The following is a 42364-nucleotide window of genomic DNA, read 5'->3' as shown; positions in this document are numbered from 1 at the left end:
CACCGAACCCCTGCTGCGCCTGAACGTCGAGGCGCGGGACGAGGTCACCCTGGCGAAGGTCCGCGACGAGGTCCTCACCCTCATCCGCGCCTGACACGCACCGGTCAGGCGCGGATGTGCGACGTCCCGTGCGTCAGGCGATGTTCGGGTTGGCCGGCTGTTCTGAGCCCGCCGCCACCCGGCGGCCCTTGCCCCGCTTGACGAGGACCACCGTCTTCATGGTGACCCCCGGGTAGTGCGGGGTGTAGTACCGGCCCGTCCAGTAGTCGTGGAAGGAGGCCACCGTGCCGATCGTGTACGTCATCGGGTTCGCGGACGTCTGGCCGCTTCCGGCGAAGGCCTCCATCGTCACCGTGTCCTGGCCGTCCATGCCCACCACCGCCGCGGCGTGGTACTGCGACATGATCTGCTCCCCGGGGTCCATGGCGAGCATCAGGTAGGACTGCCCCACCACCGGGCTGGCGTCGCGGTCCGTCGCCCCCTGGAAGTCGCCTGCGCGGTCGCGGTTCTGCTCGTCCGACATGCCGAAGGCCTTGAGCCCGGCGCTCGTACGGACGTTGCTGTTCGCGCCGTCGGCCAGCTCTCCGACGGCGTTGTGCATGATCTCCTCCGCCGTGTGGAGGCAGTCGTCCAGGATGTTCCGCGCCAGCTCGTGCTCCTGGTACAGATCCGGGCCGCCGAAGAGGGCCTGCTGCGCCGTGCTCGTCGGGCGCAGGGCCGGGGAGTAGGACCCCGCGGGCCCGCCGACGCGGATCCAGATCGAGGTGGCGTTGTTGCGCGGGACGGCGAAGACGCCGTTCGCCGAGACCGTCATGTTCTGCTGGTTCGGGCCGGCCTGTACCGCCCAGCGCTGGACCGACTCCCGGGCCGCCCCCTGGTCGGCCCGGGCCGCCTCCTGTGCGTGCTGCTCGGCCCTCGGCGCCGCCCCGCTCATGGCGCGGCGCGCGTTGCTCTCCGCCTCCCGCTCGAAGCGGTCGGAGGGGTCGGAGACCCGCAGGCCCGCTCCGTTGTCCGTACCCGCCACGGGGCCCCGGCGCTGCTGGATCACGTGGGTGAGTTCGTGGGCGAGCGTGAGCTTGTCGGCGCCGCCCTCCCCGATCACCACGTGGTTCCCACTGGTGTACGCCCGAGCGCCCACCTCGGCCGCCGACGCCTTCGCCGCGCTGTCGTCGTGGATGCGGACGTCGGAGAAGTCGGCGCCCAGCCGGCTCTCCATGTCCGCGCGCGTGCCGCCGTCCAGCGGCCTGCCGCCGGCCCGCACCACGTCGTGGACGGCCGAGCGCTGGACGGGCGCCTCCTCCGCCTCGTGGCCGCACCCCGCACCGTGCCGGTGCGGCTGCTGCTTCAGACGCTGGACGACCACCGCGTTCCCCACCGTCGCCTGTTGCCCGAGGAGCCCGGCGGCCTGTGCGGGTGGTGCGGTGACCGGCCTGCGGACCCTCGACCGTGCGTCGTCGGTGGCGTTCGACCTGACCTTCGCGTGGTCCTGCACTGGCGCTTCCTTCGTCGGGGGATCGGAGCCGTACGTGATGCCTGTGTCCTGCGTACGCCTCGCGTACGTCCTCGTCCTGGATACGCCGGGCGACCCCGCGGGCGCCAGGTATCCGAGGGCAGACCCGACCGGCCGTGAGGGCAGTCTCCGTGCCTGTTTCCGACCCCGGTACGGGCGGGTTCGGTACCTGACGGCCGGCGGGCCGAGGGCGAAGGTGGTGGCCACCCACGCGATGTCCGGCCGCCGGCCACGGCGCCGCACCGGCTCACGCGGACTGTCGTCCCCCGACCCGCGCGAACTCCCGCCGCTCGCGCAGCGCGGCCGGCACCGGCGCGGTCCTGTACGCGTACGCCGCGGACATCAACGTCATGTGGTGGTGCCACCCGGGAAACGACCGCCCTTCGAAGTCGAGCAGGCCGAACTCGTCCGCCAGCGCGCCGAGCGTCACGGTCGAGCGGGCCGACTGCCGTGCCAGGTGCAGCAGGTCGTCCATCCGGTGGCGGCTCATGTTGGTCAGCCAGACCGGCCCGCCCCGCTGCCCGGGCCCCGGACGCCGTTCGCCGAACAAGCGGTAGGTCTGGTGCGCCCCCGGGCCCCCCGTCTCCCCGCCCGGTACGCGGACCAGCGCCGAGTGGATGCGCAGCCGCTGCGGGCGCGCGTCGGGTCTGGTGAGCAGCGCGGTGTACGGGTGGCTGGTGTTCCCCAAGCGGGCCAGGTCGCCCGCCGTGGACTCGCGCCCGGGCGGCCGGGCCGGCTCGCCGCCGTGGACCGAACCGGCGGCGCGGACGCCGAGGGTCGGCGGGACGGACACGAGGAAGTCGTGGCCGCGGCGGCCGAGCATGCCGATCACCGCGGCCGCGCTGCCGAGGCGGCTGATGTCGGCGACCACGGGGGCGCGCGCCGAGGAGGTACGGGCGGCGATCCCGTCGGCGAGCTCGACCACGAGGGCTTCGGCGCTCTGGTGCACCACCTCGGGGGAGATGCGCGCCCGTCGGCGCAGGGCCGGGTCCGCCGTCCAGGCCTCGGGGAGCACCAGCCGCCAGTCGACCGGCACGCTCACGCCGTCCAGGGACAGAAACAGGCCGAAGCCGAACTGGCAGTTGACCATGCGTCCGGCGGCCGGATCGAAGCGGCGGTGCACGCCGACCGAGTGCTCGCCGCGTTTGGGGAAGCACACCTGCCCGATCGTCCAGGCGCGGACCGTGTGCCGTTCCTCCGCCCAGCGCAGCAGTTCGGCGCGGGCCGGCTGCCAGTCCCACGGGCTCGCGTTGATGAACTGCTGAAGGGACTGGGAGGCGGTGGGTGACGCGGTGACGGACGCGGCGAGCCGGCGTACGGATTTCTTCCCCGGTGTGGTGAGCAGTCCTTGCAGGTAGACCCGCGCCCAGCGGCGCTGGTCGGCGCGCGGTAAGTGGCCGAAGAGGCGTTCCGTGAACTCGTCGAGTGCCGTGTCACCGGCAACCAGGGCCCGGGTCCTCGTCTGTGCCGTCATCTGTCTCCCCCTTCACTGCGGACGCCGGCGTGCGTCGTCGATGAGTCAAGAATACAGAACGTTCGTTTTTTTTCTAGCGAACGTCTGGCGTCCTCCACACGACTTCGGCACGTTGGTGACCGGGGCCGTCGGCGCCGCCGGCGATGCGGTCGTGGAGGGGCCGGGCAGGGGCGCTTCTTCGTCAAGTCGGCGTTGTGCGCGGTCGGCACGGGGGTGACGCTGGAGGTCGCCCGTCTCCGCGGAGGATGCACGGGCGAACAAGGAACGACCTGGATGGCAGTGATAGTGCAGTGGTAAAGCAAGAGCGCGCCGTGCGCACCCGTAATCATCTGATCTCGGTGGCCGCCGCTGAATTCGACCGCAACGGATATGACGGGACGTCCCTTTCCCGGCTGAGCCGCTCCGCCGACCTGTCGATCGGGGCGGTCACCTTTCATTTCTCGGCGAAGGGGGAGCTGGCGACGGCGGTCGAGAATGCCGGCCGGAGCGCCACCCGAAGAGTGGTCGAGGGTGTGACCGCCCGCGGTGGCCCGGCGCTGGACACCCTCTCGGCGCTCGTCCTCGCCCTGGGTCGCCTCGTCGAGACGGACGTGGCCGTACGCGCCGCCGCGCGGCTGACCCAGGAGCGCGCGGGCGCCGGACCCGAGTGGTGCTGCTGCTGGCTCCCCGAGGTCAGGGAGCTGTTGGAGCAGGCCGCCGCCCAGGGTCAGCTGGACCCCGAGGTCGACCCGCGCCCGGTCGCGGTGCTGACGGCGCATCTGGTGGGGGGTGTCCTCGCCCGGGCCCGCCGCGGCCGGCCGGGGCGCGCCGGCGAGGCCACCGGCGAGCTCGGGGAGCTGTGGTGGCTCGTCCGGCGGAGCATCGCGGCGGCGCCTGGGGAAGGGCCTGCGCAGGGGCCTACGGCGGGGCCGGCCGGTACCGAAATGCCCAAGTAGGCGGAAAGGCATGGGAATTCGGGCTGATGCGCCGCGATGCGGTCTAGCGTCAGCGGTATGAATTCCACACCCCCTCAGATAACCAAGGCAGTGATCCCCGCCGCAGGACTCGGCACGCGATTCCTGCCGCTGACCAAGGCCACCCCGAAGGAAATGCTCCCGGTGGTCGACAAGCCCGCCATTCAGTACGTGGTGGAAGAGGCGGTCGCGGCGGGGATGTCCGACATCCTCATGGTCACCGGACGCAACAAGCGGCCCCTCGAGGACCACTTCGACCGCAACTACGAGCTGGAGGAGGCCCTCCAGCGCCGGGGTGATCAGGACAAACTCAACAGCGTCTGCGCCTCCACCGAGCTCGCCGACATCCACTACGTGCGCCAGCGCGACCCCAAGGGGCTCGGACACGCCGTTCTGTGCGCCGCCCCGCATGTCGGTCGGGAGCCGTTCGCCGTGCTCCTGGCCGACGACCTGATCGATCCGCGCGACCCGCTGCTGGCCCGGATGGCCGAGGTGCGCGCCCGGCTCGGCGGCAGCGTCGTGGCCCTCATGGAGGTGGCCCCGGACGCGATCCACCAGTACGGCTGCGCCGCGGTGGAGCCGTCGGCCGGCGAGGACGGCGTACGCATCACCGAGCTGGTGGAGAAGCCGGAGCCGGGCACCGCGCCCAGCAACCTCGCCATCATCGGCCGCTACCTCCTCGACCCCGAGATCTTCGAGGTCCTGCGGGGTACGAGCCCCGGACGCGGCGGTGAGATCCAGCTCACGGACGCCCTGCGGACCCTGGTGCGGGCCGGACGTCCCGTGCACGGGGTCGTCTTCTCCGGCCGGCGCTACGACACGGGGGACCGAGCCGAGTACCTGCGCGCGACGGTCCGGCTCGCCTGCGAGCGCGAGGACCTGGGACCCGAATTCCTGTCCTGGCTGCGGGAGTTCGTGACGTCGGAGCAGCTCGCGGCGGTGTGAGCGCCGCCCGGTGGGCGACCGGGGATTCTCCGCGGTCGCCCGCCCCGCCGGACCGACACCTTGCCAACTTGCCCAAATCTCAACGGGGTTCGGCTCCAGCATTGGTTACCGAACGGTAGTTACGTAATTTCTTCCCGGGGCCGACGCACAGCACGGCGCCCGAGGCATCGAGTGCACGAAAGGAGGTGAACTTCATGGGCAAGCCCCACGCGCGGCACGAGAGGCACGAGCGGCACGACAGGCACGCGAGGAACGCGACGGACCCCGCCGACGCCGCGTTCGAGGTGCCGGTCGGCGCACTGCTCGCGGCGGATTCCCCCCGCACCGTCCACGTGAACGAGAGCCACGCACAGGACCTCGCGCACTCCGGGCGGGCGCTGCCGCCGCTGCTCGTGCACCGCCCGACCATGCGGATCATCGACGGGACGCACCGGTTGCGGGCCGCCGTGCTCCGCGGGCAGCACACGGTGGGAGTGACGTACTTCGACGGCAGCGCCGAAGACGCCTTCGTCCTTTCGGTCGAGGCCAACATCAGTCACGGGCTCCCGCTGACGCACGCGGAGCGGACCGCCGCGGCGTTACGGATCCTGCGGACCCACCCCGACTGGTCCGATCGCGGCATCGCACAGCGGACCGGGCTGGCGGCCAAGACCGTCGGGTCACTGCGCCGCCGCGAAGCGCCCGCGCCCGCGCCGCCCGCCCGCATCGGCCAGGACGGCCGCGTGCGGCCGGCCGATCCGGTCCGCGGCCGGGAGGTCGCGGCCCGGCTGCTCGCCGGCCGTCCCACGGCCTCCCTGCGGCAGATCGCACGGGAGGCGGGCATCGCGCCCTCGACCGTACGGGACGTGAGGCGCCGGATCGGTGAGGGAGCGGATCCCGTGCCGGCCGTCCAACGGCGCTCGGGAACCACCCCGGATGCGACCCGGCCGCCGGACCGGGGCGGGGGGCAGTCACTGCCCTCGCTGGTCACCGGCCTCTGCAAGGACCCCCTGCTCAGGTTGAGCGAGGCGGGGAGGCTGCTGCTGCGCATGCTCGATCTCCAGGTGAGCGGCTTGCGCCAGTGGGAGCGGATCGTCGCCGCGGTACCCCCGTACCGCGCCGAGACCGCAGCCGCCGCGGCCGCCCAGTGCGCGCGCGGCTGGCAGGAGCTGTCCGAAGAACTACGGCGCCGGGCCTCGGCGCAAACCCCTGCCTGAGCCGGCTTCCCCGGCCAGTACCGGCCCTCCGAGCCGAGGGCCTCCGTTGTGATGGAAAGGATGTATGGCGATGTCGGTTGTCGAGGGTGCGCGTGTGGATGCGGGTGCGGGGGGTGGTGCTGAGGGGCCGGTCCGTTTGGACGGGCGTCTGAGGTTGGTGTTGGTGGTGCTGCTGGTGGCGCAGTTCATGCTGGCGGTGGACTTCTCGATTCTGAACGTGGCGTTGCCGGTGATCGGTGACGGGCTTGGTTTCTCGTTGTCGAACCTGCAGTGGATCGCGACGTCGTTCGCGTTGTGTGCTGCGGGGTTCACGCTGTTGTTCGGTCGGGTGGCGGACCTGTTCGGGCGTCGTCGCCTGTTCCTGGTGGGTTTGGCGGTGCTGGGTCTGTCGTCGCTGGCGGGTGGTCTGGCGACCAGTCCGGAGATGCTGCTGGTCGCCCGGGTGTTCCAGGGTCTGGCGACGGCCGCGGTGACGCCGGCGGGACTGTCGCTGCTGACGACGTCGTTCCCTGAGGGCCCGTTGCGGCAGAAGGCGCTGGGTTTGAACGGTGCGTTGATGTCGGCGGGGTTCACGACGGGCGCGATCCTGGGTGGTGTGCTCACGGATCTGCTGTCGTGGCGGTGGGCGTTCTTCATCAATGTGCCGGTGGCGTTGGCGGTGTTGTTCATCGCTCCTGCGGTGATCAAGGAGTCGCGTCCGTCGGTGCGTCCGAAGTTGGATCTGCCGGGGGCGACGGCGGTGACGTTGGGTCTGCTCGCTTTGATCTACGGGTTGACGCAGGCGGGTGAGCACGGTTGGGGTTCGGGTTCGGCTCTGGGCTGGCTGGCGGCGGGTGTGGTGCTGCTGGTGGTGTTCTATGCGATCGAGTCGAGGAGTGCGGCGCCGTTGGTGCCGGTGTCGGTGTTGAAGAAGAAGACGGTGGCCTGGGGCAATGTCGCGGGTCTGATCGCGTTCTTGACGGAGACGAGTCTGGTCTTCCTGATGACGCTCTACCTCCAGGAAGTGCTGGACTTCTCGCCGCTGACGGCGGGGCTGTCGTTCGGTGTGCTGGGTGTCGGGACGGTGATCGGTGGTTCGATCGCGCCCCGGGTGATCGGTGCGATCGGTACGCGGTCGACGTTGATCGTGGGTGGTGTGCTCCAGGCGGTCGCGACGGTGAGTCTGGTGGCGTTGGGTGAGTCGTCGTCGTCGATGTGGCTGCTGCTGGTGGCGACGTTCGCCGGTGGTGTCGGGAACATGCTGGTGATCGTCGGGTTCATGGTGACGGCGACGACGGGTCTGCCGGATCACGAGCAGGGCATGGCGACGGGTCTGGCGACGATGACGCAGCAGATCGGTATCACGATGGGTACGCCGATCATGTCGGCGATCGCCGCGGCCAACACCGACATCCATGCGGGCATCACCACGGCGGTGATCGTGAACACCGCGATCGTGGTCCTCGGGACCCTCGCCACCGCCCTCTTCCTCCGCACCAAGCAGCCCGACAACGGCAACGGCAACGGCAACTAAGGCAACTCCGCCTTGTGACAGCCCTGCCGCGGCGGCGAACGTTGGCCCCAGGCACGGAGGGAAGGAAACCCGATGGCAACACCCACCCACCCGGCCGCCGGAAACAGCCGTGTCGCGGTCCGCTGGGAGCAGGCCCGCATCCCCTCACCGTCCGGCCCGGTCCCCGCCAGGGTGTACCGGCCGGGGACATCAGCGCCGCAGGGCTGGCTGGTGTGGGCCCACGGCGGCAGCTGGCGTGCCGGATCCGCCCAGGACTGGCACGGCCCGACCGCCGAACTGGCCCGGTCCTCCGGATTCGCCGTCGTGAGCGTCGACTATCGGCTCGCCCCCGAGGTGCGCCACCCGGCCATGGTCGAGGACGTCCTGTCCGCCCTCGCCTGGGTCCGGGAGCGGGCCGGGGCGAGAGCACCCGTCGCCGTCGGCGGGGACAGCGCGGGCGCCACCCTGGCCGCCTGCGCCGCACTCGCCTGCCGCGACCGCGCCCTCCCCCTCGCCGCCCAGGTCCTCGCGTACCCGCCGCTGGACCCCGGCTGCACCTCGGCCTCGTACCACCGCTTCCCCGACATGTTCCCCACGGCCTCCTACCTGATGGCGGCCTGGCAGGACTACCGCCAGCCGGGCCGGCCCGTGGCAGCGGACGGCACGCGCCTCTACAGCACCCCCTTCGAGGCGTCCGACCTGCGCGGCGTCGCGAGCGCCGTCCTGGCCACCGGCGAGCTCGACCCCGTCGGTGACGACGTGCACCACTACGGACGCCTGCTGCGGGCGGCCGGAGTGGAGGTGGCCCTGCGGGAGTTCCCGGAGACGGGCCACGGCGCCTTCCTCCAGCCCGGCCGCCCCACCGGCGGGCACCCGACGGTGTCCCTGCGCGGCTGGCTGGGCCTGGCCCTGCACCTGCTCCCCGCACCGGACGCCACCCGCGCCTGAGGCACCCCTTCCTTCGTCCTCTTTCCTCCCCTCCCACAAGGAGCTGACATGACCCCCGACGTGCCCCACCTCGACGCGCTGCTGCGGCACTTCGCCGACCTGCGCGACGGCATCCACGGCGGCGCCGTGACCCGCCCGGACAAGGAGGAACACTTCCGCACCGCCGCCCGCCTCCTGGACCCGTACGCCCGCCAGGCACTCGGCGAGCTCAACGACCAACTGCTGCTCGGCCAAGGCGTGGTGGACGCGAGCGGGGTCCAACGCGCCGAAGACGGCAGCCTCTTCCACGCCTGGACCCTGTGGTGGGACGAGCAGTCCGCCGCCGACATCCCGCCGGTGACCCTGTACGCGCACTACGGCGCCTCCTTCCACCACCCGCACCTGCGCGGGGCGACGGTCTCCGAGTGGCCGCTGAACGTCTTCGACGACGCGCAGGCCGCCGCCGAACTGCCCACGCTGCGTGCCATCGCCGCCGCCGACCTCCACAACCTGGTCTTCGAACGGGACTTCAGGATCGTGCCCGCGACCATGGCGGGGGCCACCGGTGTCCCCGCCCCCCGGCACTGAAAGGCCAACCCTCATGACGAACCTGCGACTGTCCGTGCTGGACCAGACCCCGGTCGGCGAGGACCACACCCCGGACCAGGCACTGCGCGCCTCCGTGGACCTCGCCCGCGGCGCGGAGGACCTCGGCTACACCCGGTACTGGCTCGCCGAGCACCACGGCTCCCCGGGCTTCGCGAGCAGCGCACCCGAGATCCTCGCCGGGGCGGTCCTCGCCCACACCTCGCGGATGCGGATCGGGACGGGCGGCGTGCTGCTGCCCCGCTACGAACCGGCGAAGGTCGCCGAGGTCTTCGGCGTACTGGCCTCCCTCCACCCGGGGCGGGTCGACCTCGGCATCGGCCGGGCGGGCGGCCCCGCGCGGGACTTCCCGCAGCGGCTGGCGGAGCTCCGGATGCTGCTGGGCGAGGGGGGAGTCGTACCGCACGCACCGGTCCCGCCGCAGATGTGGCTGCTGGGCGCGGGACGGGAGTCGGCCCGGCTGGCCGGCCTGCTGGGGACCGAGTTCGCGTTCGGGCACTTCTTCTCCCCGACCGGGGGCCGGGAGGCGTTCGAGGACTACCGCGCCGAGTTCCGGGCGGCCACCGGCCGCCGGGCGGGCGGTGCGCTCGCGGTGCGCGTGGTGACCGCGGACAGTGCCGGCCGCGCCGAGGAACTGGCGCAGAGCCTGCTGCTGTGGCGCGCCCGCAAGGACCTCGGCCAGGACGCCCCGCTGCCGTCGTACGAGACCACGCGCCGCCACCGGTGGACGGGCGCCGAGCTGGAGCGCGCCAAGGTGCACCGCACCGCCCTCGTCTCAGGGGCGCCCGAGCAGGTGCACTCCGTACTGACGGCACTCGCCGGCACCCACGGGGTGGACGAGCTGGTCGTGAACACCCTGACGTCCGACCCGGCCGACCGGCAGCGGTCGTACGAACTGCTGGCCGAGGCCTTCGCCCTCCCGGCGGGCCACCCGGCGGACCTTGCGCCGACCCGCCCGGCGGCCCGCCCGGAAGCCGCCGTGGGAGCTGCCGTGGGAGCGGCCCTCCCCTAGGGACGGCCGGCCTTCTCACCGGGCGGGGGCGGGGTCCGTCAGAGGTAGAGGTCGATCGTGAAGCGCCTCATGCCCACACCGATCGTGTCGGCGTGGACCGAGCCGCGAGCGCGGTCGAATTCCCCGGTGCCGCCGGTGATCGCGTTGTCGAACGACGGGGGACGCCCCGGGTTGAGATTGCCGAAGACCATCCCCTGCACGGACAACTGGCCGCCCGGGAGGGTGTAGGTCACGACGCACACCTCCGCGCCGCCGTTGATGGTCCGGGTGGTGGTGCAGGTGCCGTTGGTCTCGCCGACGCTCCGGTGGTTCTGGTCGAAGAGCTCCGAGCGGAAGACGGTCCGATCGCCCTGGGCCGCGGGGCCGTTGGTGTTGACGGGGAAGGCCGTTTGTTGCCTGAGCTCGCCGGTGAGTGTGATGACCCGGTGTTTGCCCTTGTCGTGGGCGGGGTGCGGGGAGGTCGCGGCGGCGGCCGCGACCGGGGCGCAGGCGAGAAGGGCGACCAGCGCCGTGGCCGTGCCGAGAGAGGCTGCTCTGATGGGGCGCATCGTGCGGCTCCTGAGGTCGATGCTCATGGACGGTCGGATGACGAACACGTCATGCGATGACCTTCTTAGCGCCGGTCCGGCCGCCGCCCGGAACGGACCGGTGCGACCCACCGGCAGATCCGACCGATCGGACCAACCCGGTACGGGGAGACGGTCCGCCGCCCGGTCCTTTTCTGCCGGTTTGAATCTCCTCCGATTTCGAGGGTGAATTCCCTTTTGCGGTTCCGTTCCGGACGGGTGAACGGAGGGGAGTTCCCCACAAGTGCAAGCGTCTTCACAACCGGAATTCACCGGATGAATAACTGCGTCGAATATTCCTTGACGTGACGACATGCCGCACACGTAAAGTCCGTGCGGTCGGCGCCGGTTGACGCCGTCCGAGGTTCTGTCGCATTTGGTTCAGGAGATGCAGTGAAACGAAGTAGACGCATATCTGCGTTATTCATCGGCATGGTGGCGACCTCGCTGGGAGCGGGTCTGCTCCAGCTGCCCGCGGTCGCGGCCGAGCCGGCGCCGTCGTCCGCCGCGGGCTCGCCCGCTGCCGAGACCGACAAGTCGTCCGTTCCCCCGGCCGACCGCGAGAAGGTGCTGGGCAAGGGATGGCAGCACTCGGGTGACCTGGCGTGGACGACCACGTCGGACGCCCAGGGGTTCCACATCCTCACGGCGAACGAGAACGCCGGGTACGCGTGGAAGACCGTCGCCTCCCTCGCCGAGCCCGGTCTGGACGCCGACGCCTGGATCGGCAACGCGTGCGTCACCGGCTCCGGCCGGCGCGCCGTCGTCGTGTACGCCCCGCGTACGTTCACCAACAAGCCGCAGCTCATGGCGCGCGGCGCGTTCACGGCCGTGGTCGAGCTGGACACCGGCAAGGTGACCAAGCTGGACCTGCGCGCCTCGCTCTCGTACTACAACCCGGGCTGCGGCACGGGGGAGAGCGCCGTGTTCACCCAGTCCGGCGGCGACGACAAGAGCGGCACCCGGCTGGTGACCGTGGACGCGGTCACCGCCAAACTCGCCCCACCGGTCGAGGTCACCGGTCAGGTCACCTCGGGCGTGCCCGCGGACGGGGCGGTCGTCGCGGCGAACGGGGCGCAGATCGTCAGGATCGACGCCGACGGCCGCAGCCGGACCCTGGCCCGCACCGCCTCCGTGCCCTACCGGCTGAGCCCCGACGCCGACGGCGGCATCACCTTCCTCGACCAGCAGCCGCGCAAGTCGGCCGCCGACCGGGGCACCACCCAGGTGCGGCGCGTGGCGGGCGGCAGGACGAGCACCCTGGGCGAGGGGCCGCTGACCGCCACCGGCCTCGTCCGGGCCGGCGGCGACGTCTACATCACCGGCGAGGCCAAGACGGCCAAGTCGCTGCCCGCCCGGGTGAAGGCCCTGCCGGGCTCCCCGAAGGACGCCCTGGTCTCGACGGGCGGCAAGTCGGTGGTCCAGCGCACCGAATGGGCCGACGTCAAGGACTCCGCCCTGCAGCCCGAGTCGGCCCTCGACGCCAGGCCCGTGCAGATCGAGCTGTCGGTACTCGATACCAAGAAGAAGGTCGGCTTCACGGCCGATCCGCTCGCGGTGATCCCCGACAGCTGGAAGCAGGGCCGCGACCCCGCTCCCGCCGCCGGCCGCAAGTCCCCCGAGGGCGCCGGTTCCGCGGCCCCGTCGGCAGCCAAGGCGACAGCCAAGGGGACGGCCGAGGCCACCGCCTCGGCAGCGGCCGCGGCCGCCGCGAGCTCGCCCACCGAGATCGTGGAGTCGGACCGGACCTGTTCCGTCCCCCGCAACGACCCCCGCAACCAGGCCCTGCAGCCCAAGCCGCGCCAGGTCGAGTGGGCCGCGGACCAGGCCGTCACCGGATTCCTCAACACGCACATCGAGCGCCCGGCGAACTGGAAGAACCTGGGCATGCCGTCGTACATGCCGCAGTCGCTCTTCCTCAACCCGCCGCTCGCGGGGGGCGGCAGGGTGCCCGCCCAGGTGCTCCTGGGCATCACCACCCAAGAGTCGAACATGTGGCAGGCGGCGCGCAGCACCGTCCCCGGTGTCACCGGCAACCCGCTGATCGGCAACTACTACGGCATCGACTACTACGACGGCACCAGCGCCAACGACTGGGACGTCAACTTCGCCGAGGCCGACTGCGGTTACGGCATCACGCAGGTCACCGACCACATGCGGATGGCCGGCCGGGAGGACGGCCACGGCGGCGCCGCCTGGCCGTACCAGACGCAGCGCGCGGTGGCGCTCGACTACACCGCGAACATATCCGCCGGCCTGCAGATCCTGATCGAGAAGTGGAACGAGACGTACAACGCCGGGATGAAGCTCAACAACGCCAACCCGGCGAAGCTGGAGAACTGGTACTTCGCCCTGTGGGCGTACAACTCCGGTTTCCATCCCCAGGGCGCCGCAGGTGAACCCTGGGGCCTGGGCTGGTTCAACAACCCGGCCAACCCCGAGTGGGACGCGGCCCGCCCGCCGTTCCTGGAGAACTGGAACGGTGACGAGGACGCCAGCGCCGCGGCCCGCCCGCAGCTCTGGCCCTACCCGGAGAAGGTACTGGGCTTCGCCGCGCACCCGCCGTCCTTCCTGGAGTCCCCGGGCAAGATGGTGCCGGCCTTCATCGCCTCCTACTGGAACGGCACCGCCGCCCCGGTGGACGCCCCGGGAAGCGCCAAGTACAACCGCGCGCACGTGAAGCCGCCGGAGAACCTCTTCTGCACCGCGGCCAACAACTGCAACCCGGCGAAGATCGGCGACTCGGCCACGAACGACACCACCACCTCCGGCCCCTGTGGGCGGACGGACTTCAAGTGCTGGTGGTCCGGACCGGCCACCTGGAAGGACGACTGCTCCGCCTCCTGCGGGTTCGAGTTCATCCGCTTCAACTCCACCTACCCGGAGGAGGCCGACGGCACCCCGTACGCCCCGAACTGCTCGACCTCGGGGCTGCCCTCGAACGCGCTGATCATCGACGACGTGCCCGACGGCACCCCGTCCGTACGCCCCAACTGCGGCAGGCCCTGGACCAACCAGGGCAGCTTCGGCATGACCTTCTCCAAGTCCTCCGGTGAGACGGTGTACCCCTCCAAGGTGGACCTGCACCAGCTGGGCGCCGGCTTCGGCGGCCACTTCTACTTCGGCCACACGCGCGCGTCCGACGTGAAGGGCGAACGGCTCAAGATCACCGGCAGCTGGACCCTGAACAAGAGCCTGAACCAATGGGCCCGCGTCATGGTGCACATACCGGACCACGGAGCCCACACCCGGCAGGCCAGATACCAGGTCTACACCGGGAGCGGCGCCTCGTTCCGGGCCGTCCCGCAGCGCATCAGATCCAACAAGTGGGTCTCGATAGGCGTCTTCCAGTTCAACGGTGTTCCGCAGGTCAAGCTGGACTCCATCGCCCAGGACGGAACCGGGGACGAGGACATCGCCTGGGACGCCGTGGCCATCCAGCCGCTGGCGGCCAAGCCCGAGCACATGATCGTGGCGATGGGCGACTCCTACTCCTCCGGAGAAGGAGCCTCGGTCACCGGCGGCGGCGACTACTACCCGGAGACCGACTACGGCGGCGACCAGGGCTCGGCGCGCAACGCCTGCCACCGCTCGAAGAACGCCTGGATCCGGCAGGCCGGCGCCCCCTACGACTCCGGCATCGGCCGGACCTTCGGGTCGCGGGCCGACAACTGGGGGGACTCGGGCAGCATCGACCTCCAGTTCATCGCCTGTTCCGGTGCGAGGACGCACCAGATCCTGTCCGCGAACGGTGAGGGCCCCACGAACGCCTGGGGGAAGAAGGGCGAGTCCTCGTACGGGGAACTGCCCCAACTGGACAAGGGATACCTCGACGGCAACACCACGCTCGTCACGCTGTCCATCGGCGGCAACGACGCGGGGTACGCCGGGGTGATCCAGAAGTGCATGCTCTGGACCTTCCCGACCAGCAACTGCTTCGACGATCCGCTCGACGGGGAGAGCGAGGCGATGAGGACGGCCGTTCCGAAGACCCTCGCGACGAAGGTCCGCCCGTCCATCGTGACCACCCTGAAGGAGATCGCACTGCGGGCACCCAACGCGAAGATCGTTCTCATGGGTTATCCCATGTTGTTCTCCAACGGTGTGAACTGCGCCGGCGCCCCCTTCGTCAACAGCGCCGAGTACGCGGATTTCGGGAACGTCACCAACACCATGGCGACCGAGATGGGCAACGCCGCGGCCGACGCCCGCGCGGCCGGAGTCCGGGCGGTGTTCGCGGATCCCCGAGTCGCCTTCAACGGAAAGGGAATCTGCGGGACCCCGGAAACCATCCACGGTATCGTCAACGACAAGACGCCGAGCGACAAGCCGGGTGATCCGGTTTCGGCGCAGGGATTCCATCCCAAGACCACAGGCGCCGCAATCTACGCCGGAGTCCTCAACGACGCCCTGAAGCCGTGACGTTCTGACGGCTCCACCGCTCCACCGGTGCCCGAGGCCGCACGCGGCCTCGGGCACCCTCCCATCGAAAGGCGGACCATGCGGGAACTCGCGCGCACAGCCGGTGCGGCGGTCACCGGGGCGCTGACCGGAATGGCCGTAGCCGGTATATGGAATTGGGGCATCCGTGAAGACGCGAACGTGTGCGAGGACGCGCCGAGCGTCTGCGTCACGTACTACCCGCTGTACGCGCTCGGCCTGGCCGTCGCGATCGTCCTCGTGATCGTCCCCGTGGGTCTGTGGATCTCCCAGGTCCGCCCGCTGCAGGTCAGCGTCCCGGTGTGCCTCGTGCTCATGGCGTACGTCCTGCTGCGCTCGGGCGACTGGCTGTACGCCCCCGGAAGCCCCAGCCTGCAGCTCACCTGGCCGTTCGTGCTGATCTGCGCGATCGGACCGGCGCTCGTCGCCACCGCCCGCATCCGGCGCCTCCAGGTCCCCGCGCTGTCCGCGCTGGGAATCCTGATCGTGGTTTCCCTCTTCGCCGGGGCATGAGGGCAGAATCTCCCTCCGTAGTGGATGACTTCGGAACGGGGAGTACGAAATGCGTGTGTTGCTGTCGGCCTATGATTCGCGCGGGGGAGTCGAGCCGCTGGTGGGTCTCGCGGTGCGGTTGCAGGAGCTCGGCGCGGAGGTGAGGGTGTGCGCGCCGCCGGACGAGGAGTTCGCGAAGCGGCTGGCCGGGGTCGGCGTGGAGATGGTGCCGACGGGCCAGTCGGTGCGCGCACTGGTGACCGGCAGGACACCGCCGTCGCCCGGGGGCGTGCCCCGGCGGGCGGCCGATCTGGTCGCCGCGTTCTACGACAACGTCAGCGCGGCCGCCGAGGGGTGCGACGTACTGCTCGCGACCGGGCTCGTGCCGGCCGTGGCCGGCGTGAAGGCCGTCGCCGAGAAACGGGACATCCCCTACGTGTACGCGAGTTACCAGCCGGTGAGCCTGCCGTCGCCGCACCACCCGCCGATGCCGCGGCCCGGCCGGCCGCTCCCGGAGGACGTGAGCGACAACCGGGAGCTGTGGGACCGCGACATCGAGGACGCCCAGGCGGTGTTCGGCGAGGCGATCAACACCCACCGGGCGTCGATCAACCTGCCGCCGGTGGACAACGTCCGCGACCACGTCTTCACCGACCGGCCGTGGCTGGCCGCGGACCCGGTCCTGGCCCCCTGGCAGCAGCCGGCGGACCTCGACGTCGTGCAGACCGGCGCGTGGGTCCTGCCGGACGAACGCCCGCTCCCCGCCGACCTGGTGGCGTTCCTCGACGCCGGCACGCCCCCGGTGTACGTGGGCTTCGGCAGCATCCCGATGCGTGATCCGGAGGGCGTCGCCAGGGCGACCGTCGGCGCGATCCGCGCACAGGGCTGCCGCGCCGTCCTCTCCCGCGGCTGGGCCGACCTGGCCCTGACCGACGACCAAGACGACTGCTTCGTCGTCGGCGAGGTCAACCACCAGGCGCTGTTCCGCCGTACGGCCGCCGTCGTGCACCACGGCGGCGCGGGTACGACGACGACCGCCACCTGGGCCGGGGCGCCCCAGGTGGTGGTCCCGCAGGGGGCGGACCAGCCGTATTTCGCCGGCCGGGTGGCCGAGCTCGGCATCGGCGCGGCACACGACGGGCCGACCCCGGCCCTCGACTCCCTCTCTGCCGCGCTCAGGCCGGCCCTGGCCCCCGAGACCCGTGCGCGGGCGACCGCCGTGGCCGCCGCGTTCCACGCCGACGGGGCGATGGTCGCGGCGAAGCTGCTGCTCGACGCGGCCGGCTGAGCGAGCGGCCGGCCGCGGGTCACCCGATGTCGAGGAAGAAGGCGACCCAGGCAGCCGCCACGGCCGCGATCACGAGGGCCACCGCGCCGAGCGGGACCCCGACGCGGGCCCCGACCGGCGCAGCGACCCCGTCCCGCCGTGCCCGCCACAGGTCGGGAAGGCCCCAGACGATCGCGCAGACGCCGAGGGGCAGAACGAGGTAGAGGGGCACGAAGCGGATCGGCGGCGGGACGGCTTCCGGCAGGAACGGGCAGCCGATCGCCCCGACCGCGGCGATGCCCAGGAACAGGGAACCCCTGCCCGTGGACCGCGGTCCTGTCCCGTGGGCCGCTGTGCCGGCCTGCTGCGCGTACTTCATGGGCAGCAGGCTAGGCGGGCGGTGATCGGCGCACCTGGGGGCGGCTACTCAGATCTCCGTGAGTAGCCGCCCCGCCGCTGCGGGCGCTCCGAGTGCGCTCTGGTGGCGCCGCCGGGGCATCTCCTACCATCGGGACACGGGTGGGGGAGGGGGGTGCGTGGATGGCGGCGCATGTCGGGCGGCTGGAACGCTTCGTGGCCTGGGTGCTGCGCAACGCCGATGTCGTCGTGGCCCTGTTGGTCGCGATGGCGGTCGGTTTCCTGGACATCTTCGGTGACGTCGTCAGCGACGACGTGGCCTCCGGCGCCACCCTGGTCGTCCTCGGTCTGCTCGCCACCGGCTCGATCGTGGAGCGCGTGCGCCGGCCCGCGAGCATCCAGGAGGCGATGAGCGGGACCCGCCGGGCCCTGGAAGACCTCGCCATGGTGCGCTCGCTGTCGGGCAACGAGGTCGGCGAGGCCCTGCGCAAGGCGCGCCAGCACACCAACCTCTGGTACTTCAAGGGCGGTACCGGCACCTACCTGCGGGCCGTCACCCTGCCGCTGTGCGTGCGCGCGGCGAAGGAACAGCGCTCCCAGCTCAACGTCAAGATCGACATCGTGAACCCGGCCGACGAGCGGGCCTGCGCCGCCTACGCCCGCTTCCGCCAGATGTTCGGCGTGCAGCGCCCCGGAGACGACCTGTGGACCACCGATCGGGTCCGCCGGGAGTCGTACGCGACGGTCCTCGCCGCCTGCTGGTACCAGCGGCAGCTGACGACGCTCGAGATCAGCGTGCACCTGTCGGCCGCCGTACCGACCCTGCGCTTCGACCTGTCCGAGACCTGCCTCGTCATCACCCAGGACGACCAGTCCCGGGTGAACCTGCTCGTGGAACGCGGCCAGCCGCTCTACGACTACTACGTCACCGAGCTGCACCAGAGCCGCGAGCAGGCCACCGTGCTCGATCTGCGCGTCGCGTCGCCCCTCGGCCAGGAGCCGACCGTCGACGAGGTGCGCACGCTCTTCGACGACCTGAGGCTTCCGCTGCCGCGCTTCTTCACCGACAGCGACATCGGCAAGATCATCGAGAAGGCGCTGCACGCGGAGGACCCCTACAGGAGGTGATGCGCCGCGGCGCGTGCCATGGACCGCGAACTGGAAAGGACCCTGGTCGCCCTGGAGGAGATCGCCTCCGGTGAAAGGGAGTTGCGTGCCGTTCGCCATCCGCTCGGATTCCTCTGCCTGCCGCTGCTCAGAGAGGGCCGGCGGGGGATCTGCGTGCACCTCTTCGACGCCGGCAACCGGGCCGAGCCGGACGCCTCGCCCATGCACGCCCACAGCTGGGAACTGCGCAGCCGCGTGCTGTACGGGCGGGTGGCGAACCTGCCCGTACGGACGACCGCGGTGCGCGACGGCGAAGGGGGCGCGACCCACCGCGTGTTCGAGGTGTGGAGCGGCAGCGACGGCGTCGACGAGATCCGCCCCACCCCCCAGGTGGTGCGCAGCGAGCCCGGACCCGCCCAGGTCAGCTCCGGCGGCCAGACCTACACCCTGGCGGCCGGCGAGTTCCACGCCACCGCCCTGGAGGGGCCCGAACCCGCCGCCACCCTCGTGCACGGGCTCTCGATCCCCGGGCAGGCCGACCTCTCGCTCGGGCCGCTCGACGGCCGCCCGCGCCGCACGACCCGCCGGCTGTGCGACACCGTGCAGACCGTACGCAGCGTCCACACCGTCCTCAGGAGGATCGATGCCGAACAGCGGGCCTGATTTCGACCGCGAGAGGCGGGTCGCCGTCGCCGCGGCGGAGGAGGCGGGCGGGCTGCTGCGCCGACGCTTCGGCACGGCGCACTGCGTGCGGACGAAGGACGAGTCCGGGGACGTGCAGGTGGACCTCGACCTCGCCGCCGAGAGGCTCGTGCTCGGCCGGATCCGGCGGCACTTCCCGCACGACCGGATCCTGTCCGAGGAGGCCGGGCTGCTCGACGCGGCGGGCGAACGCACGTGGCTGGTGGACCCCTTGGACGGCAGCAACAACGTCGCGATCGGGCTCCCCGCGTACGTCGTGGGCATCGGGCTGTGCCTGGGCGGCGCCCCCGTGATGGGCGTGGTGCACGAGCCGGTCACCGGGCAGACCTGGCACGCGGTCAGGGGCCACGGGGCCCACGGGCCGTCCGGCGCGCTGCCCGGACCCGCCCCCGAGCTCCCGCGCCCCGGGCCCGTCGTCGCCTGGACCCAGGGATACGCCGTGCGGCGCGGCGACGCCACGGCGGTGGCGCTGCGGGCCGTGCTCGAACTGCGCTGCCGGCGGGTGCTGCAGCTGTGGGCACCGCTGCTCGGCTGGAGCCTGCTGGCGCGCGGCACGATCGACGCCTTCGTCGGCTACCGGGCCGAAGGCGTGGACCTGCCGACCGGGGCGCTCATCGCGGCCGAGACGGGGGTGGAGCTGCGCACGCTGTCCGGGGCGCGGTTCCGGCCCGGTTTCGCCGGGGACGACAGCGGGCGCAGCTATGTGGCGGCGCGCGGCGAGACCCTCGCGTACCTGCTGCGGGAGGTCGGCGAGGCGACCCGGCACGTGGCGTGACCCACGGGTGGTACGCCGGCCGCGGCTCAGGTGGTGGCCGCGAGCGCCACCGTCGCCGCCAGCGTGCCCGTGACCGCCAGGACCAGCCCCGTACCGAAGAAGCGGCCCAGTTCGATCCGCGTGCCGTGCCAGCGGCACCGCTCGAACCACAACAGGGTGGCGAGGGAGGCCCACGGGGTGATGACCGGCCCGACGTTGACGCCTATCAGCTGGGCGAGCAGCTGGTGGTGGTTGGCCTCCGGGATGGCCGCCTCGGCCGCCATGTAGGCCGGCAGGTTGTTGAGCGCGTTGGAGAAGCCCGCTCCGACCGCCGCGGACCTCAGCATTCCGATGAACCCGTTGTCGGACCCCACCGCCGTCGCCAGCATCTCGTGCAGCCCGTGGGCGTTGACGGTCTCCACCACCAGGAACATCCCCGGGACGAGGACGAGGAGCCGCCAGGGGACCAGGGAGAGGCGCAGCGTCTCCCGGCTGCGCACCGCGAAGGCCACCACCACGACCAGGGCGGCCGTCATCGAGGCCGACCACAACGGCACGTCGGCGAGGATCGCCAGCAGGAAGCCGGTGCACGCCACCGCGCACACCCGGAACAGGACCCGGTCCGCGGGGCGCGGCGCCGAGGGCGGCTCGTAGCGGATCTCGCCGCGGCGTCCCAGGCGCCAGTAGAAGCCCCACAGGCAGGCCATCGTGACCGCGATGGCCGCCAGCTGGGGGGCCCACATGGTGGCGGCCATCTCCGCCGGGGACAGCGCCACCCGGTCCGCCGCCAGCAGGTTCGTCAGGTTCGACACGGGCAGCAGCAGGCTCGCCGTGTTGGCCAGCCAGACCGTGGTCATCGCCAGCGGTACGGCCGCGATGCCCACCCGGGTCGCCAGCGACAGCATCACCGGGGTGAGCAGCACCGCCGTGGTGTCCAGGTTGAGGGCGATGGTGGTGACGGACGCGAACAGCACGCACAGCCCGAACAGGAGGGGATAGTTCCCCCGCCCCGCCCGGGCCACCCAGGTGGCGACCACGTCGAAGACCTCCGCCTTGCCGGTCAGCTCGGCGAGGACGATGACCGTGGCGAGGAACACCAGCAGCGGACCGATGCGCTCCATCACGTCGCCGGCGGGCGCGGTGGGCAGCAGCCCCGTGGCGACGCACAGGACGCCGAGGGTGAGCAGGCCGCCGGCCAGCCAGTCCAGTGGATGCAGCCGTCTGAGGAGAGACACGTCGAACAGATTCGCACGTACGCGCGGTCGGCCGTCAGGCGGCCCGGATGGATCCGGACAGGCCCGTTCGGGCGGGGTGGCTCCTACCATGGTTCCCATGATGACGGATGGGCAATTCGGCGCTCCCGCAAGAGAGTTCGACTTCTTCATCAGCTACTCGCCGGCCGATGAGCCATGGGCCGCATGGATCGCCTGGACCCTGGAGGAAGCCGGGTACCGCACGGTCGTGCAGGCCTGGGACTTCGTACCGGGCACCAACTTCATAGACTTCATGGACCGCGGTGTCAGCGAGTCCCAGGCCGTGATCGCCGTGCTCTCCCGCCATTACGAACGCTCCACCTACGGCCGCATGGAATGGCAGGCCGCGCTCCGCGCCTCGCCGGAATCCCCCGAAAGGCGCCTGCTGACCGTACGCGTCGACGAGATGCCGATCGAGGGACTGCTCGCCACCATCACCTACGTCGACCTGGTGGGCGTGGCCGACATCGACGCCGCCCGCTCCCTGCTGCTGACCCGCGTCGAGCAGGCCGTCGACGGCCACGCCCGCCCGGGCCGCCGGCCCGGCTATCCCGGTGCCGGCCCCGTCCCCGTCCGCCACCCCGAGCAGCCGAACCCGGCGCGGCCGCAGCCGAGCGCCCTCGCCGGACCCGGCTGGGCCGGCCGCCGGCGCCCCGCCCGGGCGCCGCTCTACCCGCAGGCCTCCCCGGCCGGCGGCGGCCGGACCCAGGACGCCGTCACCGTGCTGCACCTGGCCGGGCCCGACTTCGGGCGCGGACGCGAGCCCGACGCGCTCAGCCGGCAGATCCGCGGCGACCTGATCATGCTCAGGGACGCGGGCGCCCCCGCCCCCGACCTGATGGTGGTGACCGGGGACCTCACCGCCTCCGGCAGCCCGCGCGAATGCGACCAGGCCCTCAGCTTCCTGACCGCCCTGCGCTCCCAGCTCGACCTGTCGCCGCAGCGCGTGATGGTGGTACCGGGCGCCCAGGACGTGAACCAGGCCGCGTCCCAGGCCTACTTCCACACCTGCGAGGCCGACGAGGTCGCACCCCAGCCGCCGTACTGGCCCAAGTGGCGCCACTACACCCGGCTCTTCCGCGGCCTCTACCAGGGCCTGGACGCCGTCTTCGACAGCGATCAGCCCTGGACCCTCTTCCCGGTGCCGGAACTGAGCACGGTCGTCGCCGGCTTCAACTCCTCCATGGCCTACAGCCACCGCCCCGAGGAGCAGTACGGCTACATCGGCCGCGACCAGGCCGCCTGGTTCGCCGAGGCCATGCGCCGCTACGAGGAGGAGGGCTGGCTGCGCATCGGGGCGCTGCGCCATCCGCTCACCGACGGCCGCCGCCCCGGCGACGCCGTCGGCGGCCCCGGCGGCCTGCGGGACGCCGACACCTTCGCCCGGCTCGCCGCACCGCGGCTGCACCTGCTCCTGCACGGCCCGACCGGCGGCCCGCGCACCCTCACCGGGGTCCCCACCCGCACCCAGCTGCCCGGCGCCGCCGGCGAACTCCCGCTCTTCGGCTCCGCCGCCCCCGCCCGCTTCCAGCTCCTGCGGGTCACCGCCGACGGAGCCACCCGCTGGGACGACCGGATCACGGCCCCGAGCGAGCACTTCCCCGCCGAGTGGAGGCAGACCCGCCGGGTCTTCCCCGTCCCCGACCTGCCCGCCGTCATCACCGTCGAGCACACCCGGGGCAGGGCCCCGCTGGAGGATCCGGCCGCCGCGCTCGTCGAGCGGGTCAAGGAGATCTGCCGGGTGCGCAGGGAAGGCGTACGGCTGCGCGACGTCCCGCGCCGCGAACCGGCCGACATGGCACAGATCATGGCCACCTGGCGGGAGCAGGAGGACGGCGTCGTCCAGCAGCAGCGCATCGCCGTCCACCCCGGCACGCCCACCGAGGACGAGATCGACCGCTTCATCGCCCAGGTGCACGCGACCGACACCGGTTCCGAGGCGGTCCTGGTGTACGCGGGCGAAGCCCCCGCGAGCGGTCTGCGGCACCGGGCGGCCGGCCACGGCGTACGCGTGCGGGTGCGCAGCTTCATCGAGTTCCAGGGCCTCCTCGACCTGCGGGGCTACGTCGCCGCACAGACCGCCCGGCTCGCGGCCGACGAACAGTACCCGCCGAGCCTCTACCTCCCCCAGCGCTACCGCGACGCCGACCGCAGCGACGGCCAGGAACGCGACGGACTGGTCGAGGAGCTGCTGGAACTGCTGGAGTCCGACCACGGCCGCTTCGTCCTGCTCCTCGGCGACTTCGGACACGGCAAGACCTTCGCCCTGCGCGAGCTGGCCCGCCGCATCCCCGAACAGCTGCCCCACCTCACCCCGCTGCTGATCCCGCTCAACACCCTCGACCGGGCGCACAGCCTCGAAGGCCTGGTCGCCGCCCACCTCGCGAGCCACGACGTCGACACCATCGACCTGCGGGCCCTGCGCTACATGCTCGCCCAGGGCCGCGTCGTCCTGCTCTTCGACGGCTTCGACGAACTCGTCCACCGCGTCAGCTACGACCGGGCCGCCGACCACCTCCAGGTCCTCCTCGACGCCGCCGTCGACCACGCCAAGATCGTGGTCAGCAGCCGCACCCAGCACTTCAAGTCGCACGCCCAGGTCCTCACCGCGCTCGGCGAGCGCGTCGGCCTGCTGCCGCAGCGCCGCATCCTCTCCGTGGAGGGCTTCACCCCGGCGCAGATCCGCTCCTACCTGGTCCGCGGCTACGGCGACGAGCGCGCGGCCGACCAGCGTTTCCAGCTCCTGCGCAACATCCCCGACCTGCTGATGCTCTGCCGCAACCCCCGCCTGCTCTCCTTCGTCGCCGATCTCAGCCAGGACCAGCTGCGCGCGGTGGCCGGAGCCGGCCGCGCCCTCAGCCCGGCCCGGCTGTACGAGGACGTGTTCACCTCCTGGCTCGGCTACGAGGAACGCCGCGGCCAAGGCGGCCCCGGCGCCCCGCCCGGACTCACCGTCGCCGAGCTGTGGGCCGCGGTGACCGCGCTGGCCTGGCGGCTCTGGGAGAGCGGCCGCAGCGCCCTGCGGCTCGACGAGCTCACCGAAACCGTGGCCACCACCCTCAGCGAGCTCACCGAGTCCCCGCTCACCCCGTCCGAACGGGCCCAGGCCGTCGGCGCGGGCAGCCTGCTGGTGCGCAGCGACGACGGCGTCTTCCAGTTCATCCACGGCTCCGTCATCGAATGGCTGGTGGCGCGCGAGGCCGCACACCAGCTGGCCCGGGGCCGGGACACCCTGCTCCACGCCCGCCCGTTCAGCCAGCTCGCCGTCGAGTTCTTCTGCGACCTCGCCGACCACGAACGGTGCGCCCGATGGGTGCGCGACGCCCTCGACTCGCCCGGGCGCGGGATCAACGACGCCGCCCGCGCCAACGCCGTCCGGATCAGCGACCGGCTCCGGGTGCCCGCCAACGCCGACCTGCGGGGCGCCCGACTGGCCGGAGAGGACCTCTCGCACCGCGACTTCTCCGGGGTCGACCTCGGCGACGCCGATCTGACGGACGCCCGGCTGATCGGCGCCAACCTGTCGGGCGCCCGCCTGCGCGGCACCCGGCTGACCGGCGCCCGCCTCGACCGGGCGGACCTCAGCCACGCCGACCTCACCGGCGCGAACCTGAGCCGGGCCCGGCTGACCCGGGCCGACCTGCGCGGCGCGTCGCTGACCGGCAGCCGCTGGCACCGGGCGGCGCTCATCGACGTGACGATGGACGACGCGGTGCGCTCGGCCCCCGAACTCAGGACCGCCTCGATCGCCCCCGGAATGCCCGTGGACGCGGGCTTCCGGCCGTCGGCGGTCGGAGTCCCGTACGGCTTCGGCATGCGCACCAGCCGCCTGCCCGAGCCCATCGCCTACAGCGCCGACGGCGAACTCCTCGCCGTCGGCAGCGAGGACGGCTCCATCCTGGTCTGCGGCGCCGACGACGGCCGGGCCGTCCGTACCCTCCAGGGCCACGAAGGACGGGTGTACGCCGTGAAGTTCCGGCCCGACGTGATCGCCACCGGCGGCTCCGACGGCGTGGTGCGGCTCTGGGACCCGGTGACCGGCGCCTGCCGGCACAGCCTGGAGGTCCATCCCGACGGGGTCTGGCCGCTGTCGTTCGACGCCACCGGCACCCTGCTCGCCACCGGCGACCGCGAGGGCCTGGTCACGGTGTGGGACGTGGCCACCGGCGAGCCCGTGCACCGGCTGCCGGGCCACACCGCGCCCGTCTACACCGCGGTCCACGGCCCGGGCGGCATACTGCTCACCGGCGACGCCACCGCGAAGGTACGCCTCTGGGACCTGGCCACCGGACACTGCGTCCGGGAGATCGACGGCCATCAAGGCGCCGTGTATCGCGCCCGGTTCAGCCCGGACGGCACGCTCTTCGCGACCGCCGACCGCGGCGGGGCCGGGAGCGGCGGCACCGTGCGGATCTGGCGCACGGCCGACGCACGGCTGCTCCACGAGTTCACCGGACACACCGGCCGCGTGTACGTCCTCGACTTCCACCCCGAGGGGAACCTCCTCGCCAGCGGCTGCACCGACGGCCAGGTACGCCTGTGGGATCCCGTCGTCGGCGCCCCCGCCGGAGTCCTCGAACGGGGCACGGGCGCCGTCTACCAGGTGCTGTTCGGCGACGACGGCAAGCTCCTCGCCGCCTGCGACAGCAACGGCGCGGTCCGGCTGTGGACGGTCACCGCCGGGCGGCCCCACGGATACACCATCGCCCTCCACCCCCAGCAGCCCGCCGAGCACCGCGGCACCGCCTGGGCGTGCGCCTTCCGGCCCGGCGACAGCCAGCTGCTCACCGTCGGCAACGACGGCGGCGCGCAGATCTGGGATTCCGCCACCGGCCAGGGCAAGCGCATCCTGCGCGGCCACGGCCGCCGCATCAGCGGCGTCGCGTTCAGCGCGGACGGCACACAGCTGGCGACCGCCGGCAACGACGGGGTCGTACGGCTCTGGGAGACGCGCACGGGACGGCGTACGGACGAGCTCTCCGGCCGCGGGGACCGGCTGGTCTCGGCGGCGTTCAGCCCCGTCGCGCCCCTCCTCGCCACCGCCAGCAACGACGGCGACATGTACCTGTGGGACCCGGCGGGCGGCGAATACCTGAGGGAGCTCGACGCCGAGACCGAGCACGTATGGGCGGAGGCCTTCAACGCCGACGGCACCCTGCTCGCCACCGCCAACGACGACGACTCCGTGCGCGTCTGGTTCCGCCCCACCGGTTCCCCCGTGTCGAACCTGACCGGCCATCGCGGCCGGGTCCGCTCGATCGCCTTCCGCTCGGACGCCGACGTCCTGGCCACCGGCTGCGACGACAGCGTCGTCCGGGTGTGGGACGCGAGGAGCGGCCGGCTCATGGAGGAGCTCGGCGGCGGCAACGGGCACGCGGACCGGGTGTACGGCGTCGCGTACGGACCCGGGAGCGCCTGGCTGGCCAGCGCGAGCTGGGACGGCAGCGCCATCGTCTGGCGGGACGGGCGGCCGGGCCCGCGCCTGCGCGGCCGCGGCGGACGGCTGTGGGCCGTGGCCGCCCACCCCGGCCGCCCCCTGCTGGCCGTCGGCGGCGACGACCGGTCCGTCTGCCTGTGGAACGCCGAGACGGGCGAGCACGTCACCGACCTCGTCGGCCACACCGGCCGGGTGCTCTCCCTCGCCTTCTCCCCGGACGGCACGACGCTGGCGAGCGGCGCCGAGGACGGCACCGTACGGCTGTGGAACCTCCCGGCGGACGGGAGCCCGCCGTCACCGCGCGCGACCCTGATGGGCATGGCGGGCGGCTGGGCGGCGCTGACCCCGTCCGGCGGCTACAAGTACGAGGGCGATGTGGCCGGCGAGTTCTGGCACGTCGTGGGCATGTCCCGGTTCACCCCGGGGGAGCTCGACGAATACCTGCCGGGCATCCACCGGCTGCCGCTGGGCGAGGAGCTGTGACGATCCCCCGGAGCACAAATCCGGCAGGTCGGCCCGGAAGGGGCGACCCTGCGGCTATTCGTCGTCGCCGATCAGGGCCTCCTGGACCTGGCGGGCGATGGTCACGACGTCCGCGTCGCCCGGAATCCGGAGGGTCACGCTGTCGCCGTTCGCCTTGATCTCGACCGTGACCCCGGCGGTGGAGCGCCCGAAGTTGGTGCGGACGAGCTCCGTGAGCCGCAGGAAGGTGTCGGGCCCCTGGAGGAGGCTGACGGTCGCGGACAGGGCCGAGATGCCCACGACGGTGAACTCGGCCGCACTGCCCCGGCCTCCCGGCCGGATGGCCAGCCCCTCGGCGACCAGCAGATCGGCGAGGTCCGACGGCATGGAGACGGCAATCATGGAGGAGGTCCTTTCGACGGTTCAGTACGCCTGGAACGAGGCCCAGATGATGGGGTGGGGATCGCGGATCTCCTCGCCGTCCAGGTCTTCCCCGCGCACGGAGAACACCTTCCACTCGGTGAGCATCCGCAGCTGCAACCGCCTCAGCAGGTCCGCGTGGTCGCCGGCCCGCCGCCCGTCGAGCATCCCCCGGACGAGGAGGTCCTCGAAGGCCTCGGTGAAGGAGGCGTCGCGGATGTCGAGCGAGGTGGCGATCACCTGATCGGCGCCGGAGTGGATGACGCCCGCCGCGAGCCCCATGCCCTCGCCGCCGAGGGCCGACGCGCTGGAGCTGGAACAGCACGACAGGATCACCCGCGTGGGCATCGGCAGGAAGGGCGTGCCGTCCTCGAAGGCACCGAAGAGCTCGCCCGACTGTACGTACGTCTCCTCGGCCAGGGGCAGGGCCGACCAGGCCGGGTCGCTGTCGTGCACCCCGTGACCGCGGTAGAAGAACACGCCGTGGGTGGAGGGACCGATCTCGTGCAGGGCCGCCAGCAGGGCGTCCTTGGTCCCGGGGCCGTCGGGTCCGGAGTTGGTCAGGAGCGCGGCCGCCCCGTTCACCACGGAGTCCGCCCTCCGCTCGCGCAGCGACCCGTCCGGGTTGTCGCAGGCCAGCAGGAACGGCACGGGCGCGTCCGGTGGCAGCCGCAGGTCGCGGGCCGCGCGCCTGAGCTGGGTCGGCGTGGAGGTCCACATCCGCAGGACCGCCTTCTCGATCAGCCGCTCCTCCGTGCCGGGGACCATCGTGATCGCCCAGGGCACACAGGTGAGTTCGCGGGCCGCGGAGATCGTGAGCCGCAGCGGTTCGTCCGCGGCGGACCGTTGCAGCGCGTCGACGAGCGGGGGCGGCAGGAGCTGCCCGATCGTGCGGGTGATGATCTGCTCCTCGGCCGACCGCCAGCTCCTGAGCTGTGTGAACGGCTCGTAGAAGTCACCGGGACCGCGCTTGTAGGGGAACAGGCTCCACGTCTTGCGTTCGGAGGACTGGGAGTGCCCGGCCAGCCCCAGGAGGACCGGCTTGATCCGGTCGAACTCCCGCAGGTCCTGGACACCGAACCCGGCGGGCCGGCCGTCCCGGGCGAGGAACCAGAAGAGGAGGCCGTCCTCGATGTGGGTCGCCCAGAAGACGCCCTCGGGCAGCGCGTCGTCCAGTGGCCGGGCGGTGAGGCGCCGCGCCTCCTTCGGCGGCAGCGCGGTGCGGTAGTGGGACAGGAGGCGGGCCTCGCCCTGGTAGGAGACGGGCTCCGGGAAGTGCAGGAGCGTCGAGTTCAGGGCGTCCTGGTACGCGGTGAAGACGGCCGAGGACACGACCAGGTCCTTGCTGCCGGCCGTGCCGGGCTCGCCCTCCGCGGCCGGGGCGGGCGTCACGGCCCTCCCGGCGCCCCCGCCGTCCGGGTCCTGCGTCCCGTCGTCCGCGAAGTCCGTTCTGGCCTCGACGCCGCTCTCGGCGAGCTTCTCGTCTTCGTCGATCTCGACCTCGGCGGCGAGCAGCGACTGGAGCCGGCACGACTCGATCAGCTCGGCGACCGTTCGTTCGTCCCCCAGGGCGACCGCCGAGACGAGGGCGGCGCGCCGGGCGGGTCCGAAGTTCTTCCAGAGGCACAGCCGTTGGGTGTGCGAACACGCGCGGTACCGCTGCGCGTCCAGCTTCGCCCAGGCGGCCAGGGCCAGGGCGAGGCCCTCCTCGTACCGTTCCAGCGAGGTCCAGATGCCCGCGGCCGCCTGCTCCAGCTCCCCGACCAGCCAGTCGTCGGCCCGGTCCGCGGCGAGCCGGGCGAGGGCGGTGGTGAGGAGGCCGAGGGCGCGTTCCGGCTGCGCGTCGGCGGCGAGGCGCTCCGCGAGGCAGGAGACGAGGTAGGTGTAGGGGATGATCCCCAACTCGCGCACCCGCTCGATGCCCTGGGTCACGGTCGCGTCGAGCAGGGGCGCCGGGTCCAGGATCCGGGCCGCGATCCGGTGGAAGGCGGCGGACGGGCGGTGGGTCGCGCCCTGGAGTACCTCCAGGCCGTCCAGGGCGGCGGCGCGGTCCCCCTGCTTCATCGTGAGGACGACCATCTGGGCGTAGGTGCGCCGCTTGTGGCGGGGTGCGCCCCAGTGGAGGGCGGCCCCGATGAAGCACTCGGAGGCGGTCGACCAGTCCGCGCAGCGCACGTACTCGCGCCCCAGAAGTTCGTAGAGCCGGGCGAGATGGCGGTCCCCGGGCGGCAGTTCGCCCCGCTCCCAGGGCCGGTCGGTCGTCCTGATCAGCATCGCGCGGACCCAGGAGTGCCCGGCGTTGCCCGGCTCCTTCGCGTCCGCGATGCTCAGCCCGCCGAGGAAACCGTCGAGTTCGAGCAGCTCGCGCTGGCGGCGGCCCGGCAGGCCCTCGGACCGCGCCAGGCGGGCGTCGATGCGCGCCGCCGTCCACCGGGTGGCGCGGGTGGAGAGGGCGCCCCGCAGCGGGAGTCTCCGGCCCCGGGCCATGCGCCCGGCCAGGACGAGAGCGCGGTCGTACGCCGTGAACCTCATGTGCTCCCCCGCGTGCCCGCCCATTGAGAGCAGCCATGGTGCCGCGCCCGAACGGCCGATACCAGGGAAACGGAATAGTCATACGAATGGTCTGACGGAGGGTCGGCACTGGGGGGCGCGGGCCCTGCCCCCAGCGGGCAGAACGTCGTGATCCGGCAGCCCGTAGGCGACTATCGGCCCGGTCCGGGCGGATGGCAGGGGGGATGCGGCCGTACGCCGTGTGACGCGGTCGACTCGCGCTAGTGTGCGTACGTGAGCTCTCATGTCGTCATCGGTTTCGGACCCGCCGGCGCGGCCACCGCCCGGCTTTTGGCCGAACAGGGCCATTCCGTCAGGGTGGTCACCAGGTCGGGCAGACAACCGAAACCCGGAATCCAGCACTTCGCCTTCGACGCGACCGACAGCGCGCGACTGATCGAGACCGCGCGGGGCGCCGCCGCCATCCACAACTGCGCCGCGCCTGCCTACCACCACTGGGCGCGCGACTGGCCGCCCCTGGCCACGTCGGTCCTGGCCGCGGCCGAGGCGACCGGGGCCGTCCTGGTGATGCTGGGCAACCTCTACGGCTATGGCCCCGTGGACGGCCCCCTCACCGAGGAGCTGCCGCTCGCGGCCACCGGCACCAAGGGGCGGGTGCGCGCCGCCGTGTGGGAGCAGGCGCGGAAGCTGCACGAGCAGGGCCGGGTCAGGGTGGTCGAGGTACGGGCCTCGGACTTCTTCGGGCCCGGTGTGACCGACGGCGGCCACCTGGCCGGGCGGGTTATGCCGGCGCTCCTGCGGGGCAAGCCGGTCTCCACCCTCGGGGACCCGGACGCGCCGCACAGCTGGACCTACCTCCCCGACGTGGCCAGGACCCTGGCCGAGGTCGCGGGGGAGGAGCGGGCCTGGGGGCGGCCGTGGCACGTTCCGACCGAGCCCGCGCTGTCGGTGCGGGAGATGGTCGACAGGCTGGCCGCCCAGGCGGGTTCCGGGCCCATCGTGGTGCGCCGGATCCCGCCGGCCGCGCTCGGCCTGGCCTCGCTCTTCTCCCCGCTCATCCGCGAACTGAAAGAGATCCGCCACCAGTTCGACCGCCCGTTCACCGTCGACGCACACGCGTACGAGACGGCGTTCGGTGGACGGGCCACGCCCCTCGACGAACAGGTCAAGGAGACCGTGGACTGGTGGCGCGAGCGCCTGGCAGCCACCGGGTGACCACCGCGACAGGGACGGATCCCGCCGCGGACCCACGGGGCGTGGCGCGCGACGACATAGCCGTCGTGGGTATGGCGTGCAGGTTCCCCGGAGCGCGCGACGTGAACAAGTACTGGCGGCTCCTGACGGCCCCTCGGGCACAGTTCTCCACCGTCCCGGACTCGCGCTGGCGTTCCGCCGCCTTCCTGGGCGACAACGCCCGTGACACCTCGTCGGCCTACACGGACACCATGGCGCTGCTCCCGGACGTGGGGCACTTCGACGCCGCGCACTACGGCATCCCGCCGCGACGGGCCAGGGCGATGGACCCCCAGCACCGGCTGCTGATCGACCTCGCCCGCGAGGCGATCCAGGACGCGGGGTGGGAGGCCGACGGCTTCGACCGCGAGGAGACCTCGGTGATCACCGCGCTCACCGAGAGCGGCTACCGCGAGCTCAGCACCCTGCAGATCCGGATGCGGCAGCTGGCCGGCGGCGAGTTCGGGGCGCGGGCGGCCGACCTCCGGTGGCCGGAGACCGTCCGCGCCGTCGACGGACTGCACGGCACGTCCGTGGCCGGCCTGCTGCTCAACATGGGCCCGAACACGATCAGTTCGGTCTTCGACCTGCACGGCGAGAGCTACGCGCTCGACTCGGCGTGCTCCGGTGGCCTCATGGCCGTGGCCAACGCCGTGCACGCCCTGCGCGCGGGCCGGTCCCGCATCGCACTCGCCGGTGGCGCCCAGCTGATACTCGCCCCCGATCTGCTGGTGGGGCTGTGCCGGATCGGCGCCCTCTCCCGCAGCGGCCGGTGCCTGCCCTTCGGCGCGGGGGCCGACGGCTTCGTCCTGGGAGAGGGAGCCGGGGTCCTCGTGCTGCGGCCCCTGGCCGACGCGCGGGCGGCCGGCGACCGGGTCTACGCGGTGATCCGCGGGGTGGGAACGGCCAACGACGGGACCGTGCACGGCGGCATGTACCCCCGTGCGGCCGGCCAGCTGCGGGCCCTGCGGCGGGCGTATCGGGACGCGGACCTGCCCCCCGACGCGGTGGGCTACCTGGAGGCCCACGGCACCGGGACCACGGTCGGCGACCCCGTCGAGCTCGGCGTCCTGCGCGAACTGCGCGGTGCGGGGGCCGCACCCGCCTACCTCGGCGCGGTGAAGGCGGTGATCGGCCACTCGCTCAACTCCGCGGGAATGGCCGGGCTCATCAAGTCCGTCCTGGCCGTCCAGCGGGGGGTGATACCACCCCAGCCGGACTTCGACCCGGCCGACCGCTCCGCGCTGGACGCGGCTCGGCTGACCGTGCCCACGGCGCCGACCCCGTGGCCGGACGACGGCCGGCCGCGCCGGGCGGGGGTGAGCGCGTTCGGCTTCGGCGGGACGGGCGTGCACATGGTGGTCGAGGAGTGCGCCCCGCCGGCCCGCCCCGCGCCCGCCGAGGGACCGCACCGGCTGGTCCTCAGCGCCCGGGACCGGGCCGGGCTGGTCCGCTACGCCCGGGAACTGGCGCGGACCCTCACCGAGGACCGGCCGCCGCTCGCCGCGGTGGCGGACACCCTGGCCCGCCGGACACCCCTCACGGAACACCTCGCCCTCGTGGCGCGTGACGCCGACGACGCCGCGGCCCGGCTGACCGCGGCGGCCGCGGACGTCGAGGCGGGCCACGCCGCAGGCCCCGGCCCGGCGGAGGCCGTACCGGAGGCGCGTACGGTCCCGGAGCGCATGCCCCCGTGCACGCTCCCGCCGAGCCCGCTCGCCCCGCGCCGGCACTGGGTCGTGGACGACTCGGCGCGCGACCTGCCGGACCCGGCCGCACCGGTGGAGCGGCCCGGGGAGGCCGAGCCCGCGGGCTCGCCGTGGCCCGAGGGCGCGTCCGCCGCGGCCGTCGTGCTCGAAGAGGTGTCGCGGACCGGTGTCTTCCCCCTCTCCGACGTGAGCGAGCGGATGACGCTGGTGACCGATCTCGGCTTCGACTCCCTGATGCTCCAGGAGCTGGAGGTCAACATCTCCAAGCGCGTACCGGGCTTCCGCACCGAAGAGCTCTTCACGCCCGGACTCACCGTCGGCCGACTGATCACGCTGGTCGATCCGGACCGCTCCGAGCCGACGGCCCCCGCGCCGCCGTCCCCCCGCGCGACGCCGCCGCAGTGGGATGCCGGGACGGCGAGCGTCGACGAGTTCCCCGAGGTGGGCCGCTTCGAGCAGCGCCTGGCCGCGGTCGCCGACAGCGGGGCGCAGTACCCGTACTTCCGCGTCCACGAGGGCAACATCCGCGACACCACGGTCATCGCGGGGCGTCCGTACCTGTCCTTCGGAAGCTACAACTACCTCGGGATCTCCGGACATCCCGCGGTCAACGAAGCCGCGCACCGGGCGGTCGACCGGTACGGGACCTCGGTCTCCGCGAGCCGGGTGCTGTCGGGCGAACGCGAGCTGACGGTCCGGCTGGAGCGGGCGCTGGCCGAGTTCCTCGGCGTCGGGGACTGCCTGACGCTGGTGAGCGGCCACGCCACCAACGTCACCGCGATAGGCCACCTCGTCGGCGCGCAGGACCTGGTGGTGCACGACGCGCTCGCCCACGACAGCATCCTCCAGGGTTGCGCCCTGTCCGGGGCGGCGCGCCGCCCGTTCGCCCACAACGACATCGGGCAGCTGGACCACATGCTGCGGCTCAACCGGTCCCGCTTCCGGCGGGTGCTGATCGCCGTCGAGGGCGCCTACAGCATGGACGGCGACCTCGTGGACCTGCCCGCCGTGATCGAGCTGAAGAAGCGCTACGGCGCCCTGCTGATGGTGGACGAGGCGCACAGCATCGGCACGGTCGGCGCGCACGGCCGGGGCGTCGGGGAGTTCTTCGACGTCGAGCGGTCCGACGTGGACCTGTGGATGGGAACCCTCTCCAAGGCCTTCGCCAGCTGCGGCGGCTACCTCGGCGGCTCGGCCCGGATGGTGCGCTGGCTGCGCCACACGCTCCCGGGCTTCGTCTACAGCGTGGGCCTGACCCCGGCCAACGCGGCCGCGGCGCTGGCCGCGACCGAGCTGATCGCGGCGGAGCCGCACCGGGTCCGCGCACTGCGCGCGAACGCCCGGCTCTTCCTCGGCCTGGCCGCCTCCGCCGGTCTGGCCACGGGCTCCAGCGCCGACACCCCGATCGTGCCGTGCGTCCTCGGTGACTCGGCGCGGACCCTGCGCGTCGCGGGCGCTCTGTTCGACCGCGGGATCATCGCGGACCCGATCGTGCACCCCGCCGTGGAGGACGGGCTGTCGAGGCTGCGGTTCTTCCTCACCAGCGAACACCGCGAGGAGGACATCAGGCGGGCCGTCTCGGTCCTCGCCGAGGAGGTGGCCGCCACCGGCCACTGAGCGCCTCCCTCAGAACAGGGTGCGCTCGATCAGAACAGGGTGCGCTCGATCCGGCTGAGCACGGCGTTCCTGCCGAGGTCGCCGTCCTCGTCCGGGTCCGCCGTCGGGGGAGCGCCGTGCCGTTGTTCGGCGCCCGCCATCCGCTGGGAGAGCAGATAGGCGATGATCTCCGCCTCCTGCTCCTGGACGTCGTCGTACGTCGCGCGCAGGAGCATGTCCCGTACGAGTTGGGGGTCGAGGTTGGGGAAGAGGAGCCGCGCGGCCGCCTCGTCCAGCCCGCCCGCCCCCCGATGGCAGCAGATGATGTGTCCCAGCTCGTGCAAGATGATGTGCTCCTGATGCGCGCTGGTGGTGTTGGCGTCGTAGAAGATGAGGTCCTCGTCGCGTGCGGCGACCCACATGCCGCAGGGGTGCGTGGAGGGCATCTGCATCGGGACGAGCGTGATCGGACGGTCGCGCACCTCGCCGAGGTGCCGGCACAGTTCGGCCACGTCGGTCACCTCGGGCAGGTCGAGTTCGGCGATCCGCCGGGCGCCGGCCTTGCGGAGCTTCTTGAGCCCGCTGCGCCGGTCCTGGTCCGCCGACCGCTCCTTGCGCGAGGCCCTCATTCGGGCTGGGAGGAGTCGTTGACGGGCGGCAGGCCCTGCATCTGCCGGTACTGGTCCATGATGGCCGTGATGGCCTGGAGGTTCTCCTTCTTCATCCCGGCCGCGCGCATCGCCACCGCGCGGACCCCGGACTGGCGCAGCGCCTCGATGGCGGCGATCTGGCTGAGCACCGACTCGGCGACCTTGTCGTCGAAGAAGTAGGCCACCGAGACGCCGAAGAAGCGGGCCAGGGCCGCCAGGAGGTCGGGCGAGGGGTTGGACCGCTTGCCCGTCCGCAGCTGCGACAAGTACACGCCCCCGACCTTGAGTTCGGGATTGGCGCGCTTCAGCTCCTCCGCCACCTCGGCATTGGTCCAGTGCTTGCCCTTGGGGCGAACCGTCTTGAACAGGTCATCGAGGCGCACTGCGAGCAGGGGCCTGTCATCGGACCCGCTTTCCGTCGCGGTCATGGTGAATCTTCCTCCCGTCACCTCCTCGGCATAGCCCTTGGCTATCCGTCAGTTTCACAGATTAGCAGTCAGTTGACAATTGGCCGGGAATCCGCCACCGTTGGGGTCTCGCCGATAGCTGTCAGCTAAGTCGACTCACGGGGGCTTCACGGAGTCGGCTGCCGGCGACATCGGACTGGCCCGGCCCTCGGGGGATGGGCCGGGCCAGTCCGGGCGGAGTCGACCCGTCCGGCCCGATGTGCATCGGGCGGAACGGGCGTGCCCGCCCGGTTTGACGGGGGATGCAAACCGGGCGGGAGCTCTCAACTCGCGGTGCCGAGTTTACTGTAGGCGGCTGCGACTTGGGTGAGCCAGGCCACTTCCGCACTGAAGTTGTCCGTGTCGCGATCGTCGAAGTCGCCCGCGTCCTTGTTGTCGTGCGGGACGGTACCGGTCCGCTTGGCCAGCAGAGCCTGCTTGATCTGCGCCGCCTCCGTGAACGCCTGCCGCAGCTCCTCGCTCGCCTCCCCGCCCGGCCCGTCGGCCCGGCCCGCGCCGCCGGCCGTGCGGTCGATGTACGGGCGCAAGTCCCGCCAGCCGTCGCGTATTTCGACCACCCGCCGGTGGAGGCGGTAGTCGAGGTCCGAGACCGAGGCACCCGGAGGCTCCAGGGCGATGTCCGGGGAGGCCTCGTACAGGTCCCGCCACAGCGGGTACAGGGCCCGGTAGGTCCGGTAGGTCCGCGACCACTCCAGGAGCCGGGTGGCCGAGGGCCCCCAGGAGGAGTTGGTCAGGCTGAGCGAGAGCAGGACGATGCCCGCGGCGCTGAAGACCGAAGCGGCGACCTTCCAGGCACCGATGTCGATCCCGCCCGCTGCCGTGAGGATGTTGACCGTCCTGGCCAGGCAGTAGAGGAAGAGGACCACCGCGGCCACCGAAAGCAGCCGGAGGGCCTGGCGCAGTGTGGCGTTGTCGGTCATCCGGGCGTAGGGGCCGCACTGCCGGTAGATCGTGACGCACGGAACCGCCTGGGAGACGATGAAGACCAGGAGGTACGTGAGCATCAGCGGCTCGCTGGTGCCGTCGAAGTCCGACGTGGGCCGCCCCGGGCCGTCGGCGACGAAGAACAGGACCGTCAGCAGCACGTCGAGGACGATGCCGGAGACCAGCCAGTAGCGCGTCCTGCGCACCGTCGCCTCGTCCGCGGCGGCCCACCGGAGCAGGATGATCTGCGCGCTGACGCAGAAGGCGACCGCGGCCAGGTGCATGACGAGGATGGCGAGATTGCCGACGCCCAGCAGGCTCTTGCCGCCCATGGCGAAGGCACCCATGGTGAAGGTGAGGCACTGGAGCAACAGAGTGGCGATCAGCGTGCGGTAGGCGCTGTCCCGCCAACTGCGGCGTGCCTGGCACAGCCGGTAGACGAGCGCCGCGTAGGAGGACAGCGCGGCTATGACGAAGCAGAGGGTTCTGGTGGTGTTCACGTCCCGCTTTTCTGCACGTGCCGCGCTCGCGCGGACGGGGATTCAGTCGGTGGTCTCGCCCGAGGGGACCACGAGCCCGATGCCCTCGGCCGCCACGGCGATGGAGTAGTCGAAGAACGCGGCCTCGTCCCGGACGCTGTCGTGGGTACGGCTGAAGACCTGGAACACCAGGAGCCCGATGAGGTTGCTCCACAGGACGATGCCCCGCTCGATGATGTCCGAGAACGGAGCCTCGGGCACCCCGCCGAACGCCTCCACGGCGGCCGGCAGGAGCAGCGGCGGACCGGGCACCGCCCGTCGGGGCGGGGTCAGTTCACCGCCCAGCAGAGCCGACCGCACGATGCCGGCGAGCACCCCGGGGGTCCGTGAGGCGGGCGGGACCGTCTCCTGGGGGGCGTGGTAGCCCGGCACGGGGGAGCCGTAGATCAGGGTGAACTCGGCCGGGTTGGCGAAGGACCACCGGCGCAGCGCGCGCGTGACCGCCAGGAGCCGGGCACCCGCCGCGGCGCCCGCTTCGACACCGGCCTCGTCGGCCTCCTCCATCGCGGCGCCCGACGCGTCGTAGGCGTCGATGACCAGGGCGGTCAACAGGTCGTCCCGGTGCGGGAACACGGCCTCGACCTCGCCGACGGCCAGACCGGCGGCGCGGGCCACCGCCTCCGGGGACAGCGCCGCGGCCCCCAGCTCCGCCAACTGCCGGCGCGCGGAGTCCTTGATCACCGTCATGACCTTCGACGGCGACCCGTCGTCGCCGTTCGAACTTGCTGCGGATTTCATGGCGGAACCGTACCCGCCGTCGGCAACACCCGTCAGCGCTGCCTCCGGAGCACCCCGGCCGAGCGCCGAGATCCGGCCACGGCGCGGCATCCGCGGCCTGCGCAGGCCGTGACGTGCGGGCCGAATCCGGCCGTGCCACTCTGTTCACACGGCCTCGGGGACCAGGCAGCCGCGACGAACGGAGCGCGCTGTGAGCAGTCCGATCCACTCCGTGCCTTCCGGCCGCTCCGTCCGCTCGGTCCGCTGCGCACCGCTGCGGCGGGTCCTGGCCGCCGCCTGCGCCGCCCTGCTGTTCGTGGCACTGGCCCCGGCCGCGGCGGCCGCGGCGGATCCGTCCCCCTCTCCGTCGCCGTCGGGCGACGCGGAGCAGGGCCGGCTCGACCCGCGCATCACCGAGATCATGCGCAAGCCGCAGTACAGCCACGCCCAGTGGGGCCTGCTCCAGACCGGCCCGGACGACGGCGACGTGGTGCACAGCATGTTCCCCGGCCAGTTCTTCATCCCCGGCTCCACCGCCAAGCTCATCAGCGTCTCGGGCCCGTGGCAGACCCTCGGCGGGGACCACCGTTTCGTGACCCCCCTCTACGCGGCCGGTGAGCGCGCCGGCGCCACGCTCACCGGCGACCTCGACCTCGTCGCCCAGGGCGACCTCACCATGGGCGGCAGGACCAGGCCCGACGGCACGGTCGCGTACACGGACCTCGACCACACCTACGCCAACGACTTCCCCGGCGCGACCCTCACCCCGGAGAACCCCCTCGCCGGGATCGACCAGCTCGCCCGGCAGGTCCGGGACTCCGGCATCACCCGCGTCGACGGCGACGTCATCGTCGACAGCCGGCTCTTCCTCCCCGACCCCGTCCTCGACCCCACCCCGACGCCGCTGATCGTCAACGACAACCTGATCGACCTGATGACCACCCCCGGGGACCGGGCCGGCGCGGACGCCCGGCTGGACTGGCGGCCGAAGGTCGCCCCGTACCAGGTCACCTCCACCGTGAAGACCGTCGCGGCGGGCCGGCCGACCGCCGTCACGGTGACCGCCACCGACGGCGGCACCCGGATCCGGCTGTCCGGAACCATCGCGGCCGACGCCGAGCCCCTGCTGCGCACCTCACCGATCACCGATCCGGCCGCCTTCGGCCGCACCGCGCTGATCGAGGCGCTCGGCCGGGCCGGGGTGCGCGTCACCGCCGACCCGGCCGGCCCCAACCCGGTCGCCCGGCTGCCGCGGGACTACGCGGGGCGGCCGCGGGTGGCCGCGTACACCTCCCCGCCGTACGCCCAGTACGCCAAGCTGATCCTCAAGGTCAGCCACAACCTCGGCGCCAACCTCGGCATCTGCCTGATGGCGGTCACGACCGGCAGCCGCCAGTGCGAGGACGGCTTCCCCGTACTCGCCGACTTCCTCGACCGGGCGGGCGTCGACCGTGAGCAGGCCCAGCTCATGGACGGCCGCGGCGGCAACCCCGCCGACCGCGCGACCCCTCGGGCGCTGGTGCAGATGCTGGCGTACTGGCAGCGCACTCCCGACGCGCGGCTCTTCCGGGAGGCCCTGCCGATCCTGGGCGTCGACGGGCTGCTGGCCGACAACTGCCGCAGCTGTCCGGCGCGCGGGAAGGTGTTCGCCAAGACCGGTGCGGCCGTCGGTGGCGACGCGCTCAACGACAGGCTGGCCGTCGGCGCCATCACGATCGCCGGCTACCTGGACAAGGGCGGCGGCCGCTACGACACCTTCTACGCGGGGGTCAACGGCGCCTCCACGCCGACCGCCGATCCCGCGGGGGTGCTGACCATCGCCAACGACCTCGCCCTGATCGCCGCGTACCTCCAGGAGTCCGCGGCCCCCTCGCCCGCACCCTGACGGCGCGCCGGCCCGTCGCGGTGCGCGCGCATCCCGGTGACCGGGAGGACCCTCACACGGTGATCACCGTCTTGCCCACGAGCTCCCGGGACTCGATCGCCGCATGCGCCGCGGCCGCGCGGTCCAGGGGGAAGGTGGCGCCGATCACCGGCCGCAGGGTGCCCTCGGCCGCCGCCCGCAAGGCCTGCGCGGCGAGGGCGGCGTGCTCCGGGGCCGTCAGCTGCACGTCCGCGATGCCGAGCAGGCGGACGCCACGGGCCGCCGCGTCCTCCGGGGCCACCGGGGCGAAGCGGCCCGTCGGGGCGCCGTGGGCGGAGAACCGGCCGCCCGCCCGGACCAGCGGGAACGCGGCCAGGCCGATCTCGCCGCCCACCCCGTCCAGGACGACGTCCGCGCCCGCGCCGCCGAGCGCCTCGCGGGCCCGTTCCACCCAGCCGGGGCGGGCCGCGTCGACCACGGCGTCCGCTCCCAACTCCCGCACCAGGACGGTCTTGCGGTCGCCGCGGGCCACCCCGACGACCCGGACGCCCCGCGCCTTCGCCAGCTGGACCAGTACGGTGCCCATGCCGCCCGAGGCGCCCAGGACCAGCACCTGCTCGCCGGGCCGCAGCGCCGTGGTGTCCAGCAGCCGGGCGGCCGTCACGGCGTCGTGCACCAGGGCCGCCGCATCGGTGAAGGAGACCTCGTCCGGTACGACGGCCAGTGCCTCGGCCGGGGCCAGGGCCAGCTCCGCGTAGCCCCCGCCGGCGATGCCGAGGGAGGCGACGACCCGGCGGCCCTTCCAGGCCGGGTCCACTCCCTCGCCGGTGGCGCGGACGGTACCGGCTATGCCGCCGCCCGGCAGGTAGGGCGCGGTGATCTCGAAGTGCTCGCGGCCCCACCCGCCGCGCACCTGAGTCTCCACGAAGATCGTGTCCACGGCCGCGACCGCGACCAGCACCTGGCCCGGGCCGGCCACCGGCTCGGGCACCTCCGTGGGGACCAGGACCTCCGGACCGCCGAAACCGATCGCCTGTGTCGCACGCATGGCACTCACCCCTCCAGCAGGGCCTCCGGTCTCTCCGGCGCCCGTGCCGTGAGCCTCGGACATCAAGTGCGGTTGAGGTCAAGCGAGGGCCGCGCCCGGCGCTTGGGGGGCCGGCCGCGCGGACTTTTACCCCGCCCTGAGGGGGGTGTCAAGTCCCGAGATTCCGGAACATGACCGGCATGTGCCCCCCGGGGTTTATTTGTGGTGCGGGCCTCACCGGAAACAAAACGAAACGAGGCGAGTACCGCACAGTCCCGGAAAACCGGGACGACCCCATATCCCTTTGGATCGGTAGGAGAAAGTCATGAACCGCAAGATGCAGACCAACAGCACCGCCCGCCCCACCCGCAAGGGCTTCCGCCTGGCGACGCTGCTCGCCTCGGCCGCCGTGGTGACCGGAGGGATCCTGCTCCCGGCGTCCGCCGCGACGGCGGCCCCGATGCCCGACCACGTGCACTCCATCCTCCTCCCGACCGACGGAGGCGCCGGAGGCAAGGGCGGCAAGGGCGGGAGCGGCGGCCTCGTCGGAGGGGGCGGCGGTTCCGGCGGTGCCGGTGGCGGCAGCGTCAAGGGTACCGGCGGTAAGGGCGGCCTCGGCGGCGACGGCGGGGACGGGCTGCTCGTCGGCGGTGGCGGCGGTGGCGGTGGCGGTGGCGGCGAGGGCCGCATCGGTGGCGCCGGCGGCGACGGCGGTAAGGGCGGCTTCGGCATCCTCGAAGGCGGCGGCGGTGGCGCCGGCGGTGGCGGCGGTGACGGCTGGCTCGTCGGCGGCAAGGGCGGCAACGGCGGCAAGGGCGGCTTCAGCTTCCTTCAGGGCGGTGCCGGCGGTGACGCCGGAGACGGTGGCTTCGGCGGCCTGATCGGTGGCCTCGGCGGCGACGCCGGAGCCGGTGGTGGCTCCATCTTCTAAAGGGCGCACCCGATCCGACGGGGTGGAGGCCTCCGGGCCTCCACCCCCACCCCCCCCAACCCCCATCCACACCTTCTTGTCCTTTGGAAACGGAGAACCCCATGTTCACGTGCACCTGGCAGCGTCCGCTCATCCTGGCGGCGGCCTCCCTGGCCCTCGTCACCGGCACGGCCTGCGCCGCGCAGGCATCGGAGTTCAAGGCCCCGGCGGGCACCAGCTCCTCGGTCGTGGCCGAGCAGCCCTCGCACTGTGCGCTCGGTGGCCGTGGCGGCGAAGGCGGCAAGGGCGGAGCGGGTGGCAGGGGCGGCGAGCCCGGTCAGCCGGGCGAGCCCGGCAAGCCCGGCGGGGTGGGCTGCTTCCGGTTCGACGACCTTCCCGACAAGTCCAAGTCCGACCTCTCGATGGTCGACAAGGTCCACATCGTGATGATCCTGCTGGTCGACGACTCGGACGAGATGAAGGAGAAGATCGCCAAGAAGTACGACCTCTCCGAGGAGCAGCTCGACAACCTGAAGGAGGACTACCTGGAGGGCAACTGGTTCGCCCTGATGGGAGACGGATTCTCCTCTACGACCTGAGACATGCATCCCCCTCGGGGCGCTCCGGCCCGACGCGGCCGGAGCGCCCCGAGCGTTTCATCCCGGCGCAATGGACCGCGGCGCGGAACCCGCCCCACGGAACCGAGGAATTCGCCCCACCGAACCGCTCAACGGACGTCAGTCCCAGGCAAAGGAGATTCCCAATGATGCTGTCAAGCCGCAGTGACGGGCTCTTGAGAGCCGTCTCATGCCGCTGTGGCGGCGGGGATCGGAGCGGTCGCTTCG

At 72.5% G+C, this 42364-nt stretch carries 32 protein-coding genes; 20 read left to right on the top strand and 12 right to left on the bottom strand.

Annotated elements, in window-relative coordinates; genetic code table 11:
- On the top strand, positions 1–94 hold a 94-nt coding region (locus tag ACFYP3_RS32390), incomplete at its 5' end, for a hypothetical protein (RefSeq protein ID WP_388840453.1).
- A gap of 39 nt (positions 95–133) precedes the next feature.
- Here ACFYP3_RS32390 and ACFYP3_RS32385 read toward each other — a convergent pair.
- Positions 134–1492, bottom strand: a complete 1359-nt coding sequence (locus ACFYP3_RS32385; protein WP_388840448.1) for a DUF4157 domain-containing protein — start codon at positions 1490–1492, stop codon at positions 134–136.
- Between the two features lie 265 nt (positions 1493–1757).
- Positions 1758–2984 (bottom strand): IS701 family transposase, encoded by a 1227-nt coding sequence (locus ACFYP3_RS32380; RefSeq protein WP_388840445.1) that lies wholly within the window; start codon positions 2982–2984, stop codon positions 1758–1760.
- Positions 2985–3295: 311 nt separating this feature from the next.
- Between ACFYP3_RS32380 and ACFYP3_RS32375 the strand changes: the two genes are divergently transcribed.
- The 7 genes from ACFYP3_RS32375 to ACFYP3_RS32345 all read left to right on the top strand — a co-directional run bounded on the left by ACFYP3_RS32375 (position 3296) and on the right by ACFYP3_RS32345 (position 10115).
- Positions 3296–3919, top strand: coding sequence for a TetR family transcriptional regulator (locus ACFYP3_RS32375; protein ID WP_388840442.1), 624 nt, complete (start codon positions 3296–3298; stop codon positions 3917–3919).
- A gap of 57 nt (positions 3920–3976) precedes the next feature.
- On the top strand, positions 3977–4882 hold the full coding sequence (gene galU, locus ACFYP3_RS32370) for a UTP--glucose-1-phosphate uridylyltransferase GalU (protein ID WP_388840439.1): 906 nt from the start codon (positions 3977–3979) through the stop codon (positions 4880–4882).
- A gap of 194 nt (positions 4883–5076) precedes the next feature.
- On the top strand, positions 5077–6078 hold the full coding sequence (locus tag ACFYP3_RS32365; protein WP_388840436.1) for a ParB N-terminal domain-containing protein: 1002 nt from the start codon (positions 5077–5079) through the stop codon (positions 6076–6078).
- 70 nt (positions 6079–6148) lie between these two features.
- The gene (locus ACFYP3_RS32360) at positions 6149–7591 is read left to right on the top strand and encodes an MFS transporter (RefSeq protein ID WP_388840433.1); all 1443 of its coding nucleotides are present in this window, start codon (positions 6149–6151) and stop codon (positions 7589–7591) included.
- 72 nt (positions 7592–7663) lie between these two features.
- Positions 7664–8518, top strand: coding sequence for an alpha/beta hydrolase fold domain-containing protein (locus ACFYP3_RS32355; RefSeq protein ID WP_388840430.1), 855 nt, complete (start codon positions 7664–7666; stop codon positions 8516–8518).
- A 48-nt stretch (positions 8519–8566) separates the two neighbouring features.
- Complete coding sequence (locus tag ACFYP3_RS32350; RefSeq protein WP_388840427.1) at positions 8567–9085, top strand: hypothetical protein; 519 nt, start codon at positions 8567–8569, stop codon at positions 9083–9085.
- Between the two features lie 13 nt (positions 9086–9098).
- Positions 9099–10115, top strand: coding sequence for an LLM class flavin-dependent oxidoreductase (locus ACFYP3_RS32345; RefSeq protein WP_388840424.1), 1017 nt, complete (start codon positions 9099–9101; stop codon positions 10113–10115).
- Positions 10116–10153: 38 nt separating this feature from the next.
- Here ACFYP3_RS32345 and ACFYP3_RS32340 read toward each other — a convergent pair whose 3' ends face one another.
- Entirely contained in the window at positions 10154–10663 is a 510-nt protein-coding gene (locus ACFYP3_RS32340) for a hypothetical protein (protein ID WP_388840421.1), read from the bottom strand.
- A 450-nt stretch (positions 10664–11113) separates the two neighbouring features.
- Between ACFYP3_RS32340 and ACFYP3_RS32335 the strand changes: the two genes are divergently transcribed.
- From ACFYP3_RS32335 to ACFYP3_RS32325, 3 genes are all read left to right on the top strand, one after another.
- The gene (locus ACFYP3_RS32335) at positions 11114–15103 is read left to right on the top strand and encodes an SGNH/GDSL hydrolase family protein (protein WP_388840419.1); all 3990 of its coding nucleotides are present in this window, start codon (positions 11114–11116) and stop codon (positions 15101–15103) included.
- Between the two features lie 78 nt (positions 15104–15181).
- Positions 15182–15634: a hypothetical protein gene (locus ACFYP3_RS32330; RefSeq protein ID WP_388840416.1), complete on the top strand. Its 453-nt coding sequence runs from the start codon at positions 15182–15184 to the stop codon at positions 15632–15634.
- A 49-nt stretch (positions 15635–15683) separates the two neighbouring features.
- Complete coding sequence (locus ACFYP3_RS32325; protein WP_388840413.1) at positions 15684–16901, top strand: glycosyltransferase; 1218 nt, start codon at positions 15684–15686, stop codon at positions 16899–16901.
- Between the two features lie 19 nt (positions 16902–16920).
- Here the strand turns inward: ACFYP3_RS32325 and ACFYP3_RS32320 are convergent, their stop codons facing one another.
- Positions 16921–17259: a hypothetical protein gene (locus tag ACFYP3_RS32320; RefSeq protein WP_388840411.1), complete on the bottom strand. Its 339-nt coding sequence runs from the start codon at positions 17257–17259 to the stop codon at positions 16921–16923.
- A gap of 161 nt (positions 17260–17420) precedes the next feature.
- Here ACFYP3_RS32320 and ACFYP3_RS32315 point away from each other — a divergent pair, with 161 nt between their 5' ends.
- Genes ACFYP3_RS32315 through ACFYP3_RS32305 form a run of 3 tightly spaced genes read left to right on the top strand, consistent with a single transcriptional unit; the run spans position 17421 to position 19821 of the window.
- Positions 17421–18365 carry a hypothetical protein gene (locus tag ACFYP3_RS32315; RefSeq protein ID WP_388840408.1) on the top strand — a complete coding sequence of 315 codons (945 nt, stop codon included), beginning with the start codon at positions 17421–17423 and terminating at the stop codon, positions 18363–18365.
- Between the two features lie 18 nt (positions 18366–18383).
- The gene (locus ACFYP3_RS32310) at positions 18384–19007 is read left to right on the top strand and encodes a hypothetical protein (protein ID WP_388840405.1); all 624 of its coding nucleotides are present in this window, start codon (positions 18384–18386) and stop codon (positions 19005–19007) included.
- Positions 18988–19821: an inositol monophosphatase family protein gene (locus tag ACFYP3_RS32305; RefSeq protein ID WP_388840402.1), complete on the top strand. Its 834-nt coding sequence runs from the start codon at positions 18988–18990 to the stop codon at positions 19819–19821. The genes ACFYP3_RS32310 and ACFYP3_RS32305 overlap by 20 nt, the downstream gene beginning before the upstream one ends.
- Positions 19822–19847: 26 nt before the next feature.
- Here ACFYP3_RS32305 and ACFYP3_RS32300 read toward each other — a convergent pair whose 3' ends face one another.
- The gene (locus tag ACFYP3_RS32300; protein WP_388840399.1) at positions 19848–21035 is read right to left on the bottom strand and encodes an SLC13 family permease; all 1188 of its coding nucleotides are present in this window, start codon (positions 21033–21035) and stop codon (positions 19848–19850) included.
- A gap of 97 nt (positions 21036–21132) precedes the next feature.
- On the opposite strand from ACFYP3_RS32300, the gene ACFYP3_RS32295 reads away from it, so the two are divergent.
- Positions 21133–26973, top strand: a complete 5841-nt coding sequence (locus tag ACFYP3_RS32295) for a TIR domain-containing protein (protein ID WP_388840396.1) — start codon at positions 21133–21135, stop codon at positions 26971–26973.
- Between the two features lie 54 nt (positions 26974–27027).
- On the opposite strand, the gene ACFYP3_RS32290 is transcribed toward ACFYP3_RS32295, so the two are convergent.
- Positions 27028–27354, bottom strand: coding sequence for a hypothetical protein (locus tag ACFYP3_RS32290; RefSeq protein ID WP_388840393.1), 327 nt, complete (start codon positions 27352–27354; stop codon positions 27028–27030).
- Positions 27355–27375: 21 nt separating this feature from the next.
- The gene (locus tag ACFYP3_RS32285) at positions 27376–29904 is read right to left on the bottom strand and encodes a CHAT domain-containing protein (protein WP_388840391.1); all 2529 of its coding nucleotides are present in this window, start codon (positions 29902–29904) and stop codon (positions 27376–27378) included.
- A gap of 252 nt (positions 29905–30156) precedes the next feature.
- Here ACFYP3_RS32285 and ACFYP3_RS32280 point away from each other — a divergent pair, with 252 nt between their 5' ends.
- Together ACFYP3_RS32280 and ACFYP3_RS32275 are read left to right on the top strand one after the other, a co-directional pair.
- Complete coding sequence (locus ACFYP3_RS32280; protein WP_388840388.1) at positions 30157–31098, top strand: NAD-dependent epimerase/dehydratase family protein; 942 nt, start codon at positions 30157–30159, stop codon at positions 31096–31098.
- Between the two features lie 71 nt (positions 31099–31169).
- On the top strand, positions 31170–34442 hold the full coding sequence (locus ACFYP3_RS32275) for an aminotransferase class I/II-fold pyridoxal phosphate-dependent enzyme (protein ID WP_388840450.1): 3273 nt from the start codon (positions 31170–31172) through the stop codon (positions 34440–34442).
- Positions 34443–34471: 29 nt separating this feature from the next.
- On the opposite strand, the gene ACFYP3_RS32270 is transcribed toward ACFYP3_RS32275, so the two are convergent.
- The 4 genes from ACFYP3_RS32270 to ACFYP3_RS32255 all read right to left on the bottom strand — a co-directional run bounded on the left by ACFYP3_RS32270 (position 34472) and on the right by ACFYP3_RS32255 (position 37739).
- The gene (locus ACFYP3_RS32270) at positions 34472–35050 is read right to left on the bottom strand and encodes a toxin (RefSeq protein WP_388840385.1); all 579 of its coding nucleotides are present in this window, start codon (positions 35048–35050) and stop codon (positions 34472–34474) included.
- The gene (locus ACFYP3_RS32265; protein WP_388840382.1) at positions 35047–35499 is read right to left on the bottom strand and encodes a helix-turn-helix domain-containing protein; all 453 of its coding nucleotides are present in this window, start codon (positions 35497–35499) and stop codon (positions 35047–35049) included. The genes ACFYP3_RS32270 and ACFYP3_RS32265 overlap by 4 nt, the downstream gene beginning before the upstream one ends.
- 302 nt (positions 35500–35801) lie before the next feature.
- The gene (locus ACFYP3_RS32260; RefSeq protein ID WP_388840379.1) at positions 35802–36962 is read right to left on the bottom strand and encodes an MAB_1171c family putative transporter; all 1161 of its coding nucleotides are present in this window, start codon (positions 36960–36962) and stop codon (positions 35802–35804) included.
- Between the two features lie 42 nt (positions 36963–37004).
- Positions 37005–37739 carry a TetR/AcrR family transcriptional regulator gene (locus tag ACFYP3_RS32255; protein WP_388840376.1) on the bottom strand — a complete coding sequence of 245 codons (735 nt, stop codon included), beginning with the start codon at positions 37737–37739 and terminating at the stop codon, positions 37005–37007.
- 190 nt (positions 37740–37929) lie between these two features.
- On the opposite strand from ACFYP3_RS32255, the gene dacB reads away from it, so the two are divergent.
- Positions 37930–39603 (top strand): D-alanyl-D-alanine carboxypeptidase/D-alanyl-D-alanine-endopeptidase, encoded by a 1674-nt coding sequence (gene dacB, locus ACFYP3_RS32250; RefSeq protein ID WP_388840373.1) that lies wholly within the window; start codon positions 37930–37932, stop codon positions 39601–39603.
- Between the two features lie 52 nt (positions 39604–39655).
- Here the strand turns inward: dacB and ACFYP3_RS32245 are convergent, their stop codons facing one another.
- Positions 39656–40630, bottom strand: coding sequence for a zinc-binding dehydrogenase (locus ACFYP3_RS32245; RefSeq protein ID WP_388840370.1), 975 nt, complete (start codon positions 40628–40630; stop codon positions 39656–39658).
- 304 nt (positions 40631–40934) lie between these two features.
- Here ACFYP3_RS32245 and ACFYP3_RS32240 point away from each other — a divergent pair, with 304 nt between their 5' ends.
- Together ACFYP3_RS32240 and ACFYP3_RS32235 are read left to right on the top strand one after the other, a co-directional pair.
- Positions 40935–41540 carry a hypothetical protein gene (locus tag ACFYP3_RS32240; protein WP_388840366.1) on the top strand — a complete coding sequence of 202 codons (606 nt, stop codon included), beginning with the start codon at positions 40935–40937 and terminating at the stop codon, positions 41538–41540.
- 101 nt (positions 41541–41641) lie between these two features.
- Positions 41642–42118 (top strand): hypothetical protein, encoded by a 477-nt coding sequence (locus tag ACFYP3_RS32235; protein WP_388840363.1) that lies wholly within the window; start codon positions 41642–41644, stop codon positions 42116–42118.
- The last annotated feature ends 246 nt before the right edge of the window (positions 42119–42364 follow it).

It is taken from the genome of Streptomyces sp. NPDC005533 (assembly GCF_042871845.1).
GTDB lineage: Bacteria > Actinomycetota > Actinomycetes > Streptomycetales > Streptomycetaceae > Streptomyces.
Note: the sequence above shows the minus strand (reverse complement) of the source record. Positions and strands in the feature narration are given on the sequence as shown.

Coding starts and splice junctions, on each gene's coding strand:
- ACFYP3_RS32380 (WP_388840445.1), bottom strand. CDS start 2,984: ATGACGGCACAGACGAGGACCCGGGCCCTGGTTGCCGGTGACACGGCA.
- galU (WP_388840439.1), top strand. CDS start 3,977: ATGAATTCCACACCCCCTCAGATAACCAAGGCAGTGATCCCCGCCGCA.
- ACFYP3_RS32365 (WP_388840436.1), top strand. CDS start 5,077: ATGGGCAAGCCCCACGCGCGGCACGAGAGGCACGAGCGGCACGACAGG.
- ACFYP3_RS32360 (WP_388840433.1), top strand. CDS start 6,149: ATGTCGGTTGTCGAGGGTGCGCGTGTGGATGCGGGTGCGGGGGGTGGT.
- ACFYP3_RS32355 (WP_388840430.1), top strand. CDS start 7,664: ATGGCAACACCCACCCACCCGGCCGCCGGAAACAGCCGTGTCGCGGTC.
- ACFYP3_RS32350 (WP_388840427.1), top strand. CDS start 8,567: ATGACCCCCGACGTGCCCCACCTCGACGCGCTGCTGCGGCACTTCGCC.
- ACFYP3_RS32345 (WP_388840424.1), top strand. CDS start 9,099: ATGACGAACCTGCGACTGTCCGTGCTGGACCAGACCCCGGTCGGCGAG.
- ACFYP3_RS32340 (WP_388840421.1), bottom strand. CDS start 10,663: ATGCGCCCCATCAGAGCAGCCTCTCTCGGCACGGCCACGGCGCTGGTC.
- ACFYP3_RS32335 (WP_388840419.1), top strand. CDS start 11,114: ATGGTGGCGACCTCGCTGGGAGCGGGTCTGCTCCAGCTGCCCGCGGTC.
- ACFYP3_RS32330 (WP_388840416.1), top strand. CDS start 15,182: ATGCGGGAACTCGCGCGCACAGCCGGTGCGGCGGTCACCGGGGCGCTG.
- ACFYP3_RS32325 (WP_388840413.1), top strand. CDS start 15,684: ATGCGTGTGTTGCTGTCGGCCTATGATTCGCGCGGGGGAGTCGAGCCG.
- ACFYP3_RS32320 (WP_388840411.1), bottom strand. CDS start 17,259: ATGAAGTACGCGCAGCAGGCCGGCACAGCGGCCCACGGGACAGGACCG.
- ACFYP3_RS32315 (WP_388840408.1), top strand. CDS start 17,421: ATGGCGGCGCATGTCGGGCGGCTGGAACGCTTCGTGGCCTGGGTGCTG.
- ACFYP3_RS32310 (WP_388840405.1), top strand. CDS start 18,384: ATGGACCGCGAACTGGAAAGGACCCTGGTCGCCCTGGAGGAGATCGCC.
- ACFYP3_RS32305 (WP_388840402.1), top strand. CDS start 18,988: ATGCCGAACAGCGGGCCTGATTTCGACCGCGAGAGGCGGGTCGCCGTC.
- ACFYP3_RS32295 (WP_388840396.1), top strand. CDS start 21,133: ATGATGACGGATGGGCAATTCGGCGCTCCCGCAAGAGAGTTCGACTTC.
- ACFYP3_RS32290 (WP_388840393.1), bottom strand. CDS start 27,354: ATGATTGCCGTCTCCATGCCGTCGGACCTCGCCGATCTGCTGGTCGCC.
- ACFYP3_RS32285 (WP_388840391.1), bottom strand. CDS start 29,904: ATGAGGTTCACGGCGTACGACCGCGCTCTCGTCCTGGCCGGGCGCATG.
- ACFYP3_RS32275 (WP_388840450.1), top strand. CDS start 31,170: ATGGCGTGCAGGTTCCCCGGAGCGCGCGACGTGAACAAGTACTGGCGG.
- ACFYP3_RS32270 (WP_388840385.1), bottom strand. CDS start 35,050: ATGAGGGCCTCGCGCAAGGAGCGGTCGGCGGACCAGGACCGGCGCAGC.
- ACFYP3_RS32265 (WP_388840382.1), bottom strand. CDS start 35,499: ATGACCGCGACGGAAAGCGGGTCCGATGACAGGCCCCTGCTCGCAGTG.
- ACFYP3_RS32255 (WP_388840376.1), bottom strand. CDS start 37,739: ATGAAATCCGCAGCAAGTTCGAACGGCGACGACGGGTCGCCGTCGAAG.
- ACFYP3_RS32245 (WP_388840370.1), bottom strand. CDS start 40,630: ATGCGTGCGACACAGGCGATCGGTTTCGGCGGTCCGGAGGTCCTGGTC.
- ACFYP3_RS32240 (WP_388840366.1), top strand. CDS start 40,935: ATGAACCGCAAGATGCAGACCAACAGCACCGCCCGCCCCACCCGCAAG.
- ACFYP3_RS32235 (WP_388840363.1), top strand. CDS start 41,642: ATGTTCACGTGCACCTGGCAGCGTCCGCTCATCCTGGCGGCGGCCTCC.